The 57,671-nt window shown below is 50.7% G+C and carries 44 protein-coding genes and 6 pseudogenes (2 of these 50 only partly in view); 30 read left to right on the top strand and 20 right to left on the bottom strand.

Going from position 1 to position 57,671, the window contains the following annotated elements; all coding sequences use genetic code 11:
* Positions 1–657: the 5' portion of an autotransporter outer membrane beta-barrel domain-containing protein gene (locus SAQUA_RS11650; RefSeq protein WP_380679222.1), read on the bottom strand. The gene continues 6,252 nt to the left of window position 1, outside the view; the window shows 657 of its 6,909 coding nt (coding positions 1–657); its start codon is at positions 655–657; the stop codon falls past the left edge of the window.
* 387 nt (positions 658–1,044) lie between these two features.
* On the opposite strand from SAQUA_RS11650, the pseudogene SAQUA_RS11645 reads away from it, so the two are divergent.
* Positions 1,045–1,449 (top strand): annotated as a pseudogene (locus SAQUA_RS11645) (HoxN/HupN/NixA family nickel/cobalt transporter); the annotation flags it as partial.
* 283 nt (positions 1,450–1,732) lie between these two features.
* Positions 1,733–3,190, top strand: a pseudogene (locus tag SAQUA_RS11640) (molybdopterin-dependent oxidoreductase); the annotation flags it as partial.
* On the opposite strand, the gene SAQUA_RS11635 reads toward SAQUA_RS11640, so the two are convergent.
* On the bottom strand, positions 3,189–4,316 hold the full coding sequence (locus SAQUA_RS11635; RefSeq protein WP_404413090.1) for an ISAs1 family transposase: 1,128 nt from the start codon (positions 4,314–4,316) through the stop codon (positions 3,189–3,191). The pseudogene SAQUA_RS11640 and the gene SAQUA_RS11635 overlap by 2 nt on opposite strands.
* A 94-nt stretch (positions 4,317–4,410) precedes the next feature.
* Here SAQUA_RS11635 and SAQUA_RS11630 point away from each other — a divergent pair.
* From SAQUA_RS11630 to SAQUA_RS11615, 4 genes and pseudogenes are all read left to right on the top strand, one after another.
* Positions 4,411–5,361, top strand: a pseudogene (locus SAQUA_RS11630) (molybdopterin dinucleotide binding domain-containing protein); the annotation flags it as partial.
* On the top strand, positions 5,358–5,978 hold the full coding sequence (locus SAQUA_RS11625) for a DMSO/selenate family reductase complex B subunit (RefSeq protein WP_380673599.1): 621 nt from the start codon (positions 5,358–5,360) through the stop codon (positions 5,976–5,978). The pseudogene SAQUA_RS11630 and the gene SAQUA_RS11625, both read left to right, overlap by 4 nt.
* Before the next feature lie 2 nt (positions 5,979–5,980).
* The gene (locus SAQUA_RS11620; RefSeq protein ID WP_380673598.1) at positions 5,981–6,829 is read left to right on the top strand and encodes a dimethyl sulfoxide reductase anchor subunit family protein; all 849 of its coding nucleotides are present in this window, start codon (positions 5,981–5,983) and stop codon (positions 6,827–6,829) included.
* 119 nt (positions 6,830–6,948) lie between these two features.
* On the top strand, positions 6,949–7,698 hold the full coding sequence (locus SAQUA_RS11615) for a 4Fe-4S binding protein (RefSeq protein WP_404413192.1): 750 nt from the start codon (positions 6,949–6,951) through the stop codon (positions 7,696–7,698).
* Between the two features lie 36 nt (positions 7,699–7,734).
* On the opposite strand, the gene SAQUA_RS11610 is transcribed toward SAQUA_RS11615, so the two are convergent.
* Together SAQUA_RS11610 and SAQUA_RS11605 are read right to left on the bottom strand one after the other, a co-directional pair.
* Entirely contained in the window at positions 7,735–8,253 is a 519-nt protein-coding gene (locus SAQUA_RS11610; protein ID WP_380673596.1) for a chromate transporter, read from the bottom strand.
* A gap of 2 nt (positions 8,254–8,255) precedes the next feature.
* Entirely contained in the window at positions 8,256–8,822 is a 567-nt protein-coding gene (locus SAQUA_RS11605; protein ID WP_380673595.1) for a chromate transporter, read from the bottom strand.
* A 421-nt stretch (positions 8,823–9,243) separates the two neighbouring features.
* Between SAQUA_RS11605 and SAQUA_RS11600 the strand changes: the two are divergent.
* Both SAQUA_RS11600 and SAQUA_RS11595 read left to right on the top strand, forming a co-directional pair.
* A pseudogene (locus SAQUA_RS11600) lies at positions 9,244–9,381 on the top strand (type 1 glutamine amidotransferase domain-containing protein); the annotation flags it as partial.
* 166 nt (positions 9,382–9,547) lie between these two features.
* Positions 9,548–10,393: a type 1 glutamine amidotransferase domain-containing protein gene (locus SAQUA_RS11595; RefSeq protein ID WP_380673594.1), complete on the top strand. Its 846-nt coding sequence runs from the start codon at positions 9,548–9,550 to the stop codon at positions 10,391–10,393.
* Between the two features lie 366 nt (positions 10,394–10,759).
* Here the strand turns inward: SAQUA_RS11595 and SAQUA_RS11590 are convergent, their stop codons facing one another.
* Positions 10,760–11,575: an N-formylglutamate amidohydrolase gene (locus tag SAQUA_RS11590; protein ID WP_380673593.1), complete on the bottom strand. Its 816-nt coding sequence runs from the start codon at positions 11,573–11,575 to the stop codon at positions 10,760–10,762.
* Between the two features lie 42 nt (positions 11,576–11,617).
* Complete coding sequence (locus SAQUA_RS11585) at positions 11,618–13,345, bottom strand: lysophospholipid acyltransferase family protein (protein ID WP_380673592.1); 1,728 nt, start codon at positions 13,343–13,345, stop codon at positions 11,618–11,620.
* 292 nt (positions 13,346–13,637) lie between these two features.
* Between SAQUA_RS11585 and ogt the strand changes: the two genes are divergently transcribed.
* A complete protein-coding gene (ogt, locus tag SAQUA_RS11580; protein ID WP_380673591.1) occupies positions 13,638–14,153 on the top strand; it encodes a methylated-DNA--[protein]-cysteine S-methyltransferase in 516 nt (171 codons plus the stop codon).
* A 39-nt stretch (positions 14,154–14,192) separates the two neighbouring features.
* On the opposite strand, the gene SAQUA_RS11575 is transcribed toward ogt, so the two are convergent.
* A complete protein-coding gene (locus SAQUA_RS11575; protein WP_380673590.1) occupies positions 14,193–15,140 on the bottom strand; it encodes a sugar-binding transcriptional regulator in 948 nt (315 codons plus the stop codon).
* 190 nt (positions 15,141–15,330) lie between these two features.
* Here SAQUA_RS11575 and dalD point away from each other — a divergent pair, with 190 nt between their 5' ends.
* The 6 genes from dalD to SAQUA_RS11545 all read left to right on the top strand — a co-directional run bounded on the left by dalD (position 15,331) and on the right by SAQUA_RS11545 (position 22,440).
* Positions 15,331–16,716 (top strand): D-arabinitol 4-dehydrogenase, encoded by a 1,386-nt coding sequence (gene dalD / locus SAQUA_RS11570; protein ID WP_380673589.1) that lies wholly within the window; start codon positions 15,331–15,333, stop codon positions 16,714–16,716.
* A gap of 12 nt (positions 16,717–16,728) precedes the next feature.
* On the top strand, positions 16,729–18,192 hold the full coding sequence (xylB, locus tag SAQUA_RS11565) for a xylulokinase (RefSeq protein WP_380673588.1): 1,464 nt from the start codon (positions 16,729–16,731) through the stop codon (positions 18,190–18,192).
* 57 nt (positions 18,193–18,249) lie between these two features.
* Positions 18,250–19,545: an MFS transporter gene (locus SAQUA_RS11560; RefSeq protein WP_380673587.1), complete on the top strand. Its 1,296-nt coding sequence runs from the start codon at positions 18,250–18,252 to the stop codon at positions 19,543–19,545.
* Positions 19,546–19,989: 444 nt separating this feature from the next.
* Positions 19,990–20,754 (top strand): FNR family transcription factor, encoded by a 765-nt coding sequence (locus SAQUA_RS11555; protein WP_380673586.1) that lies wholly within the window; start codon positions 19,990–19,992, stop codon positions 20,752–20,754.
* 126 nt (positions 20,755–20,880) lie between these two features.
* A complete protein-coding gene (gene uspE, locus SAQUA_RS11550) occupies positions 20,881–21,843 on the top strand; it encodes a universal stress protein UspE (protein WP_380673585.1) in 963 nt (320 codons plus the stop codon).
* A 72-nt stretch (positions 21,844–21,915) separates the two neighbouring features.
* On the top strand, positions 21,916–22,440 hold the full coding sequence (locus SAQUA_RS11545; protein WP_380673584.1) for a cysteine hydrolase family protein: 525 nt from the start codon (positions 21,916–21,918) through the stop codon (positions 22,438–22,440).
* Positions 22,441–22,496: 56 nt separating this feature from the next.
* On the opposite strand, the gene fabV is transcribed toward SAQUA_RS11545, so the two are convergent.
* From fabV to pntA, 3 genes are all read right to left on the bottom strand, one after another.
* Positions 22,497–23,690 (bottom strand): enoyl-ACP reductase FabV, encoded by a 1,194-nt coding sequence (gene fabV, locus SAQUA_RS11540; RefSeq protein WP_380673583.1) that lies wholly within the window; start codon positions 23,688–23,690, stop codon positions 22,497–22,499.
* 204 nt (positions 23,691–23,894) lie between these two features.
* Positions 23,895–25,283, bottom strand: coding sequence for a Re/Si-specific NAD(P)(+) transhydrogenase subunit beta (pntB, locus tag SAQUA_RS11535; RefSeq protein ID WP_380673582.1), 1,389 nt, complete (start codon positions 25,281–25,283; stop codon positions 23,895–23,897).
* A gap of 12 nt (positions 25,284–25,295) precedes the next feature.
* A complete protein-coding gene (pntA, locus tag SAQUA_RS11530; protein WP_380673581.1) occupies positions 25,296–26,825 on the bottom strand; it encodes a Re/Si-specific NAD(P)(+) transhydrogenase subunit alpha in 1,530 nt (509 codons plus the stop codon).
* A gap of 541 nt (positions 26,826–27,366) precedes the next feature.
* Between pntA and ydgH the strand changes: the two genes are divergently transcribed.
* The 8 genes from ydgH (at position 27,367) to SAQUA_RS11490 (ending at position 36,253) form a co-directional block, all read left to right on the top strand.
* Positions 27,367–28,317, top strand: a complete 951-nt coding sequence (gene ydgH / locus SAQUA_RS11525) for a DUF1471 family protein YdgH (RefSeq protein WP_380673580.1) — start codon at positions 27,367–27,369, stop codon at positions 28,315–28,317.
* Positions 28,318–28,558: 241 nt separating this feature from the next.
* Positions 28,559–29,950 carry an amino acid permease gene (locus SAQUA_RS11520; RefSeq protein ID WP_380673579.1) on the top strand — a complete coding sequence of 464 codons (1,392 nt, stop codon included), beginning with the start codon at positions 28,559–28,561 and terminating at the stop codon, positions 29,948–29,950.
* Between the two features lie 198 nt (positions 29,951–30,148).
* A complete protein-coding gene (gene folM / locus SAQUA_RS11515; protein WP_380673578.1) occupies positions 30,149–30,871 on the top strand; it encodes a dihydromonapterin reductase in 723 nt (240 codons plus the stop codon).
* 70 nt (positions 30,872–30,941) lie between these two features.
* Complete coding sequence (gene rstA / locus SAQUA_RS11510; RefSeq protein WP_380673577.1) at positions 30,942–31,667, top strand: two-component system response regulator RstA; 726 nt, start codon at positions 30,942–30,944, stop codon at positions 31,665–31,667.
* Complete coding sequence (gene rstB, locus SAQUA_RS11505; protein ID WP_380673576.1) at positions 31,664–32,959, top strand: two-component system sensor histidine kinase RstB; 1,296 nt, start codon at positions 31,664–31,666, stop codon at positions 32,957–32,959. The genes rstA and rstB overlap by 4 nt, the downstream gene beginning before the upstream one ends.
* Before the next feature lie 82 nt (positions 32,960–33,041).
* On the top strand, positions 33,042–34,541 hold the full coding sequence (locus SAQUA_RS11500; protein WP_380673575.1) for a carboxypeptidase M32: 1,500 nt from the start codon (positions 33,042–33,044) through the stop codon (positions 34,539–34,541).
* A 371-nt stretch (positions 34,542–34,912) separates the two neighbouring features.
* Positions 34,913–35,131, top strand: a complete 219-nt coding sequence (gene asr, locus SAQUA_RS11495; protein WP_380673650.1) for an acid resistance repetitive basic protein Asr — start codon at positions 34,913–34,915, stop codon at positions 35,129–35,131.
* Between the two features lie 300 nt (positions 35,132–35,431).
* A complete protein-coding gene (locus SAQUA_RS11490) occupies positions 35,432–36,253 on the top strand; it encodes a trypsin-like serine peptidase (protein WP_380673574.1) in 822 nt (273 codons plus the stop codon).
* Positions 36,254–36,319: 66 nt separating this feature from the next.
* Here SAQUA_RS11490 and hrpA read toward each other — a convergent pair whose 3' ends face one another.
* Positions 36,320–40,207 (bottom strand): ATP-dependent RNA helicase HrpA, encoded by a 3,888-nt coding sequence (gene hrpA / locus SAQUA_RS11485; RefSeq protein WP_380673573.1) that lies wholly within the window; start codon positions 40,205–40,207, stop codon positions 36,320–36,322.
* A gap of 276 nt (positions 40,208–40,483) precedes the next feature.
* Here hrpA and SAQUA_RS11480 point away from each other — a divergent pair, with 276 nt between their 5' ends.
* Positions 40,484–41,089, top strand: a complete 606-nt coding sequence (locus SAQUA_RS11480; protein WP_380673572.1) for an FMN-dependent NADH-azoreductase — start codon at positions 40,484–40,486, stop codon at positions 41,087–41,089.
* A gap of 141 nt (positions 41,090–41,230) precedes the next feature.
* On the opposite strand, the gene SAQUA_RS11475 is transcribed toward SAQUA_RS11480, so the two are convergent.
* The 3 genes and pseudogenes from SAQUA_RS11475 to SAQUA_RS11465 form a co-directional block, all read right to left on the bottom strand.
* A complete protein-coding gene (locus tag SAQUA_RS11475; protein WP_380673571.1) occupies positions 41,231–41,554 on the bottom strand; it encodes a YdbL family protein in 324 nt (107 codons plus the stop codon).
* 8 nt (positions 41,555–41,562) lie between these two features.
* Complete coding sequence (locus tag SAQUA_RS11470; protein ID WP_380673570.1) at positions 41,563–41,760, bottom strand: YnbE family lipoprotein; 198 nt, start codon at positions 41,758–41,760, stop codon at positions 41,563–41,565.
* A pseudogene (locus SAQUA_RS11465) lies at positions 41,757–44,364 on the bottom strand (YdbH family protein). The gene SAQUA_RS11470 and the pseudogene SAQUA_RS11465 overlap by 4 nt, the downstream one beginning before the upstream one ends.
* A 264-nt stretch (positions 44,365–44,628) precedes the next feature.
* Here SAQUA_RS11465 and SAQUA_RS11460 point away from each other — a divergent pair.
* Positions 44,629–45,615, top strand: coding sequence for a 2-hydroxyacid dehydrogenase (locus SAQUA_RS11460; protein WP_380673569.1), 987 nt, complete (start codon positions 44,629–44,631; stop codon positions 45,613–45,615).
* A 56-nt stretch (positions 45,616–45,671) separates the two neighbouring features.
* Here the strand turns inward: SAQUA_RS11460 and SAQUA_RS11455 are convergent, their stop codons facing one another.
* Positions 45,672–45,935 (bottom strand): DUF333 domain-containing protein, encoded by a 264-nt coding sequence (locus tag SAQUA_RS11455; protein WP_380673568.1) that lies wholly within the window; start codon positions 45,933–45,935, stop codon positions 45,672–45,674.
* 203 nt (positions 45,936–46,138) lie between these two features.
* Between SAQUA_RS11455 and SAQUA_RS11450 the strand changes: the two genes are divergently transcribed.
* Positions 46,139–46,795 (top strand): MgtC/SapB family protein, encoded by a 657-nt coding sequence (locus tag SAQUA_RS11450; protein ID WP_380673567.1) that lies wholly within the window; start codon positions 46,139–46,141, stop codon positions 46,793–46,795.
* Between the two features lie 81 nt (positions 46,796–46,876).
* Here SAQUA_RS11450 and SAQUA_RS11445 read toward each other — a convergent pair whose 3' ends face one another.
* Entirely contained in the window at positions 46,877–47,209 is a 333-nt protein-coding gene (locus SAQUA_RS11445) for an SMR family transporter (RefSeq protein WP_380673566.1), read from the bottom strand.
* 248 nt (positions 47,210–47,457) lie between these two features.
* Here SAQUA_RS11445 and nifJ point away from each other — a divergent pair, with 248 nt between their 5' ends.
* Positions 47,458–50,991: a pyruvate:ferredoxin (flavodoxin) oxidoreductase gene (gene nifJ, locus SAQUA_RS11440; RefSeq protein ID WP_380673565.1), complete on the top strand. Its 3,534-nt coding sequence runs from the start codon at positions 47,458–47,460 to the stop codon at positions 50,989–50,991.
* Between the two features lie 157 nt (positions 50,992–51,148).
* Here nifJ and umuC read toward each other — a convergent pair whose 3' ends face one another.
* Positions 51,149–52,417 (bottom strand): translesion error-prone DNA polymerase V subunit UmuC, encoded by a 1,269-nt coding sequence (gene umuC, locus SAQUA_RS11435; RefSeq protein ID WP_380673564.1) that lies wholly within the window; start codon positions 52,415–52,417, stop codon positions 51,149–51,151.
* Complete coding sequence (umuD, locus tag SAQUA_RS11430; protein WP_380673563.1) at positions 52,417–52,839, bottom strand: translesion error-prone DNA polymerase V autoproteolytic subunit; 423 nt, start codon at positions 52,837–52,839, stop codon at positions 52,417–52,419. The genes umuC and umuD overlap by 1 nt, the downstream gene beginning before the upstream one ends.
* Before the next feature lie 125 nt (positions 52,840–52,964).
* Between umuD and SAQUA_RS11425 the strand changes: the two are divergent.
* From SAQUA_RS11425 to SAQUA_RS11415, 3 genes and pseudogenes are all read left to right on the top strand, one after another.
* A pseudogene (locus SAQUA_RS11425) lies at positions 52,965–53,055 on the top strand (site-specific integrase); the annotation flags it as partial.
* Between the two features lie 107 nt (positions 53,056–53,162).
* Positions 53,163–54,101, top strand: coding sequence for a tRNA 2-thiocytidine(32) synthetase TtcA (ttcA, locus tag SAQUA_RS11420; protein WP_380673562.1), 939 nt, complete (start codon positions 53,163–53,165; stop codon positions 54,099–54,101).
* 181 nt (positions 54,102–54,282) lie between these two features.
* On the top strand, positions 54,283–54,681 hold the full coding sequence (locus SAQUA_RS11415; RefSeq protein ID WP_380673561.1) for a VOC family protein: 399 nt from the start codon (positions 54,283–54,285) through the stop codon (positions 54,679–54,681).
* 373 nt (positions 54,682–55,054) lie between these two features.
* Here SAQUA_RS11415 and zntB read toward each other — a convergent pair whose 3' ends face one another.
* Positions 55,055–56,038, bottom strand: coding sequence for a zinc transporter ZntB (gene zntB / locus SAQUA_RS11410; protein WP_380673560.1), 984 nt, complete (start codon positions 56,036–56,038; stop codon positions 55,055–55,057).
* Positions 56,039–56,177: 139 nt separating this feature from the next.
* On the bottom strand, positions 56,178–57,671 hold the 3' portion of the coding sequence (locus SAQUA_RS11405) for an ABC transporter substrate-binding protein (RefSeq protein ID WP_380673559.1). Its footprint extends 141 nt past the window's final position; 1,494 of the gene's 1,635 nt are visible here — the last part of the coding sequence; its start codon lies beyond the right edge, outside the window; the stop codon is at positions 56,178–56,180.

Below are 57,671 nucleotides of genomic sequence, written 5' to 3'. Positions count from 1 at the left end.
GCCTGTGACTTCGTTCTGGAACCAGATGGCAGCACTGCTCTGTCCGTAGATCAGACCACGGTTGATGATAATGTTGCCACTGCCAATCGGGTTCACCGCCTCAGCTTGACTCGCATCGCCGTACGACAGGACGCTCGCACCGACCGCGACATTCAGCGTCGAATTGCTGCCGAATTCGATAGTGTTTGGGCCAGCATTCCAGAACCCGCTGTCGCCAGCGACCGAAGTGACCTGCACTACCGCATCGTTGTCAATAAAAATATTCGCATTGTTACCCAGACTAATAGCGTTGTTGCGTGGCACATTGATCTGGGCTGAAGGACCGACGTTGACCGTCACGTTATCCATGCCGGGACCGGTACCCACGGTGACCGTCTGATCTGTTCCTGCCGTGCACGTCGTGGTGCCACCGATGCTAGCCACTGGCGTACAGGCCGCAAAGGCACTACCGGCAGTCATCAACAGGTTGGTTGTCAACACGGCACTAGCAATTGCTAACATACGCAGCAAAGGTGGCTTGGAAGTATGGGGAGCTTCGACTTTGGGTTTGGCCGAGGCACCAACGGAAGAGGATTTTCCGACGCCGCGAGCAATTTCGGAGGCCACTACCCAAGATTGGCGCGCAACATTCCATATGATTTTGAAAAACCTATTCACAATTATTACTCCACAAAATTGGGACGGGGATCAACGGAAAAGTAAACGTCATTCAACTGATTGTTTGATGGGATAAGTAAAATGTAGTCAAACTTCCACCAATCACCACTGCGCATCAGGTATGTTGTGAATAGGGACACGGTTGCAAATATGAGAGCAGACAAAATATTAGCCCGGTGACAGTGGCCTTACATTTCAAAAACACTGTTCACCAAACGCATTTCGTCAAGAAGAGGGTCAAAGCAACATGATTCTCAAAACCTCTGCGGACATAGCGCGCCTAGGCATAGTGGTTTTCACCGAGCGGAACCTCAGCGGTAGATAAAGACCGTGGCTTTACCGGGTAGATATACCCAATTTTTTCATCCGTGATAACAGCGTGGTGCGTTACTGGGGATTTCTGCCGCAGGTGCTACGTCCGGTATGTCGGTATGGTCGATCATGCTATTCCCATTACTGTTTGCCAGCGGCATGGCATTGATCGACTCGCTGGATAATTTCGTGATGATTGGTGCCTACGGCTGGGCGTTTAATAAACCGGTGCGCAAGCTGTATTACAACATGACTATCACCGCTTCCAGCATAGTCATCGCTCTGGTGATTGGTGGCCTAGAAGGGTTGGGTTTGCTGGCGGATAAGCTGGAGTTGCAAGGTGGTTTGTGGCGTGGTGTTGAGGTCCTCAATAGCAACATGGGCAGCGTCGGTTATGCTGCTATTGCCCTGTTTGTTATACTCTGGGCGCTATCAGCACTCAATTACCGCCGCAAAAACTATGATGCTTTGACGTTGTAACTTCATAATTTTGGTTCCTGCATCCATGAAAGTTGTAGGAACCACGGCAGCCCCAGGAAAATGCTGGAAAGGACAAAAATACGGTAAAAATAAAGCAGTAATATTGCTGAATAATTCAGATTTATAAATGAAACCGCTTATTGTCTTAAATTGGTTAAATAATAAATACATATTTTACATACGCGTAGAGCTCATTAACTCTAAATAAGTATGCCATTTGACATTTCGCAAAGAAGACAAAAAATCCCCATCAGATAATGCTATTTCTTTTTGAGCCATAATCATGACTAAAAAATATAATAGCGATTCACCACCTGGGATTTCTCGCCGTAACTTCGTCAAGGCCGGTAGCGCATTGGCTACGGTCCCCTTCATCGGCGTCAAGTTTGTCAATGCTGCAGATACTGCCAAAGGTACAACCGCGCTCCCTGCGCCAGAACGCATAATTCCTACCTGCAGTACCTTTGACTGCGGTGGAAAATGCGATATACGTGCCCACATACAGGAAGGTACTGTTACACGCATCACCACACTACCTGATGCAGAATTGGATCCTGATATGCCCATCATGCGGGCCTGTGTCCGGGGGCGTGGTTACCGTAAATTCGTTTACCATCCCGAACGGCTGAAATACCCGATGAAACGCGTGGGCAAACGCGGTGAGGGCAAGTTTGTGCGTATCAGTTGGGATGAGGCTACCACGTTGATTGCCGATAACATTAAGCGGATCACGGAGAAATACGGTGCCGCTTCGCGCTATGTCCACAATAATACCGCAGTAACCGGTGGCCCCTTCTCCGGTGATCAAATGGCACGCCGTCTGCTCAACTTGACCGGTGGATATCTGGCATACTATCGCTCCGTCAGCATGGGCAATACCGGGGCCGCAACGCCTTACACCTATGGTGCCGCCGCGAGTGGTAATTCGCTCGATACCCTGAGTGAAACCCCTCTGGTTATTTTATGGGGGCATAACCCCACGGAAACCATTTTTGGTCATACCAATCACTATTTTCAACAGATGAAGCAAAACGGCACACGCTTTATCGTTGTTGATCCACGTTATTCAGACACCGCAGCGTCGCTGGCCGATCAGTGGATCCCTCTGCGGCCTTCAACAGACAACGCACTGATGGATGCGATGATGTACGTCATCATTAGTGAAAACCTGCATGATCGGGCCTTTATTGAGCGATATACGCTAGGCTTTGATGAAGGTTCGATGCCTGAAGATGTGCCAGCAAATGAGTCGCTGGTGGCTTACCTCATGGGCGCTAAAGACGGGATAAAGAAAACCCCTGAGTGGGCTGAAATCATCACCCATGTACCCGCGCAGACCATCCGCCAGTTGGCGCGTGATTATGCCACTACCAAACCTGCCGCCCTGATACAGGGATGGGGACCACAGCGGCATAACTGTGGCGAGCGTACCGCTAGAGGTTCCACCCTGTTGGCTACCATTACCGGCAACGTGGGGATCAAAGGCGGATGGGCTGGTGGCTATGGTGGTATAGGTAGCCGTAAGTTCACCACTGGTCCTGAAATGCCGGATAATCCGGTGAAAGAAAAAATCGCCATAATGAACTGGGTAGAGGCGGCGGATGATGCCAGTAAGGTAACCCCGGAAGTGGGACTTACCGGGGCTGATAAACTGAATAGTAATATTCGCCTGTTGTTTTCACTGGCGGGTAACTATTTGGCAAACCAAAACCCGGATATCAGGGCAAACGCATGTATGCTTACTTTTTATCCACCCCATTAATACCTGCCAGTATCACTTGTTCAAGATAATCGCTGTTCATAGCAGCCATCTTCTGTTTACGTCTGATGCTGGCCTTTTTACCGCTCTCTAAACGCAGCATGTTAAGTGCCATATGGCGTACTGTCGCCAAATTTACCGCCCCGTTGTCCCGATAAATCGAACAGTTATCCTCCTTCATCGTGACATCCAACACCCAATGCAGTTGATTTTCAATGCACCAATGGCTTCGCACCGCATTGGCAAATTGAGCCTTGTTTAGCTCCGCTGAACTGATGTAATAACGGTATTCCAGCGACTCTTTGCCCTGTGGGTCGTATCGGTAGCCTATCGCTACACCCAGCGTCGTTAGCCCTTTCCAGATGGGGAACTCACGAGCGACCTCAGTGGCAGGGATAACGTGGTATTCCCGCATTTCTGCACGGCCTCGGTTTTGCTCAACGCAGGCGATATCACTCATGCCGGGCACTACACTACTCAACGCCTTGCGCACCGCCTTGGACAAACGCTCCTGATTACCTTTAACGGCCAGCAGGTAATCGCCGCCTTTTTCGACAATGTGGGCAGCGATAGCGGTTTGACACCCCATGGCGTCAATGGAAATCAGGCAACCACGAATATCCAATAACGCCAATAAGGCGGGGATAGCGGTAATTTCGTTAGACTTGGCATCTGTTTTTACCTGGCCCAAGACCACGCCATTGGCACTGGCAAAGGCACTGACCATATGGAGGGTTGAGGCACGGTCTTCAGGGTTGTAAGACCTCCGCAACACCTTGCCATCAATAGCGATGACAGCCCCGTTACTGAGGGAGCTTACCGCACGCATCCAGTTGATAAAGCTGCATTGAAATTGCTCCGGGTTGAGGCGTGAAATCACTCTGGCAATCGTATCGTCAACGGGCAATCCTGCGGGGAAAAGCCCTCGCTTCTGAAACCATGGGAGATGAGCTTCGCCAAAATCCTCAATATCTTGCCAACCTTCGGCTCCGCCGACCACCGCACAGACTGTCAGAAACAGAATATCGAACAGGGAATAGGCGACCTTGGCCGTCTGCCGGGGATCTTGCAGGTCAGCGAAGTGTTCTGAAAAGGCGTTGATAGACATGGTGATGCTCCCGTAAAAGGGAGTATAAGATCACAGCTTGTACACTCAGTCAAACAGGATAGCCTTGCTCATAAAACGTTCGTGATCTTGCCCTGACCCGGATATCAATCAAGCCGTTAAAGTATTGGCTGATGAATCCAAAATTGAATTTATTGTTCAAAGCGATCTTTATCTGACACCCAGTGCAAAATATGCCGATGTTTTATTACCAGAAACCAGTTTTATGGAGCGCTGGAATATTGGGGAAACCTGGGGCACCGCCAGCTATTTAATCTTGTCAGAGAAACTGATCGAGCCTGAATTTGAGCGCCGCTCTGATTACGACTGGTTATGTGAAGTAGCAAAAAAACTGGGTATCGAAAAAGAATTCAGCTTAGGGCGTACAGAAAAAGAGTGGATTGTACAAATCTGGGAGAATACCCGGCAGGCAATGCCGGATGAACATCTGCCTACATTTGATGAGCTAATGGTTAAGCGCCGGCATCTGTTCAAGGGGAAACCGCATATTGCTTTCGCAGATAATATTCGCGACCCGCAAAACCATCCATTCCCTACTCCGTCCGGGAAGATCGAGATCTTTTCCTAGCGGCTCTACGATATGCATCATGCTGAAATTCCTGCGTTGTCCCATTATGTTCCAGCTCATGAAGGGCCAGAAGATTCGTTGTCGGCAAAATTCCCGCTGCAGTTGATTACCTGGAAAGGCAAGAATCGTGCTAATTCAACGCAGTATGCAAACCCCTGGTTACAAGAAGCACAAACCCAGAAATTATGGATCAATCCTGCAGATGCCCAAAGCCGGGACATAGCGCAAGGTGACCTAGTGCGCGTGCATAATGATCGGGGCATTACGCAGCTCCCAGCAGAAGTTACCCAACGTATTATGCCCGGTGTCGTCGCCATGCAGGCGGGAGCCTGGTGGCAACCTGATGCAGATGGCGTGGATCATGGCGGCTGCGCCAACGTTCTCAGCTCTGCGCGTATTACGGCGCTGGCAAAGGGTAACTCTCACCAAACCATGCTTGTGGAGGTGGCAAAAGCATGAATACGTTTATCGATTATGCTCCGGTCAGCGAGCGCCAGCTTGGTTTCTATATTGACTCATCCCGCTGTTCAGGCTGTAAGGCCTGTCAGGTCGCCTGCAAAGACAAGAATAACCTGGAGGTTGGGCGGAAATTCCGTCGTATTTACGAGGTCAAAGGTGGTGGTTTCGTTCCTACAGGTCAAGGTGGGTTCCAAAACAATGTTTATGCTTACACCCTATCGATATCCTGTAACCACTGTCAGGATCCAATCTGCACAGTGAATTGCCCAACCACGGCGATGCATAAACGCCCTGGTGATGGCATTGTGCGCGTCAATACGGATAAGTGTATTGGCTGTGGCTACTGTGCCTGGTCCTGTCCTTACGGTGCCCCTCAACTCGATCAGGCAACCGGTCAAATGTCAAAATGCGATTTCTGTATCGATCTCCAGGCAGCGGGTGAACAGCCTATCTGTGTGGCAACCTGCCCGTTAGGCGCAATCAAGTTTGGCCCGATTGATGAACTCCGTGCGCAATACGGCGATACCAGTGATGTGCGGGGGTTACCTGACTCCACCATTACGCATCCAAATCTGGTCATCACACCGCACCAGGGTGCAGAACAGGGGAGTAAATAATCATGCATGAATGGCCTCTCATCATTTTTACCCTACTGATTCAAGGCTCAGTCGGTATTACGGTGTTTACCACCTTTACCCTGATTTATGCCAATGGAAGCCTTGATGGCGCAGAGAAATGCCGTTTGGCGCGCCCCTCGATGCTGGTCGTCTTTATCGCCGGGGCACTAGGTTTGATAGCGTCCACCACCCATCTGGGGTACCCGCTGAATGCATTTCACGCTCTAACGCATTTTGAGAGCTCATGGCTGAGCCGGGAAATCATCTTTGCCAGCCTTTATCTTGCGGTCTTAGGGGTGGCGACACTGATCGCGATATTCTCAAAGCGTGTTTGGCCCATTTTACTGGTATTGGCTTCATTGCTAGGTATTGTCGATGTCTTCTGCATGAGTGCTATCTATTTTCACTCTTCCGTGGTGACTTGGATGCATTTCAATACCTACTTAATGTTCTATGGCTCAGCACTGAGTCTGGGGGCTGTCGCCTGTTTGTGGTCACTTGCCGCTCGGCCAGACCTATCTGCACTGTTGGTTAAGCGGGTGGCGGTGACTGCGGTGATATTGGTTGTTGTCACGACGCTGCTCCGCCTGCTTGCACAGCCGCTTTATATGGCTTTTCTCGCCCACGCTGGCAATGGTGAAGCGGTGACCTTCCCTCATCAACCGCTTATTGCGTTTGAGCAACTAAGCACTGTTCGTACCGCATCCTGGGTGATTCTGACTGCTGGCGCAGGTGCGTTGGCGCTCAGCCTACGCTCTCATCGTACCAACAAAAAGATGCTGGCATTGGGGAGCGCCTTGGTCGTTGTAGCCGAAGTATCTTTACGATTCAGTTTCTTCAGCATCAACTGATGAAACCGTTTTCAATTGAAATTCTTCCAGCCCAAATCGGGGCTGGGAGCTCCTGTTTACACAATATTGTCAAGCACAGCCGCTGCCAAGCTTGCGCACTGGTATGCCCTTCAGGTGCGGTGACATTGAACGATGGGAAAGTCAATTTCGATACAGAAAACTGCATCTCCTGTGGTGCCTGCCTGTTTGCTTGCCCAACCGGCGGAGTGGATAAAATAGTCCCTCCGTTACGACATTATCGGGACAACACGCTGGTGATGCCGTTAAGTAACATGGCCCCGAGCGTTGGAGAGCTTCTTATGTGGCACGCCGAATATCATATCCGGGCCGTTGAGTTTGAGTTGGCACTTAACCCTGGATGGGGCATGGCGATTGCGACTCTCAACATACGGCTTAAACAGCTCAAGCAGCCGCTGTGGAGGATCGTCCCGCCACCTGCTACTGCCGTTGATAAAACGCGTCGTCATTGGTTGCAGATAGACAACAACAGCAAGACTGGGAGAGCCACGCAGGGAGGACGGATGCGCAGAGCCCTTTTCCAAGCAGTCAGTGAGTATCAGATCCTGTTAGACGAAAATCAGTGTTTTTTGTGTGGGGCTTGCGCGCGAATTTGCCCAGAGTCCGCCATTGAGTTGAACCGCGAATCGATAACACTCAAGCACCGTAGTTGCACCGGTTGTGGTTGCTGTGAGGCTATTTGTTTATCCAACGCCATAAAGCTGGAGGAGAACTACGAATGTAGTACCACTGAACTGGCGGTAACAGAAGTTTCCTGTTCTAGCTGCCACCGCCTATTTCTCGCGTGGAACGAACAAAGTGGACAGTGCCCGATATGTTCTCGTCATCATTACGGTATGCGGGAAGCGTGATAGTTTCCTTCAGGCGCTACTTTCCACGGTTTGCCGTTAAGCCACTAACAACCCCAACACTGCGCCCCCGGCCAGGATCCATAGCGGATGGATACGCTTATTCATACTGACCAGTGTGGCTACTAAAACCAACAGCGCCAGTTGCCAGTTGGTAGCGGAGGCTTCTGCGATTAATACGCCGCTGGCGGTGACCAGACCGACCGTTACTGGGACCAGCCCTGTCTGCACAATGCGCCGCCATGGTCGGTCTTTAAAACGCTTCCAAGCTCCCAGAACCAGAATAGTTACCAACGAGGATGGCCCGAATTTGGCAACCGATGAAACCAATAACCCAGCCCACCCCGCCACATGCCAGCCAATCAGCGGGACGATCATCATATTCGGCCCCGGCGCGGCCTGCGCCATGGCAAATAGAGCACTGAACTCCTGCGCACTCATCCATTGGTGTACTTCCACTACCTGCCGTTGCATTTCCGGCAAAATGGTTATCCCACCGCCGAATGCCATCAGCGAAAGTTCGGTAAAAATGATCGCCAGCGAGAGTAAAATAGCCATTATCAAGGTCTCCTCCATGCCAACAAAATACTTACTGGGGCCAGCACCAGCATGGTCGGCAGCAACGGAAAGCGTAACCAGGCGATTGCTACCAGACAAATGCCGACAATCATCAGCGGCAACCATTTGCCCCACAGCGGCATGAGCATTTTTATTGCGGTAGAGAGCAGTAATCCGGCCGCAGCAGCAGCTAACCCGGCAAAAACGTGTTGCACATGGGCATCGTTCTGATAGCGGGCATAAACCACCCCTAACCCGATAACAATGGCGGTTGGCGCGCAGATCAATCCCAGCAAGGCGCAAAGGGCACCACGCACACCCTGGAATTCCATCCCTACCGCCACAGAGAGGTTGATGACGTTGCCACCCGGTAAGAACTGACACAATCCCAATAGCTCGGTGAATTTTTCACTGCTCAGCCAGCGCCGTTGTTCAACCAGCATGTTACGCGCCAGAGGCAACACGCCGCCAAAACCTATCAGGCCAAGCGTCAGAAAGCCGATAAACAGTTGGGCTTTGCTCGGTGGTGCACTGATGTCATGGCTTTTTACCGCGTTAGGATCAGACATTGCGTTTTCCCATATTTTAGGGTTTGTGTGCCAATAGAGCCAAAACCCACATCAAGAAGGTAATTAACTGTTTATAAGCAATTTAATTATCCTGACTTACTCTCTGTCCACTATTAATAAACCACTTCGTAGATGCTGAAAATCTATCTGAAGTTAAAGAATCATGGCGCTTCACGCAATTGCCGCCGTAGGCAATTCTCCACAACCCTTCGCTTTGATCAACGAGCTTCCAGCACGCATCAAAACTTCGTGATGCAGTTCACCTGAATTCGCCATCGAGACGCAGCTGCAAGGTTGTATGGTTATATTCATTTTTTGAATACCTGAAATGAAAAGTTTTGATTTTTAGAATTATAGTGATTCGCCTAAGCTGCCATCCAGTTCACTGATTCACGCGCCACGGCGCTCAACGGAGAAAATGATGAAAATCCTGATGGTACTAACCTCTCACGACAAGCTGGGTAACACGGGTCACAAAACCGGCTTTTGGCTGGAAGAGTTTGCGTCACCTTATTATGTTTTCCGCGATGCAGGTGCAGATATTAATTTGGCCTCGCCTGGTAGAAGAGATGCTCAAAGCTAACGGCGGTCACTACAGCCGTGCTGAAAATTCTGGCAGAGCCACGTCGCGGTAGATGATCTGTTGATTACTGGGCAAAACCCGGCGTCTGCTGAAACGTTGCTAAAACTGCTGTTATAAAACCTTTCTGATTCGGATATTTGTTATGCGATTAGCGAAATATGTGACTACCCTGCTGCTTTGCCTAGGCATAAGTGCCACCACCCAGGCAGCAGAAACCCATGGCCGGATATTGGTACTGCTTTCAGGTGAAAACCAATTACCGCTTAAAGAGGGAAAAACCTATCCTACCGGGTATTACCTCAATGAGTTCGGCGTGCCGGCTGATGGTCTGCAAAAGGCTGGATATGAACTGGTGCTGGTTACACCAAACGGCCAGGCACCGAGCGTTGACCAACGTTCGGTTAATCCTCTCTATTTTGGCGGCAATAACGCAGAAATGCTGCGAATTCAATCGGTGGTGGCAAGCCTACCCGGAATTGATAAGCCGCATAAACTGTCAGATGTACTGGCTGGTGACCTCTCTGAATATGACGGTCTGTTGATCCCAGGGGGCCATGCGCCGTTGATTGACCTCGCCAATGACCCACAGGTGGGTGAGCTACTGAAGTATTTTCACTCCGCAGGCAAGCCTACAGCCGCTATCTGCCACGGCCCGATTACCCTGCTGGCCGCGCAAGACGCCCCACAAGATTTTGAAACTGGGCTGATTCAGGGCAACACGCCACAGGCGAAGAACTGGATCTATAATGGATACCGCATGACTATTTTTGCCGATGAAGAAGAGCGGATTTTTGAAGACTCGCTGAACGGGGACAAGATCCGTTATTACCCGGCCAAAGCCATGGTAACTGCTGGCGGCGAGTTGTCACAGGCAAAGGCCTGGTCACCTAATGTCGTCGTTGACCGTGAGTTGATCACCGGCCAAAACCCTTTCTCTGACCATGCGCTAACCAAAGCTTTGTTAGAACAGTTGCAAAACAGGCGCTAAATTACCACGCATAAGTTCCAGCCATCTCAGCGAGTCTGGTGTTCAGCACAGGATCTACACGGCAGTCTGTGCGTAGCCAAAGTCAGTAATATCGGGCACCAGCCGCTTATTAGACACAACATTTCAGCGCTGCACCACCTTCAGATCCTGACATAACTTAATCTTGCCGATGACCGACCGCAAACGGGTATACAGATGTGTAAAAAATGATTCATTTAACAATGACCATTAGCACTACCCATCACTCTTTTACTGCGCAAACAGATAACTCAGCGTTTTCTGCTAAACATTATGCTTTAACCGATTTACCACCAGAGCAATTTAATTGGAAAATGCATTTTATTTCAGTCGAATACAATGATGCCCTTACCTTTCTTGCCCTCCGCCATCAACGCCAAATTCCCGCTCCCAGCGTTGCCATAATAGCGGTAATAAGCGGGCAAAACGCTCAGCCCACGCGGCTTGGCCTTCAGAGTCGCTAATCAAATCCTGACGAATTTCGATACCTACATAAGGCAATCCGTGGCGTTCGGCATGGATTGGCAGCGTGTAATCGGTCGCATCCGTCATGGCGTAAGGCTCGTTTATTCCTACCTGTAAGTCCCCTTCTTCACGCAGTAACTCCGCCAGTATTAACGCAAATTGAGGATGACGATTAAATAGCAGCCCCACTTGCCAAGGCCGCGCCTCGCCTTTAAAAACAGGGGTAAAACTGTGCAACGCAATCACAGCACTGGGTTTCCCATGCTCTCTTCGTGCTAATAGCGTCTGCTCAATAGCTTGGTGATAAGGCTGAAAAATTTCTTGTTCGCGTGCCCCGATTTCAGCCGCACTGAGATGATGATTCCCAGGGATCGTTGTTAATTCCGATACCAGCGGGATCGAGCTGAAACTCCCTGGCGTACGGTTACAGTCGATCACCAAACGTGAGTAATGCTGATGAATCAATGTTGCTTCTATCTGGCACGCTAGCCGACGGGAAAGTCCCAGAGCCCCAATATCCCAACCGATGTGACGATCGATTTCCCCCGCAGCCAGACCGAGGTCGCCCAGACGTTTTGGGATAGCCTGACCGGCATGATCGCACAGTATTAAGTAGGGAGATGTGGCCTGGGGTAGTTCAATCGTTACCGCACCAGGATCGTCAGCAGATAATAGTTCGGGGGGATAGGGGTGGTACATACATCACTCCAGCGAGGAAATCGCTAATTCTAGGCGATTTTCTCACCGTTCACCAACTGCAGTTTTACCCTCCTTATGAACCGCAATATAGCGCTGATAGCGCGCGGGCTTGAGGTGGTTCAAATCGACCAATACCAGGCCATCTATGCAGTTGTTAAATGCCGGGTCGGTACCAAAGTCGATAAACTGTACGCCGCCCGGTTCACAGAGTTCTGCGTATTGTTTGTATAGCGTTGGGATCGAGCAGCCGATGTTGTTCAGCAGGCTTTTCAAACGAACCAAGTCCTGTTGGTAGCTATTGCCAGCAAACTGCGCTAGCACCTGCGGTAGCGAAGCAGGATAAGGTTGACGTGATTGAGCCATGGCATTTTCTGGCGAAAAATAGAGACGGTAGAAGGCAATCAGCAGGTCGCGAGCGGTCGTCGGCATGCTGGCTGAAATGGAAACAGGGCCGAACAGGTAACGATATTGCGGATATTTTGCCAGATAGGCACCAATGCCCAACCATAGGTAATCCAACCCGCGTTTCCCCCAATAAGTGGGCTGGATAAAACTACGGCCCAGCTCAATGCCCTGCTTGAGGATTGGTGTCATCTCCTCGTCGTAATGGAACAGGCTGTTGCTGTAAATGCTATTCAGCCCTTTATTAGCCAATTGCTCTGCGGTAGGAATAAATCGGTAAGCACCAACAATCTCCAACTCTTCCTCATCCCATAAAACCAAGTGATAATAATCGTCGTCATAGCTGTCTAAGTCCCGCCGTCTTCCAGAACCCTCGCCAACCGCACGAAAGGCAATCTCACGCAGGCGACCCAGTTCACGCAGAATAGGCACCCTTTCTTCATTCTGCCTTCTATAAAGAAAAATGGTTTTGCCATCCGGCGTCGCCCCTAGCCGTTCGCAAGCTGCCAGCGCTTTCTTCAACTCCAAACGGTCTTCTGGCCGTGCAATGGCTGATTCGCTGGTAAACAGCCCCGGTTTCCCTTGGCCAAGCAGATAAACATGGCGGCGAAAACGCCCGGCAAGGTCGCGTGCATGGGTATGACCGTCGTACCAATGCGCAAAAGGAATCCGCCCGCCGATGCGCAGCTTAATCCGCCCACCGCGCTGTTTGAACATTTCGCGTACCAGCAATAAGGTGGATAAGGGGCGGTAAATCAACGAGGTAAAATAGAACAGGTTACTGTTACGGGCGCTGACGTGGATCGGCACTATAGTGGCTCGTGCCTTGGCAGCCAGCCGTAAAAAGCCGGTGTGCCAATGACCATCGCGGATGCCTTTAGGGCTTATGCGCGACACTTCCCCAGCCGGGAACAGGATCAATGCTCCCTGACTATCTAATTGGGCCTGCATGGTTTCTATTTGGTTGCGGCTGGTGCGATTGCTGAGGTTATCGACGGGAACAAACAAGCTGCGCAGGGGTTCGATATGGCTCAATAACTGGTTGGCAACCACTTTGACATCAGGCCGGACCGCTGCCACTGCCCGCAGTAGCACCAATCCATCCAGCGAACCGATAGGATGGTTGGCCACCAACACTACCGGTCCCTGACTGGGAATATTTTCCAGATCGCCATCCACCAGTTCACAGCTCAGATTGAAGTAATCAACTACTTGCTCAACCAAATCCAATCCTTTCAGATGTGGATAGTCGGCGGCAAACTGTTTGAATTCTTTTTCGAAGAGTAAGCTTCTAAGCAGGCTACGTTGCCAAGCTGGGGGCGAACGGTGCGGAAATGCATCTTGCAGCAAGGTATCCAAACTGAACATTTTTGTTATCTCCTTGGCAGTGTCCTTTGATTGCACGTGAACGTTGTTTACGGTCAATGCTTGGATATTGCTTGGCTACATCAATGCAAACTTAAGCCCGGAGCATGACTCTGACATGTCCATTTCGTGACGAAAAAATGAAATGTCAGCTATGGCAAATGATTAAGAGTTGTGTGTTCCTGGTGACCAATTCTGTCGTCGAGAGATAGAGCCGACTTCATGTCCGAAATCCGCCATCGTGACTGCCTGTTTCATGTAATAATCTTGGCATCGAACACAAGGAGTTAACCAGATGCAGACTTTTTTCATTGATCGTATGCCGACGCCGGTCGGTGAACTGGTATTGATCGGTGACGAACAGGGGCATATGCGGGCGCTTGACTGGACAGATCATGAGGCCCGTTTAATGAAGCTGTTGAACACGCACTATCGAAGAGTCCCGTTCACCTTGCAGAATAAAAGCAACCCGGGAGGCCTGACGGATATTATGCAGCGCTACTTCTCCGGTGAACTGGCGGCTATCGACAGTGTGCCGGTGATGACCGCTGGCACTGAGTTCCAGCGTACCGTCTGGCAGCAACTGCGCAAAATCCCCTGTGGAGAAATTATCACTTACGGTGAATTGGCTAAGCGCATCGGCCGACCAACCGCTTCTCGAGCAGTTGGCATGGCTAATGGATCTAACCCCATCAGCATCGTTGTACCTTGTCACCGGGTGATTGGCGCACAAGGTGCCCTGACCGGTTATGCTGGCGGTGTTCAACGCAAACAATGGCTGCTCAAGCACGAAGGTTTTTTGCGCGAGTAGCGGCTGCCGCCGCCTCTTTTGATGATGATTTGGCAGCGCCTAATCAACCAGCAACGCCTGCGCACTCTCTTCGTCAGTAATTAAACCGTTGATCCAGTGGCCTGATAAGGCGGCGCGAATAGCAAGACGCTTTTCCTGTCCGCCCGCCAGCGCAATGACCGGTTTTTCTGGGCGCTGGCGCAGGTTGACGCTGGTCAGACGCTGGTCAAGCTCACTGGCGACCCGGTTCCCATTACCATCGATAAAGTGCCCTAGCATTTCTGCCACTGCGTTATCCGCCGAAAGACGATCAACATCCTGTTCCGAGATAAAGCCGTCTTTATGCAGTGGGCAGTGATAGCCAATACTGCCAATACCGATAAAGGTAACGTCAGCCTGGCTGGCCTTCTCATTGACCGTGCGATAGATGCGGTGGTTACACCACAGGGCACGATCCTGTTCGCTATCGGCAAACAGCGGCGCAGGCAGAATAAAGTAACGCCCCTGGGTTTTTTCCGCCAACCACAGCGGCACGTCGTAACGAGTACAGGAACCATCCGAGGCGATTGCCCCAATCAAAGAGACGCAACTGTGCTGTGGCCGCTCAAGCTCCGGCAGCTCATCAATTGCCGCTTTGAGGCTGCGGCCAGAACCTACACCAATAATTAAAGGTTGTTCATTGCGCAAGAATTGCGCCATAACCTCCGCGCCAGCCACCGCCACCGCCCTGTTCACTCCGGCATGTTCCATGCCCTGGCTGGGGACAACCTGACACAGACTTAGACCATAACGTTCAGCAAGCTGGGCAGACAGCGCCATACATCGTCCCACAGGATGCGAGATATTCACACTGACTAAGCCGTTGTCGATCGCCAACGCAACCAGACGCTGCGCAACCTGACGCGAAACCCCAAGCGCATCAGCAATCTCATTTTGAGTCTGCCCCGCAACGTAGTACATCCAGGCAGCACGCGCCGCCTGATCCAGTTTTTTGTCGTGTTTAATCATATTGCCATTCTGCCTTTTGACGCTAATACCCCATTTTACCGGCATTCCCCCCATGCCGTGATATCGATTTGCGCTTTTGTGAGCTAAAGCCCATTTAATGGGCAAAAGTTTAATTAGTCTATTCGCCATTATTCGGGCAAATACCCAATAAAAGGGCAAATGCTCAAAACTATCTGTAACGGAGAACGCTATGAACAAGCCTACAAATGCTTCCTCAGCCGTTTGGCTGCATATAGGTGCCGGTTCTTTTCACCGTGCACACCAAGCCTGGTATCTGCACCGTCTGCTTGCCGCTGGCGATAACCGCTGGTCAATTGCGCTCGCTAACATCCGCGATGACGCAACGCCATTACTCTGCGCACTCGCCGAGCAAAATGGTCAATATGTGTTGGAAACGGTGACGCCAAAAGGTGAGAGACAGTACGAAACCATCACCTCTATCAGTAAGGTTATTCCCTGGGACCAGGAGTTGGCAGCACTGACCGCTCAGGGGGCACAGCCAGAAACTCGTGTAATCTCTTTCACCGTCACTGAAGGGGGTTATTACCTGGATAACCAGTTCAATCTGGATCGGGATAATGCTGACATTCAGGCTGATCTAAAGGGAGGATGCCGGACTATTTATGGCGCTATGGCGCAATTGCTGGCTTATAGAAAACAGCTCAATGGTGACCCTGTCACGTTATTGAACTGCGATAACCTGCGCCATAACGGAGAGCGCTTCCGCCACGGGCTGATGCAGTTCCTCCAGTTGCGCCAAGAAAAAGCGCTGGCTGCCTGGATCGAAAGCCACACCCGCTGCCCAAATACCATGGTTGATCGTATCACGCCAAGGCCTGCGCCAGACGTCGCGGAACGCGTCGCTGAGGCAACTGGCTTTCAGGATCGTGTTCCAGTGATGGGGGAAGCCTTTATCCAATGGGTGATAGAAGATGACTTTATCGCCGGTCGCCCTGCTCTGGAGAACGTTGGCGTCGAGATGGTGGAGTCTGTACTGCCCTATGAGGAAGCCAAGATCCGTATTCTCAATGCCAGCCATAGCTGCATAGCCTGGGCCGGTACGCTGATTGGCCAAAGCTACATCCATGAAAGTACTGACACCCCTGATATCTGCCAACTGGCTTACGACTATGTCACCCAGGATGTTATTCCTTCTCTCAGCCCTAGCCCCCTAGATCTGGCCAACTACCGTGACGTTGTTCTGGAACGCTTCAGTAATCCCTATATCCGTGACACCAACCAGCGTGTCGCCGCCGATGGCTTCTCCAAAATCCCGGGGTTTATTACTCCCACGTTGCAGGAGTGCTATCAGCGCGGCCAGGAACCGAAAGCCACGGCAATGTTGCCAGCGTTATTCTTTGTCTTTATGCAGCGCTGGCACCAGGGCCAACTGCCTTACGAATATCAGGACGGCATTCTCGATGCGGCTGCCGTACATCTGATGTTCAATGCTGCCGATCCGGTAACCGCTTTTGCTAGCGATGAAAAATTGTTCAGCACCCTGGCCCATAGTGAGCCCTTTAGCCAACTACTGCGTCAATCCATCAACAAAGTTAATCACTGGCTGGCAAAATAACGGGAGCGATGCATGTACTTAGGACTCGATTTAGGCACTTCAGAAATAAAAGCCGTGGCCATTGATGCCAGCGGTACGGTTATCGCCAGCGCGGGCGAATCGTTAGAGGTGCAACGCCCTCATCCCCACTGGGCTGAACAGGATCCTGCCGATTGGTGGCGAGCCACACAAACGGTAGTGGCGCGCTTGCGCGCCAAAATGCCCCAGCAGTGGCCGCAGATCTGCTCGCTGGGGCTTTCCGGCCAGATGCATGGTGCTGTACTGCTTAATCGCGATAACCAAGTGTTACGGCCCGCTATTTTATGGAATGACACGCGCAGCGCCGAGCAATGTCGGCAATTAACGCTCAGTGCACCGGAACTGCACGAGGTTGCCGGTAACCTGGCCATGCCAGGGTTTACTGCGCCAAAGCTGCTGTGGGTTGCTAGACATGAGCCCGAGATCTTCAAGCAAGTGGCGACAGTGCTGCTGCCAAAAGATTACCTGCGCTGGATGATGAGTGGTGACAAGGTTTCCGATATGTCGGACGCAGCAGGCACCCTATGGCTCGACGTGGCAAGACGGGACTGGTCTGACTCTCTGCTGGCCGCCTGCGGTTTGACTCGCGACCATATGCCCCGGCTGGTTGAAGGCAGTGAAGCCTCTGGCGTACTGAAAGGAGACATCGCTCGCGCCTGGGGATTAGGTGACAACGTCACTATCGCCGGTGGTGGTGGCGATAACGCCGCCAGCGCAGTCGGCATCGGTGCGGTTAATCCCGGTGATGCATTTATTTCTCTCGGAACCTCCGGTGTGCTGTTTGCCGTAAATGACCGTTTCAGCCCAAACCCACAATCTGCCGTGCATGCGTTTTGCCACGCACTGCCTGAACGTTGGCATCAGATGAGCGTGATGCTGACCGCAGCTAGTGCCCTACGTTGGTTCTGCCAACTGGTAGGCAGCAATGAAACCACGCTGCTGGCAGAAATAGCGCAAATGAATAAAGCAGAACAGCGGCTGGCACCGATATTTCTGCCTTATCTTTCAGGCGAGCGAACCCCACACAATGATCCGCTGGCTACAGGTGCCTTCCACGGCCTGACACATAGTCATCAACGTGCAGCCATGGGTTATGCAGTGTTGGAAGGCGTGGCATTCGGCATAGCAGACGGCTTGGATGTGTTGTCCCAGGCCGGGACCCATTTGACGCAATGCTCACTGATCGGCGGAGGTGCGCGAAGCGAGCACTGGGCGCAACTAATAGCCGATGTACTCAACCTCCCTATTGTCACCCACCAGGGCGGCGAGGCTGGCGGTGCACTAGGCGCGGCACGCTTAGGTTGGCTGGCGGCAGGCGGTGCGGTAGCGCAGGTTTGCCACAAACCCACCATCGAGAAGCATTTCCTACCTGATGGAGAACGCCAACCGATGCTTACCGCGCGTTTGGCCATGTACCGGCAATTATATCAACAGCAGTTGGCGCTTCGCCCGGCATAACCCTGGCGAAATAAATAATAACAAACCTGTTACCCTACACGTCTTCTGGAGTTTGCGATGCAACAATCACACAAGCACTGGTTCGGGCTGCCGATGAACCTGTTCTGGGGCTACATTGCCATTGCGGTTTTTATGAGTGGTGATGGCTTTGAGATGGCTTTCCTGTCGAAACACATTACTGATATGGGGTTCTCACCTGCGCAATCGGCACTGGTGTTCACTGTGTATGGCCTGGCGGCAGCACTCGCCGCCTGGAGTTCTGGAGTCGTCGCCGAAATTATCACCCCACAGAAAGCAATGCGCATCGGTTTCATCCTGTGGGTAGTGATGCACGTGCTGTTTATGTCCTTTGGCCTGGGCATGCGTAATTATCCACTCATGCTGCTTTTCTATGGGATCCGTGGTCTTGCCTATCCGCTTTTTATTTATTCATTCGTGATGTTAGTGGTACAGAATGTGCCTAAGCAGCAGCTTTCATCGGCTATGGGCTGGTTCTGGGCCATGTACTCTATCGGTATCGGCTGTGTCGGTAGCTATTTGCCCAGTTTTACCATCCCGTTGATTGGTGAAACCGGTACTCTGTGGTTTGCCATTGCCTGGGTGGTTGCCGGTGGTCTGATGGCACTGGTGCTGTTGCGTAACGTGGGGCAAAACAGCCCTAAGGCCGATCTGACGCCAAAAGAAAAGCTCAAAGAGCTTTCTCGCGCGGTAACCATCCTGTTCACCAACCGCAATATTTTTCTCTCCTGCCTGATCCGTATCATCAATACCCTATCCCTGTTTGGTTTTGCGGTGATCATGCCGATGCTGTTTGTCGGCCGACTAGGGTTCACTATGTCGGAATGGTTGCAAATCTGGGCGGTATTCTTCTTTGTCACCATTTTTACCAACATCATGTGGGGTATTCTGGGGGAAAAAATCGGCTGGCTGCGTCAGGTACGTTGGTTTGGCTGCATTGGCTGCGCTATATCGAGCCTGGCGTTCTACTATCTGCCGGTCTATTTCGGCCACAACTTCTGGGTAGCATTAATCCCCGCGGTCATGCTGGGGATCACCGTTGCAGCCTTTGTGCCGATGACTGCGGTGTTCCCGGTGTTGGAACCTAACCATAAAGGTGCCGCTATTTCGATCTACAACCTGTCCGCAGGCCTGAGCAACTTCGCAGCCCCGGCTATCGCTTCAATGGTGTTGCCATTCTTTGATATCGTCGGTGTGGTCTGGGTTTATAGCGGATTGTACCTGGTGGCTGCGGTCTTGACTCTGGTCGTTAAAGTCGATCAGCCGGGTCATAATAGCGTACCGCACTATGCAACGGCCAATACCGAGGCCTTAGCCAAGAATATTGCGCATTAATCCACGAACCAGTCTGGTGTAATCAGGCTGGCTCTTGTCGATCTGGGAACATCGAACCTGTCCAATTAGGTGCAGTGGACGATCTTCCCAAATCTCAAGGACAATCTCTGCACCTACCCCGCTATTTTCAGCTCTGAAATATTGATTTTTAAATGGAGGATAAAATCATTGATGGATATCATCTTTGCTAGTTTGGCATAAAAGGGACAAAGCATAATTTTGTGATGCAAGTAATGAATGTAGTTTACTTTGCAGTCCATCCGCCCGATGCAATCTCGGTTTTATAATCAAGAATCAATAGAATTTTCTAAAGTACAGAGTAATCGATAGATGTGGTGTTTGAAATTTACACATAATGCCCCTGTTCTTGGTATTGCTGTACTTATCACTTGACGCAAAAGATGTTAAAATTGACCCATATCAATTATTGCATGAGCGTAATCTATGATCCCGGAAAAACGCGTGATTCGTCGTATTCAGTCTGGTGGTTGTGCAATTCATTGCCAAGACTGCAGTATCAGCCAGTTGTGTATTCCTTTTACCCTCAACACGCATGAGCTTGACCAGCTCGACAACATTATCGAAAGGAAAAAGCCGATTCAGAAAGGCCAGACGCTGTTCAAAGCTGGCGACGAACTCAAGTCGTTATACGCGATCCGTTCTGGAACCATCAAAAGCTATACCATCACCGAACAGGGTGACGAACAGATCACCGGATTCCATCTGGCAGGCGATCTGGTGGGGTTTGACGCTATTGGCGGCCTGAAGCACCCAAGCTTTGCCCAGGCGCTGGAAACCTCAATGGTATGCGAAATCCCCTTTGAAACGCTGGACGATCTTTCTGGCAAAATGCCAAACCTGCGTCAACAAATCATGCGCTTGATGAGTGGTGAGATCAAAGGCGACCAGGATATGATCCTGTTGCTGTCGAAGAAAAATGCTGAAGAGCGGCTCGCAGCATTTGTGTATAACCTATCGCGTCGTTTTGCCGAACGTGGTTTCTCGCCGCGTGAATTCCGTTTAACCATGACTCGTGGTGATATCGGTAACTATCTTGGTCTGACGGTTGAAACCATCAGCAGATTGTTGGGGCGTTTCCAGAAAGGCGAAATTCTCAGCGTGAAGGGCAAATACATTACCATCGAAAACGTAGATGCTTTGTCACAACTGGCTGGGACATCACGGTCTAGCGTTTCCATAAGTTCTTGATCTTACTCCTGGCCAATAATTTTCTGAAATTATTGGCCAGCGACTTCTCTGTAGCTGTTCTCTTTTTCAATGTTGGGTTACTCTGTAATTGAGCAGGCTGTTGATCTACAGCTGTATGGAGGCCTTATGGCGAAGTATCAGAATCTTCTGGTGGCTATTGACCCTAATCAGGACGATCAACCGGCACTCCGCCGGGCGGTCTACCTGGTCAAACGGAACGGCGGATGTATCAAGGCCTTCCTTCCTATTTATGACTTCTCTTACGAAATGACCACCCTGCTTTCACCGGGTGAAAGGACTGCGATGCGACAAGGCGTAATTAGCCAACGCGCAGCGTGGATCAATGAACAATGCCGTTTCTATCTTGAAGATGGTGTTCCGATCGAAGTCAAAGTTGTGTGGCACAATAGGCCGTACGAGGCCATTATTCAGGAAGTCTTGAGCAGCAATCACGATCTATTGTTGAAGATGGCTCATCAACACGACAGACTGGAGTCGATGATTTTTACTCCCACTGATTGGCATCTGTTGCGGAAATGCCCTTGCCCGGTGTGGATGGTGAAAGACCAACCCTGGCCTGAAGGGGGGAAAGCATTGGTTGCGGTTAACCTTTCCAGTGAAGAGCCCTATCACGATCCGCTTAATATCCGGCTGGTGAAGGAAACGCTCGAACTGGCAAAAAACGTCAACCAGACCGAAGTTCATCTGGTCGGTGCTTACCCGGTAACACCTATTAATATTGCTATTGAGTTACCTGATTTTGACCCAAGCGTTTATAACGATGCGATCCGTGGGCAGCACCTGATCGCTATGAAGGCGTTGAGGCAAAAATTCAACATAAGTGAAGAGTTCACGCATGTCGAAAAGGGTCTACCGGAAGAGGTGATCCCGGATTTGGCAGAACATCTGAAGGCCGGTGTTGTGGTATTGGGAACGCTTGGCAGAACCGGGCTTTCTGCTGCGTTCATCGGTAATACTGCTGAACACGTTATCGATCATCTTAAATGTGACCTATTGGCACTCAAGCCTGAGGGATTTAACAGCCCAGTGGTTTTAGACGAAGATGACGAACACGATGATGAAGATTAACAAGCGTTACGGCTGATATAATCTTAGAGCGGCGTAAGCGCCGCCCTTTCCCACATCATCAAGGATCCTATCATGAGCAAACCGGCGCTGATCATTATCGATTTGCAAAACGACTATTTCCCTTCGGGGGCCTTCCCTTTAGCCAATACAGAAGCCACACTTTCTTCAATCGTGAAGGCTATTGGCAAAGCCAAAGCCAAAAGCATTCCCGTGATTCATGTACAGCATATTGCTGACCCTGCACACGGCATCGCCCCTTTCTTCAACAAGGATAGCGAGGGTGTCAAAATTCACGCTGAAATTCTGGCTGCAGCGCCCAATGCCCCTGTCGTCATCAAGCATTTTGCGGATAGTTTTGAAGGGACAAATCTGCATGAAACGTTGCAAAATCTTGGCGTGGACGAACTCATTCTATGCGGCATGATGACACAGAATTGCGTAACGCATACTGCCCTGTCACGGCGTGCTGATGACTACAAGAAAGTCACCGTATTGACGGATGCATCGACCACGGTCAGTGAAATGCTACATGGTATTGCTTTACACGCACTTTCAACTCGCGTGGCGCTGGCTCTTTCTGAAGATGCTTTAAAATAACGTTTTGCTAAAACCTCACAGGGCCCTTAGGCCCTGTGATTTTGATAACGGTAAACTCAGAGTTCAACGACATCAAAGCGTACGTCTGGGTTAACGTCCGCATCGTAATCAACTTCTTCCAGGCCGAAACCAAACAGACGCAGGAATTCTTGCTTGTAGCCTGCGTAATCGGTCAGTTCGCTCAGATTCTCGGAAGTGATTGACGGCCACAAATCGCGGCATGCCTGTTGCACATCATCACGCAATTCCCAATCATCCATGCGGATACGGGCATCATCATCCAACGGCATATTGTCGCTATACAGGCGAGTACGCATCAAGCGTTCAGCCTGCTCTATGCAGCCCTCGTGAATGCCCTTCTCCTTCATAATCTTGAATGCCATTGAGATATACAGTGGCATAACAGGAATGGCTGAAGAAGCCTGGGTAACGACGGATTTCAGCACGGCAACGTGAGCGGTTCCACCTTTAGCAGCCAGATCGTCACGGATAGCCGTTGCCGCACGATCCAGATCTTCTTTGGCGCGGCCTAGCGTACCATGCCAGTAGATTGGCCAGGTAAGGTCGGTACCAATGTAGGAGTACGCGACAGACTTGGCCCCTTCGGCCAGTACGCCGGCACCTTCCAGGGCTGACATCCAAAGTTCCCAATCCTGGCCACCCATAACGGTGATCGTGTTCTGGATTTCTTCTTCAGTGGCAGGTTCAACCGTCGCAGTGATGATTTGGTCTTTATTAGTATCGATTGCCGTGGTGGTGTAAACCTCACCAATAGGCTTCAATGCCGAACGCACCACTTCACCCGTGTCGGGCATTTTACGAACCGGCGAGGCGAGTGAGTAAACAACCAGATCGATTTGGCCCAAATCAGCCTTAATCAGTTCGATGACCTTGGCGCGGCACTCGTTGGAGAAAGCGTCGCCATTGACGCTTTTCGCGTAAAGGCCCTCTTCTTTTGCTGCCTTGTCAAAGGCTGCGGAGTTATACCAACCCGCAGTGGCCGTTTTGCTCTCGGTGCCCGCTTTCTCAAAGAACACGCCGATAGTAGCAGCATCGCTACCAAACGCAGTGGCAATACGGGATGCCAGACCATAACCGGTAGATGCACCGATCACCAACACACGTTTAGGGCCATTGGCAATCTTACCCTGCGCTTTGGTATAGGCAATCTGACGACGAACATTGGCTTCACAACCCACCGGATGAGTGGTGGTGCAGATAAAACCGCGAACCTTAGGTTTGATAATCATAGTGGTCTAGGATCCGTTAAATGGATGAAATCGGTACATAAGATACCTCATTGTTCACCTGTATGGTGATCTGATGTGTTGAATTGCACAAATAACAAACAAATCTTATTAAATTAAACCCAAATATTGCCGCCACGGCTATTTTTACAGCGAAAAAAAACACGGACCACCGGCCCGTGCTTTCATCATTACAGCTATTGCAGGTTACAGAGCGCGCAAGATAGCTTCCACGCTGTCTTTAGCATCGCCAAACAGCATTTGGGTGTTCTCTTTAAAGAACAGCGGATTCTGTACGCCAGCATAACCGGTATTCATCGAACGTTTGAAGGCGATAACGTTTTGGGCTTTCCACACTTCCAGCACTGGCATACCAGCGATTGGACTACGCGGATCTTCCAGCGCAGCTGGGTTCACGGTGTCGTTAGCACCAATCACCAGCACGGTGTCGGTATCCGGGAAGTCTTCGTTGATCTCATCCATCTCCAACACGACATCGTAAGGTACCTTGGCTTCTGCCAACAGCACGTTCATGTGGCCTGGCAAACGCCCTGCAACCGGGTGAATACCGAAACGCACCTTGATACCGCGCGCACGCAGTTTCTCGGTGATTTCTGCCACCGGATATTGCGCCTGAGCAACCGCCATGCCATAACCAGGAGTGATGATAACGGAAGTTGAGTTTTTCAGCTGTTCAGCCACTTCTTCCGCTGTGGTTTCACGGTATTCCCCCATCTCGTCCGCATTACCGGTAGAGGAACCATCGGTACCAAAACCACCGGCAATAACGCTGATAAAGGAGCGGTTCATCGCCTTACACATGATATACGACAGGATAGCACCGGAAGAACCGACCAACGCACCGGTTACGATCAACAGATCGTTGTTCAACATAAAGCCTGCCGCCGCCGCTGCCCAACCGGAATAAGAGTTAAGCATTGACACCACAACCGGCATATCTGCCCCACCGATAGACGCAACCAGATGCCAGCCGAAAATCAGCGCAATCACGGTCATGATCAACAGTGCAAATACTTCCAGGCCAACACTACTGGTACGGACAAACATCACCAGCAATAGGAAGGAAACAACCAGCGCGGCCAGATTCAGTTTGTGACGGTGTGGCAATGTCAGCGGCTTGGAAGAGATAATGCCGCGCAGTTTGCCGAAAGCCACAATAGAACCGGTGAAGGTTACCGCACCAATGAAGATCCCCAGGAACACTTCGGTAAGATGGATATTCACCATCACCGGCTCCAGAATTTCTCCATGATCCAGATAGCTGTTAAAGCCAACCAACACCGCAGCCAGCCCGACGAAGCTGTGCAGCACCGCTACCAGTTCTGGCATTTCGGTCATTTCGACTTTCTTCGCCAGATAAATACCAATGGAGCCACCGATGATCATGGCTATAATGATCCACCCCACGTTGCCGGAATGCGGCCCGAGGATAGTGGCGATCAGCGCAATCGCCATCCCGGCAACGCCAAACAGGTTACCTTGCTTAGACGTTTCATGGCGCGAGAGGCCGGCCAGGCTGAAAATGAACAAAATAGCGGCAACAATGTATGCAGCTGTAACTAATCCACCAGACATTTTTGCTACCCCTTAGTTTTTGCGGAACATCTTCAGCATGCGCTGAGTGACGGTGAATCCACCAAAAATGTTGATGCTGGCAATCAGCACGGCGATAAAGGAGAGGAAAGTCACCCACCCGCCATGGCCGATCTGCAACAACGCACCGACCACAATAATCCCTGAGATCGCATTAGTGACCGACATCAACGGGGTATGCAGTGCATGGCTGACATTCCAAACCACGTAGTAACCCACCACGCAGGCCAGCGCAAACACAGTAAAGTGTGACAGGAACTCTTTCGGTGCCGAGTTGGCAAACCAACCGAACAACACGATCGCCAACGCAATCAGGCCATACTTAACCAACGGTGAAGTCGGTTTCTTTTCTACTTTTTCAATTGGTGCAGCAGATTGTGCCTGCTTAGGCTGGGCAGAAACCTGAATTGGTGGCGCAGGCCAGGTGATCTCGCCATCGCGTACCACGGTTACACCACGGATCACGGTGTCTTCGAAATCGATATTGATTTCACCGTCTTTCTCTTTCGACAACAGCTTCAACAGGTTAACCAGGTTGGTACCATAAAGCTGTGATGATTGTGTCGGCAGGCGGCTAGGCAGATCGGTATAACCGATTATCTTCACGCCGTTTTCAGTCATCGTGACCTGATCGGCAACCGTCAGCTCACAGTTACCACCGGTCTGAGCAGCCAGATCAACAATTACGCTGCCCGGTTTCATCGAAGCTACCATCTCTTTGGTGATCAGCTTCGGTGCAGGTTTGCCTGGGATCAAGGCGGTGGTAACGATGATATCTACTTCTTGTGCCTGAGCAGCAAATAAAGCCATTTCTGCTTTAATAAATGCTTCAGACATGACCTTGGCATAGCCATCACCACTGCCCGCTTCTTCCTCAAAATCCAACTCAAGGAATTCGGCGCCCATACTCTGCACTTGTTCTTTAACTTCCGGACGGGTATCAAAAGCACGAACGATAGCCCCCATACTGCCCGCCGCACCGATTGCAGCAAGACCGGCAACACCCGCACCGATAATCATCACCTTCGCCGGTGGTACTTTACCTGCTGCAGTAATCTGGCCGGTAAAGAAGCGGCCAAACTCATGAGCAGCTTCAACAATAGCGCGGTAACCTGCGATATTGGCCATTGAACTCAATGCATCCAGGGATTGAGCACGCGAAATGCGCGGTACGGAATCCATGGCCATTGCAGTCACGTTGCGGGCGGCCAGTTTCGCCATCAATTCGGGATTTTGCGCAGGCCAGATAAAGCTGACTAACGTGCTGCCCTCACGCATTAACGCGATTTCGTCCTCTTGTGGCGCGTTAACCTTAAGGATCAGATCCGATTGCCACACATCGGCAGTATCGGTAATTGTCGCCCCTGCGGCTTCATAAGCAGCATCCTCAAAGCTTGCCAGTTTACCCGCAGCGCTCTCTATCGCGACGGTAAAGCCCAGTTTCAGCAGTTGTTCTACCGTTTTCGGCGTTGCTGCAACACGGGCTTCATTGGCCAACCGTTCTCTTGGTACACCAATACGCATAATGTTCCCTTCTCACCTGTCTTTGATGATGTTTATTATCTTTTATACCCATAGTAAGAACACCAGTCGGCAAGATTTATACTGACTTTCCTGCAGACAAATTAAGGTGCTCTCCATAACCTACTGAAAATGTGACCGATGATCCATAATTGCTTACGCTTACCCTGCAGTTTTTACATAAAAACCCACCTAAGGATATGACAAATCGCAAATTTATGTGGAAAAGTTCCCTCACAGCGCTTTTTCAAGACACTATTTTGTAGGTTGTACGAACAGTAACCGCCTACACAAAGCGGGAGTAAGACATGAAAAGTTAGAAAATTGTGAATAACTAGCATTAATGAGATTAAACGCTTTATTATTGAAACTTATATTGTGTGCCTGGTTAATTCGGCAAAATGTTCCGGTGCTAATTTGTCTCATCCCAGAACATAAAATGCTGAGACACTGGACAAGATTACATGTAATAATCTGCCGCTGAATTACACTCACACTGTTCAGCACGTTACAAACGTTACTGCGCTTGGCGAAAGGATTTTTTATGAAGCTGAAGACCACGATCATCGCATCAGCCTTGTTATCACTCACTGCGCTTTCTGTGCATGCCGCGCAGGAGCTAACACCTGAGAAAGCAGCGGCCATCAAGCCGTTTGATCGCATTACCATTACCGACCGCTTTAATGCTATATATGAAGCAGTTGATGCCGTGTCACGTCGGGCAGATAAACTGGGTGCCGACGCCTTCTATATTCAGGATATGAACAGCGGCAACAGTGGCGGCAACTGGAGCGTCGTTGCAGACCTTTATCATAAAGATGCACCTGAAGTGAGCAAAGAAACCCAATATCGCGTTATGAACGGCGTAAAAGAGTTGCCGAAAGACGAAGCCTTCCTGCTCGAGCCTTACGATACTGTCACTGTCAGCGGTTTCTTCCGCAGCCAGCCAGACATTAACGACTCCATCAGCAAAGCCGCACAGAAGAAAGGCGCTGCGTCGTTCTTTATCGTACGTCAGGTTGATGCCAACCAGGGCGGTAACCAGTTTATTACCGCATTTATCTACAAAGCCGATGCGCCTAAACGTGTGGTGCAGAGCCCGGATGCTGTTCCTGCCGATTCTGAAGCAGGTAGAGCCTTATTAGCTGCAGGTGGTGCTGAAGCCGCAAAAGTCGAGATCCCTGGCGTTGCTTCTTCTGGTTCACCAAGCCGTGCCATTGGCCGCTTCTTTGAAACGCAATCTTCTACCGGCCAGCGTTACACTGTAACTCTGCCAGACGGCACTAAAATCCAGGAAGTGAATAACGTGACAGCGGCGCAAATGGTACCGTTTGATTCGGTGAGTTTTACCGGTCACTTCAACAGCATGACTGACGTTTCCCAAGAAGTGGCCAAACGCGCAGCAGCTAAGGGTGCCAAGTACTATCATGTTACGCGTCAGTGGCAGAATCAGAGTGGTGGTAACCTGACCGTTAGTGCCGACCTGTTCAAGTAATATTCGTATCATGGTTTACCATCGGGCAGCTATTGAGCTGCCCTTTTTATGCTATCAACCCCCGTCTTTGCTGAATAAATTTTTAACTAATCCGCATAACCAAGCATTGCATCTGCCGGTATCACTCCGTAGAATTTGTGCCAATTTTTGGCTTTATTGCCTGATAGTACAGTGATTATCATTACGATCTCACCACGCTTACCGGTATATTTAGCTGTTTATTCTGTTGCAGGAATCACCATTGGAAAGAAAACTTGGTCTTACCGCGTTAACCGCTCTGGTCCTTAGTTCAATGCTGGGGGCTGGCGTATTCAGCCTGCCGCAAAATATGGCTGAGGTAGCCAGCCCGGCGGCATTATTGATTGGTTGGGCCATCACCGGTATCGGCATTCTCTTTCTAGCTTTTGCCATGCTTTTATTGACGCGTTTACGTCCTGATCTTGATGGCGGTATCTTCACCTATGCTAGGGAGGGGTTTGGCGAGCTGGTGGGTTTCTGTTCAGCCTGGGGCTACTGGCTTTGCGCAGTAATTGCCAACGTCTCTTATCTGGTGATTGTTTTTGCCGCTCTGAGCCTGTTTACCGACCGTAGCGGTAGCGTGATCTTCGGTGACGGTAACACCTGGCAAGCATTGATCGGCGAATCCTTGTTGCTGTGGTTCGTACATGCGCTGGTATTGCGGGGAGTGCAAACCGCAGCAAGTATCAATCTGGTAGCTACCCTGGCCAAATTGCTCCCATTGGGTTTGTTTGCCGTGTTGGCCGCCTTCGCCTTCAAACTGCAGGTGTTTACCCTGGATTTCCACGGTATTGCGCTTGGCACCCCTGTTTGGCAACAGGTTAAAGATACTATGCTGATCACCCTCTGGGTGTTTATTGGCGTTGAAGGCGCGGTGGTGGTTTCAGCACGAGCCCGGCACAAACAGGATGTTGGCCGTGCAACTATGCTGGCGGTGATTTCGGCTTTAGCCGTTTACCAGGTTGTCACCTTGCTCTCTCTGGGCGTGGTTCCACGCAGTGAGCTGGCAGAAATGCGCAATCCGTCAATGGCCGTGCTGATGGTGGATCTGATTGGCCCCTGGGGCAATGTGATCATTGCGGCCGGTCTGATTATTTCAGTTTGCGGAGCCTACTTGAGCTGGACCATTATGGCCGCAGAAGTGCCCTTGCTAGCGGCTCAGCATGGGGCATTCCCGAAGATATTATGCAAACAGAACAAAAACCATGCCCCTTCCGCCTCATTATGGCTAACCAACAGTGCCGTGCAGATTGCCCTGGTGATTATCTGGCTGACCGGTAGCAACTATAACTCGCTGTTGACCATTGCCTCAGAGATGATCCTGGTGCCCTATTTTCTGGTAGGTGCATTTCTGTTTCAAATTGCCCGCAAGCGTCAGGACCCGCGATTAATCTTCGCCGCTACCGGTGCATGCTTGTACGGGCTCTGGTTACTCTATGCAGCAGGTTTAACACATTTGCTGATGTCGGTATTGTTGTATGCCCCTGGATTAGTGGTATTCATGTATGCACGCCGGGGAAATGAAGAAGTCAGTTTCCTGCAAAATATGGAGAAGGTGGCAATTTGCCTGCTGTTGGCGGCAACTATTCCTGCGGGCTGGTTTATGTTGAGCTAGGCTGCCCGACAACACAGAGAACGGGCCTTTGGGTCTGCGACGGCACCACGGACAGTTAAGGGACACTGCCTAGATAACCCAGTGTGAATGGTTAATATCAGGATTGAACTGGGGCATCGTGGGAGGCGTTAATCGCTTTCTAGAGTATAATGGCATAATTACGCTAATGTTTACTGGCTGCTCCAGGAGCTTCACTCGATGGTTTATCATGACTCGGCACCCGTTTTGATTACCGGCGGCGCACGCCGGATTGGACTGGCACTGGCCATATCGTTTTTGCAACGTAGCATCCCGGTAATCATTGCCTATCGCAGCGATTACCCCGCATTGGCAGAACTGAAAAGATTGGGCGCTACCTGTCTGCAAGGGGATTTTTCTACGCACGAGGGTATCTACCGTTTTGCCGAGCAGGTTAAGCAGGTTGCCCCAAAATTACGTGCCGTGATCCATAACGCCAGTGCGTGGCTGGCAGAGTCAGATACCGTTCCTCCTGAGCAAGTGATGGCAGCTATGCTGCAAATCCATGTTTATACCCCTTACCTGTTCAACCAGTTACTGGAACCTTGCTTGCTTGGTCAAGGGCATGCTGGTGCCGATATTATTCATATTACGGATTACGTGGTAGAAAAAGGCAGTGATAAACACATTGCCTACGCCGCCAGTAAAGCTGCGCTGGATAATATGACCCGCTCTTTTGCGCGTAAACTGGCTCCCGAGGTCAAGGTCAATGCGATTGCACCTGCACTGATCATGTTCAACCCGGGCGACGATGAAGAGTATCGCCAGCGTGCGCTAGAGAAATCACTGATGAAGATCGCACCCGGTGAGGGTGAAATTGTCAATCTGGTGGAGTACCTCATGAACAGCCGCTATGTCACCGGGCGAACCCACGCCGTTGATGGCGGGCGACCATTGCGTTGAATATTGTGCATGGTACTACGCCGATTAGCGCGTTATGCTGAGTACCGTTTTTCGAATAAAACTAGCTAAAATGACTAAAATTGTTTTTGTAGAAGACGACCCAGAAGTTGGCAAACTGATTGCGGCTTATCTGGGCAAACACGATATTGACGTTATCATCGAACCGCGGGGTGATACGGCTCAGGCCTGCATTGAACGCGAACAGCCTGACTTGGTATTGCTCGATATCATGTTGCCTGGTAAAGATGGCATGACGCTGTGTCGCGATTTACGCCCTGTGTATCCAGGGCCTATCGTGTTACTCACTTCTCTGGACAGTGATATGAATCATATTCTGTCATTGGAAATGGGTGCGCATGACTACATTCTGAAAACTACCCCTCCCGCCGTTCTGTTGGCTCGTCTGCGTTTACACCTGCGCCAACACAGCAGCCAGCCGAAAGAAGAACAGGCACAGTCAATTACTCAGCGCAATGCGATGCACTTTGGTTTGCTGTGTATCGATCCAGTCAACCGCCAGGTCACGCTAGGGGAAGAGATTATTACCCTTTCTACCTCCGATTTCGATCTGCTATGGGAGTTGGCAACCCACGCCGGGCAAATCATGGATCGGGAGGCATTACTGAAAAGCCTGCGTGGGGTCAGCTATGACGGCATGGATCGCAGTATCGATGTCGCCATATCCCGCCTACGCCGTAAGCTGTATGACAACGCTTTGGAACCTTTCCGTATCAAGACCGTGCGTAACAAAGGTTATCTTTTTGCACCTAATGCCTGGGCCCCGGTGCAACAATGAGAAAACTGTTCGTTCAATTTTTTCTGCTGCTATTTGTCTGCTTTCTGGTAATGGCTATGTTGGTTGGCCTGGTCTACAAAGTCACCGCCGAGCGAGCCGGGCGGCAGTCAATGGACGATCTGATGAAGAGTTCACTGTATCTGATGCGCAGTGAACTGCGGGAGACTCCGTTAAAGGATTGGAACAAAACCATCGCTACACTGGATTTAAACCTCTCCTTCCAACTGCATATTGAGCCTCTTGGAAAACAAAACCTGAGTGAAGATCTTGAAAGACGGCTGCGTTTGGGGGAAATCATAGCGCTGGACGATCGTTATACCTTTATGCAGCGTATTCCACGTAGCCACTATGTATTAGTGGTAGGCCCAATACCTTACCTATTTTACCTGCACCAAATGCGGATCCTGGATCTGGTGTTACTGATATTTATCGGTCTCTCTTTGGCTTTACCCGTTTTCCTGTGGATGCGGCCACACTGGCAGGATTTATTGAAACTGGAAAATGCTGCCCAACGGCTGGGTGCTGGCCATCTTGAAGAGCGGACCTCGTTTGAACCGACATCGAGCCTCAGCAGGCTTGGCGTCGCTTTCAACCAGATGGCGGACAATATCAACACGCTGATTATCAGTAAAAAGCAGTTAATAGACGGCATCGCACATGAACTTCGTACACCCTTGGTTCGTCTGCGCTATCGGTTGGCCATGACTGATAATCTTTCCGAGAGCGAACAGTTGGCCATTAACCGTGATATCGGCCAACTGGAGTCCCTGATAGATGAGTTGTTAACCTACGCGCGCTTGGATCGTCCGCAGGTTGCGCTGAACATAGAGCCTATCGACTTACCAACCTGGTTGCATGACAAGGTGGCCGATCTGCGACTGATCCATCCGGAACGGGATATCGAACTGAATATTCCCCATGAGGGTGACTTTGGTGGGGTTGACCTGCGCTTAATGGAGCGCGTGTTGGACAATCTGGTCAACAATGCGCTGCGTTATTGTGAACGACGTCTGCGTATTGGCTTATGGTTTGATGGCAACGGCGCATGTCTGCAAGTGGAGGATGACGGCCCAGGCATTCCACCCGATGAGCGTGAGCGGGTTTTTGAGCCCTTCGTTCGTCTCGACCCAAGCCGGGATCGTGCCACTGGCGGCTGCGGGTTGGGGTTAGCCATAGTGCACTCTATTGCAGTAGCCTATCAGGGTAATGTTTATGTGGAAGCCAGCTCACTGGGCGGTGCCAGTTTCCGTTTCTGTTGGCCGGTTAAGTTTGCCCAGGATGTAAAAAGCTAACCGATATTAGCGATCCTATCCGAAATAATCCCTAGGTTTTGCGTTGTAGCCAGTGGAACCAAGGGAGCCATTATGGAGTTGTATGATGACGTCAACACAGTATTCGTCTGCCTATCAAGAGCTACACCGGCTCTTCACCCGTCTTTCACGTTTTGATCACCTCTCAGCCATTAGCGGTTGGGATATGCAAACCATGATGCCACCAGGAGGAAATAAAGCACGCTCTGAAGCTCTGGCAGAATTAAGTGTCCTGAGGCACCAGATTTTAACTGATAGGAACACTGGCGAACTGCTTGACCGTGCACAGCAGGAAACGCTAGAGGAGATAGACCGGGCCAACCTGCGGGAAATGCGCCGCCAGTATGACAACGCAGTGCTAGTACCCGACTCACTGGTCGAGGCTAAATCACTCGCAGGGGCACGTTGTGAACACGCGTGGCGCACTCAGCGCCCGGCTAACGATTGGCGTGGTTTTAGCGTTAATCTGCGTGAAGTAGTTAAACTGAGCCGTGAAGAAGCGCAGATACGCGCTAACGCTTTGGGTTGTAGCCGTTACGATGCTTTGCTGAACCTGTATGAACCCGGCATGCGCAGCAGCGATCTGGATCGAATTTTTGGCGATCTGAAAACCTGGTTACCCGATCTGTTGCAAAAAGTGGTCGCCAAGCAGCAACAAGAGCCCTGCCTTATTCCACAAGGCCCCTTTGATGTCGATAGCCAGCGCAAACTCGGTCTCAGCGTCATGGCGATGCTTGGCTTTAACTTTGACGGTGGCCGAGTTGACGTCAGTGCTCATCCATTCTGTGGCGGTGTTCCTGAAGATGTGCGCATCACAACACGCTATAACGAGAAAGAGTTTCTCACCGCCCTGCTCGGTATTATCCATGAAACCGGCCACGCACGTTACGAACAGAACCTGCCACGAGAATGGCTAGATCAACCCGTTGCGTTGGCGCGTTCAACGGCTATCCACGAATCGCAAAGCCTGTTTTTCGAAATGCAGTTGGCACGCAGCGCCGATTTTCTGAAGATCATACGTCCACTGATCGTCAACCAGTTTGGTGAACAGCCTGCATTGGCGGAAGGCAACTTCATCCGCCTGAATCAGCGCGTAAAACCGGGCCTCATTCGTGTCGATGCTGATGAGGTTAGCTACCCTGCCCACGTGATACTTCGTTATGAAATCGAACGCGCGTTAATCGAAGGTGAGATTGAAGTAGAAGACATTCCAGCCTTATGGAATGAGAAAATGCTCAGCTACCTTGGGTTGGATACCACTGATAATTACCGGAATGGTTGCATGCAGGATATTCACTGGACGGATGGTGCGTTTGGCTATTTCCCGACCTATACAGTAGGAGCCATGTACGCCGCACAACTCTTCCATAGCGCAAGTAATGCATTGCCAAACTTGAATCAGGCTATTGCGGCAGGTGACCTGAGTGGATTATTCCAATGGCTGCAGCAGAATATCTGGCGTCATGGTAGCCGTTATTCAACAGAGACCTTGATTACCAATGCTACCGGTGAAACCCTGAATCCGCGCTATTTCCGGCAGCACTTGGAAAATCGTTATCTCTAAACGCTATTCCCCTCTAGGGCACGGGTGACTCCGCGCCCTATTTTTCCTGTTACGCCCTGTATATAACACCGTTGCTAAGGTTATTTGTATTTTAATGGCATATGTATGTTGTAACTAAAATGACATTAAACACCTCGTCATCAATATCTGATCAAGGCTGTTTTCGCCCCACCTTCGATAATTGATATTTCCAGCTTATTAGCCCTGTTTGCCAACCCTTTCTGCTAGCCGTTATTAGCAGGTGTACTGCTTGTACATTAGGTTACAAGCCGAAACCAATCACTCACGGAAAGCATTGCAAACTTTGCATAAGATCCTTACAAAGGCCCCACAGGGGGTTGAAATACCAACAGAAATCTGAGGAATCAATGATGAAAAAAGTATTAGCTCTGATTGTTGCCGCTGCAATGGGTCTTTCTTCTGTTGCATTCGCTGCCGAAACTGCTGCCCCTGTAGCTTCTGATGCAACCACCCAGGCTGCTCCAGCTAAAACCACGCATATGAAGAAACATCATGCGAAGAAAACCACTGAGCAAAAAGCCCAGGCAGCTAAAAAGCATCACAAAAAAGCAGCAGCACCAGCTGCTTGATAGCAAACCAGCGTGAGGCCCCCTCACCTGTTCTGGTAAGTTTTGTCCAACACCCGGTCTGCCGGGTGTTTTTTGGTCGGGGGTTGTCTATGCTAAACCGTTATCTGTTTGAAATCATTCTTGGCACCCTGATCTTTTGTGGGCTTATCGCTATCTTCTTTTATATTTAGCCTTCTGATGGTGTTGCGTCAGAAAATTAACGAAAAATCAATGTTCGAACATCCACACGGCTGCTAAATCAGTTTATAGTTAGTATTCAGTGTGTTTATGGAAGATTCGTATTTTTCAGGCAATATACCTATGCGCATTCCCGTTTTGCTGTTTTTTTGCTCATTCACTTTAGGCTTTTCTTTGGCTGCACACGCTGATACCCCGTCTGATATGTCCTCAGCAGAACAAACCCGCCTGTTTTTCGGTAAGGATGATCGCATCAAAGTTTCCGAAACCGACATTTGGCCCTGGCAAGCAATTGGGCAGGTAGAAACCGCCAGTGGCAACCTGTGTACGGCTACACTGATTTCCCCCCATCTGGCACTCACTGCGGGCCACTGCGTGCTGGCTCCGCCCGGCAATATTGATAAGGCCGTGGCGTTGCGCTTTATTTCCGGTAACAAAAGCTGGAAATATCAGACAGAAAATATCGAAACGCTGGTCGATAAATCATTAGGCAAGAAGCTTAAACCCGATGGCGACAGTTGGATCGTTCCCCCCGCCGCAGCTGCGTACGACTTTGCATTAATCCGCTTGAAGGATAATAAAGTTGCGGACATTAAGCCGCTGCCATTGTGGCAAGGCGACAGTAAAACGTTGACGCAGGTGCTGAAGCAGGCAAAACGCTTGATTACACAGGCAGGCTACCCGGAAGACCATCTGAACGATCTTTACGGTCATCCTGATTGCAAAGTGACCGGTTGGGCGCAAAAGGGAGTGCTTTCGCACCAGTGTGATACCCTGCCAGGCGACAGCGGCTCCCCGCTATTGCTGAAAACCGCCGAGGGTTGGCGGCTGATTGCCGTGCAAAGTTCTGCACCGGCGGCAAAAGACCGTTATCGAGCAGACAACCGGGCACTTTCGGTGACGGCTATCCGCGATGCTCTGGACGCTTTAGCTGCGGGTGATTAGCGTTTACTCCGGTTAAAACTGATAGGCGCCTATCCTGCGTAGCATCGCTACGCAGGATACAAGAGCTTACACCGAGAGTTGTTCGAGGGTTTGCAGGATCCGCTTATCGGAAATCGGATAGGGCGTGCCCAGTTGTTGAGCGAACAGGCTGACGCGTAATTCCTCTATCATCCAGCGTACCGCTTTAACCTCTTCATCCTGCTGTCGTTTCGGCGGCAACTTGTTCAACCACTGCTGCCAGGCCTGCTGTACCTGTTCAACCCGTAACATCTGCGCACGATCGCGGTGCGGATCGACAGCCAACTTTTCCAACCTGCGCTCAATGGCCTGTAAATAACGTAAGGTATCCGCTAAGCGGCTCCATCCGTTATTAGTCACAAAACCGCGATAAATCAGGCCACCAAGCTGAGCTTTGATATCTGAAAACGCTAGCGCTAATGACATATCCAAACGCCCTTTCAGGCGTTTGTTGATGTTGAATACCATCGTCAGGATCTGTTCGACCTGCTTGGCCACATCAACGACCGTTTCGTTCAGTTCTGCGCGAACCTTCTCCTGCAATCGTGCGAAGTTTTCTTCCTGCCAGACCAGACCGCCATGCTCTGCAATCAGCTTATCAATACCGCAAGAGATACAGTCATCGATCAGATCCATAACTTTGCCATAGGGGTTGAAATACAGCCCAAGCTTGGCTTTGTTCGGTAACTTCTCATGCAAATATTTAATCGGCGAAGGGATATTCAGCAAAAGTAAACGGCGGGTACCCTGCCACATCGCCTGTTGCTGTTCCTGCTCACTGTCAAACAGGCGGATAGCCACGCTGTCTTTTTCATCCACCAGCGCAGGATAAGCCTTGACCGAATAGCTGCCGCGCTTCTGCTCGTAAAATGTGGGTAGTTGGCCGAAGCTCCAGATATGGAGATTACTTTGCTCCAGACCGTCATCAACAACCGCCGACAGCGTTTCCTGCACTTTCCCCTTCAACTGCAATTTCAGCGCGGCAAGATCTTTACCTTCACTTAAGGTCTTGTGTTTATCGCCTACTACACGGAACGTCATTTTAAGGTGATCGGGCACCTGATCCCACTGCCAATCATCACGTGACACCGTCACGCCAGTCATGCGGCGCAACTCGCGTTCCAACGAATCCAACAGCGGCATTTCCAACGGTTTTGCCCGGCCAATAAACGCTTCGGCGTAGTTCGGCGCGGGGACAAAATTCCGGCGCACCGGCTTTGGCAACGATTTGATCAACGCAATCACTAAATCCCGGCGGATGCCTGGAATTTGCCACTCAAAACCGGCCTCTTCAACTTGATTGAGGATAGGCAGCGGAATGTGTACCGTGACACCATCGGCATCGGTTCCTGGCTCAAACTGATAGGTCAACCGCAGTTTGAGATCCCCCTGATGCCAGAAGTTCGGGTAATCCAACGCGCTGACTTTGTTGGCACCATCCTTAATCAACATCGATTTTTCGAAGTTGAGTAGCTCAGGTGTTTGCTTACTGGCCGTTTTCCACCAGTTGTCGAAATGGCGCCCAGAGACCACATCCATCGGGATACGCTGGTCGTAAAAACTGAACAGTGTCTCGTCATCCACCAAGATGTCGCGACGCCGCGATTTATGTTCCAGTTCTTCTACTTCAGCGCGCAATTTCAAGTTGGCAGCAAAAAATGAATGGCGCGTCTGCCAGTCCCCCTCCACCAGCGCATGGCGGATAAACAATTCGCGGCAAAGCAAGGGATCGAGGGTGCTGTAATTCACCGAGCGTGCCATGACAATCGGCAAACCAAACAGTGTGACCTTTTCACTGGCCATCACCGCCCCTTGGGACTTAGACCAGTGAGGCTCGCTGTAATGGTGCTTGACCAGATGCTGAGCCATCGGCTCGATCCACTCAGGTTCGATTCGAGCGGCAATACGCCCCCAAAGACGGCTGGTTTCTACCAGTTCGGCAACCATCGTCCATTTAGGCGGTTTTTTGAATAGCCCGGAACCAGGAAAAAGAGAGAAACGTGCGTTGCGAGCACCGGTAAATTCTTGCTTATCGGCATCTTTCTGCCCAACATGTGAAAGCAAACCGCTCAGCAACGCCGTGTGTATACTGCGATAATCGGAAGGAACGCTGTTGATCGGCAGCCCCAGCTCTTTAACCACCTGACGCAGTTGAGTATAAATATCCTGCCATTCGCGCACACGCAGATAGTTCAGGAAATCGTTGCGGCACAGGCGGCGGAACTGGCTGGCCGAGTTTTCTTTCTGTTGCTCTTTCAGATAGTCCCACAGATTAACAAACGCCATAAAATCTGAATCTTTGTCAGCGAAGCGGCGGTGTTTCTCATCTGATGCCTGCTGTTTATCCATTGGCCGCTCACGCGGATCCTGGATCGACAACGCCGAGGTGATGATCATCATTTCACGTACGCTGCCACTTTTCTGGGCTTCCAATACCATCCGCGCAAGGCGAGGGTCTATCGGCAACTGTGCCAACTGGCGGCCTTGCGGTGTCAGTTGATAATGACCGTTTTCCGCGGTCTTGATAGCACCCAGCTCTTCCAGTAGCCGAACACCGTCCTGAATATTGCGACTATCAGGCGCTTCCACAAAGGGAAATGCCGCAATGTCACCCAGCCCCAGAGAGGTCATCTGCAGGATGACCGAGGCCAGATTGGTTCGCAGAATTTCCGGATCGGTGAATTCAGGGCGAGACAGGAAATCCTGTTCTGAGAATAACCGGATACAGATACCTTCAGAAACACGCCCACAGCGGCCCTTACGCTGATTGGCGGAAGCCTGCGAAATCGGCTCAATCGGCAAACGCTGTACCTTGGTGCGGAAGCTATAGCGGCTGATCCGCGCCGTCCCAGGGTCGATAACGTACTTGATCCCCGGCACGGTAAGGGAGGTTTCCGCCACGTTGGTCGCCAGAACAATACGACGACCATGATGCGACTGAAACACCCGATTTTGTTCACTGTTGGATAAACGGGCATACAGTGGCAATACTTCGGTATGCGGCAAATTGAGCCTGGTCAACGCTTCGGCTGTATCGCGGATTTCGCGTTCACCACTCATAAAAATCAGGATATCGCCAGGCCCTTCACGGCCCAGTTCATCAACCGCATCAAAAATCGCCTGTAGCTGGTCACGCTCGCTATCATCAGCATCATCCACTACCGGCCGGTAACGGACTTCTACCGGATAGGTACGGCCAGAAACTTCAACAATTGGTGCGTTGTTGAAATGGCGGGAAAAACGCTGTGGATCGATGGTGGCAGAAGTAATGATTACTTTCAGGTCCGGGCGCTTAGGCAGCAGTTGCCGCAGATAACCCAGAATAAAATCAATGTTCAGGCTGCGTTCGTGCGCTTCGTCAATGATCAGCGTGTCATACTGCATCAACAGACGGTCCTGCTGGATCTCTGCCAGTAGGATACCGTCGGTCATCAATTTAACCAGGGTATTCTCGCCCACCTGATCGTTAAAACGAACTTTATAACCCACGCTACCACCCAGTGGAGTTTCCAGTTCATCCGCAATCCGGTTGGCAACAGTACGAGCAGCCAGGCGGCGTGGCTGAGTATGACCGATCACCCCTTTGACACCGCGGCCCAGCTCCAAACAGATTTTCGGTAACTGGGTGGTTTTCCCCGACCCCGTTTCACCGGCAACAATCACCACCTGATGGTCGCGGATTGCGGCGAGAATATCCTGTTTTTTCTGGCTGACAGGCAGGCTTTCCGGATAGGTGATTTTCGGGCATGAAGCCACCCGCGACTGCACCTTCTGTAATGCCAGACGGATGTCACCTTCTATCTCTGCAGCAATCGCCTGCTGAGCATCGGGTTTTTTGACTTTTTGAGCACCCTGCAACCGGCGTTGCAGACGCTGCTGATCACGGAGCATCAAGCCATCCAGTTGGGATGACAAAACCGCGAGCGGGGATTTCACGTTCGGTATTCCTTGTTTCTTCGCTGCTTTACTCAGGGTAAGCGCGCATAGCAACGGTTTTAATTGGGGTTTGTCATATTTTGACGAAGCGCAGCAGGATACCACAATGGGTTTTTTCCCCATAATCCATTAGCTTAATCAGCCATTTTTGTTCAAGAAAATCGAACGAAGATCTCGAAATATTCCGCTATCCCTCTTTGATGATTATAAATAGAGTGTAACGCATGCAAGGGACGAACGGTCCTACAGGTACTGACATAACCAAAGGAATTAACAATGAGCAAAGTACTGGTACTTAAATCAAGCATCCTGGCAAATTACTCTCAATCAAACCAATTGATCGATTTCCTTGTTGAGCAGTGGTCCAAGGCTCACAGCAACGATACAATTACCGTCCGCGATCTGGCTGCAAAGCCTATTCCGGTGCTGGATGGCGAACTGGTTGGTGCGTTACGCCCTTCAGATGATCCATTAACACCACGCCAGAAAGAAGCATTGGCTCTCTCTGACGAGTTGATTGCCGAGTTGCAGGCCAATGACACTATCGTTATGGCTGCTCCAATGTACAACTTCAACATTCCAACCCAGTTGAAGAACTATTTTGACCTGATTGCCCGTGCTGGCGTCACTTTCCGCTATACCGAGAACGGCCCGGAAGGCCTGGTGAAGGGTAAACGTGCGATCATTCTCACCAGCCGTGGCGGGGTTCATAAAGGGACTGCTACCGATCTGGTAGAACCTTATCTGCGTCTGTTCCTCGGGTTTATCGGTATTACCGACATTGAGTTCGTGTTTGCTGAAGGTATTGCTTATGGTCCAGAAGCCGCGAGCAAAGCACAGGAAGACGCCAAAGCTGCAGTGGTTGAAGTCGTCGCGGCTTAATCAACTTCGGCTTGTTTCTCCCATGAGCAGGTATTATGCCCGGAACCGAATGCAGGAACCGAGCAAGATCCCTGCAAAACTGATATAACCCTCAAAACAATTAATGTCTGCATTCCTATTGCGCGCCCTAGGCGCGCTTTTTTATTTCTTCAACCACTGGCCGTTAATGCCACGCACATATTCACCGGCGGGAGCGCGCGTCACCAGTTTCTGCCCTGCCAAACGGGCAACTTCGTCGGTGGCAATATGATTACCTTCTGCCACTTCCTGATATTTTTCGGCTCGTTCGGTATTGATTTTTTTAACCAATGCCTGAGTTTCTGCATCCTTTTTCAACGGGGCAATATAGCCACTCAGCGTTTCACCGACGCGCCCCTGCAGTTTGGCCTCATCTAACGTCAATGCTTGGGCCGCACCGCCAACTAACCAACAGACAGCAAGTAACCAGCGATAATGTTTTTTCATTTTGGCCCCTAGAAAAGATCGCTACGATTTTTCAGCAGATTTTCAACGTCCTTATCCACCTTGATACGGATTTCGTGTTCAATTTTGACATTCATATTGATCGTGATGGGATCCTTGGGTGCCGCCACCTCGATGCGCGGCACACAACCACTGAGCAAGGATGTACCTAGTATGGCTGCCAGCAATGGCCTCGATGTGATCTTCATTGTTGTTCCCCGGGTTTAGAAAGGACCTGCTCCAGCCACTCCTGTAAATTATTACCGAAACGCAGGCTTTGCCAAAGCTGAAACACGTTTTCCTGATGACTATAATTAAGGATAACCTCACGCTTGGCATTTTTCTGCGGATTTACACCCTCAACACGCGCTTTTAACGTTAGTTCCCCCAAATTGTTAAGATTGACACTCGCCTTGGTGCGATTAATTTCCATATAGCGCAACCAATCAATGGCTGCGCCACTCGCCAGGTTATTACTGCCAATGGCATCGGCCATGTCTTTATCCAGCCGCAAAGTCAGTAAGCTGGCATTGGCGATCCAACCGTCGCGAACCAGCCATTTAGGATGATTCAAATAGAGCGGAAGTTCTCCATCGACGAGACCCGACATAGCAAATTGCTTCGGGTTTAACGCGGTAAATAACACACTGAGGTCGATTTTTTCCAGCTTGAGTACTGCTGCGTTGTTCTGCGGCAGGCGCAATGCCGACAGGCTGATATGGCCATTTAACGTATCCATACCAACATGACTCAGCGTGAGCGGGTGCGCCTCGCTAAATGGATAGGCACCCTGCAGATCCGCGCTAATATTTTGTATCTCAAACAGATTACTGAGTGACTTGATACGCAGCATCACCGGCTTTCTAGCGCCAAACTCCCAGCGGTGGTTTTTTAACCGATAGGGCAGCACAAAGTCTACACCACTCATTTCACCGTCTTTTAACCACATACCGCCATTGCGCACTGCCCAATGGCCACCAGCTTCGAATCCCTGCCCACGAGCAGCAGAAAACGCCGATTGAGCATAAAATTCTCCGTCACGCAATTTGATCCCCAGCTCTGGCGAGAGCAGCGGCTGGAACACTACCAATGATTGCTTCGGCCACCAACCCTGCCCCCGTAACCTTTGCCCATCCCAACGGCCTTGCAGAGCGATAGGACCTATTTTTTCGGCTTGTAACGTGCTCTGCCACTGGAAGCTTTCTGGCCCTTGCCCATTCAGTTGCAAATCCAGTACTGAAGGCGGCAGGTGACCACCATCACCAAAACTGATTTTGTCGGCCAACAATTGTGCGCGACCGGTAAGTCGCGCTACCTTAGCATCACGCTGCCAGACGATTGGCTGGCTGAGCGTCAGGCGCGGGGCCGCCACTTTGACCAGCCCATATTTCAGTTGATCAAAACCGGTCGAAAGGCGATCAAGCGTAATCGTTGAGCCCTGCCATTGACCGCTACCCGCGACATCCCAACCCGCTTGTAGCGGAGGCAGTTTACCACTGCCCCAATAGTGCCACTGCCAACCCCCCTGATCTGGCCAGAATGTTTGTGCCTGGCCGTCCAGATGTAACTTGAACTGCCCCCAATAACTATCTCTGGCACGAATAATGGCTTGTAAGCGGCCACTGATACCCTGCGAGGTAACGGTTACTCCGGCCAAAGGTAAACGCGCTTCCTCCAGCTTCATCTCCTTTGCCAAAGGCCCCCAGGCACGCAATAATGATCCCGGCTGTAATGCCAAGGTGGGGTTAAGCAGAGAACCACGAAGTACACCAGGGATTGAGGCCGTGAGCGATAAATTCGCCAGATTAGCCTGGCCGGTAAGCTGAAATGAGCTCGCTGTTTATCAGGCTCACAGTTCCCGGCCCCAGGGTTAGTACGGCATTGCCTTTGCCGTTGTTACCAGCAGTAATCACATTCAGGCGTGCGCTGAGCTGACTTTCACCAAATCCTTCATCCCAGTCATGCAATGCAAGGCTTAGCCCACCACTAAGTGGTTGAGCACCGTATGGCCAATGCCATTCACCTTTATCAATACGGATCTGCTGGGGTGCGACTTCCCACGGTAGTGTTGCCAAAGGTTGGTCTTTGCCCTTCTCCTTTAAGATCAACACACCACGCCGGTGTTGCCAGTGAAAATCCAGCGATAAGGGATTTTCCAGATAGGCGGTTTCCACTTCCCCCTGCAACATGCCCTGGGTTGGCAGATGAGCTAAATCCAACGGTATGGTTGTTTCACCCGTCAGCTTTATTGGCGCGCCACTGTTAGGTGGCGTAATGCTGAGACGAGTAAGCGTTAGTTGCTGATGTGTATTCAACTTTGCCTCAGCACTAAGATTTTGCCCCCAATATTGCAGTCGTTGACCCGCGTCAGAAGACACAACCCTCATTTTACCCGCATAGAGCGGCCATGGAGTGACGCTGAAATGACCGATGGTCAGATCAAATGGTGGGAGTTGATTTTGCAGCCGATCCAACGCAAATGGGGTTTTGCCCCTTTCGGTGGGTAATTTTGAAAAACAACCGGTATCCAGGTTGGCCTGTTCGCTATTTAGCCGCCAGGCACTACGCTGATAAGACAGGCTTACTCCACTCACGCTGGCGATAACACACGCCTGGGCGCTGAAGCTTATAGCGTCGATATGCAACGCGCCATGCTGCCAGCGCAATGGGCCTTGTAAAACCAGTTGGCTACCCGCGGGAAGCCACGGGGTTATTACTCGTGGCAACCACTTTGGCAAAGTTTGCCACAGCGTGATGAACAGAAGGGCAATGCCCGCCATAAACCATAAAGCTACTTTTGATCTCTTTCTCATTACGCGTTGGCTTTAATCATGATGAACACCGATGAGACAAGGTAAATGCTGCCAAATCATAGCGTAATGATGGCACGGATCCTCCGACAGGTGAAGGTGATGCATTCTCATTGTCAGGTTACTCATTTAGTTTCTTGTACTGAATGTCAGGAAAATACGGATGCACTTTATCCCCGCATCTCAAGGCTCGATGCACCCGCTAAGTCATTTTCGTATTTGGCAAAACATGTTAACTTGATCACATAATTATGGGGAGAAACCACGATGAAAATGGCGATTTACAGTACCAAACAGTATGACCGTAAGTATCTTGAACTGGTAAATCAGCAGTTCGGTTATGAACTGGAGTTCTTCGATTTTCTTCTCAGCAAGAAAACGGCCAAAACCGCCGTCGGCTGTAAGGCGGTTTGCATCTTTGTGAACGACGATGGTAGCCGTGAAGTCCTGGAAGAGCTTGCCGCGATTGGGGTGGAGATCCTCGCCCTGCGTTGTGCCGGATTCAATAACGTCGACCTGGATGCCGCCAAAGAGTTAGGTATCAAGGTGGTTCGTGTCCCGGCCTATTCGCCGGAAGCCGTCGCCGAACACGCTATCGGTATGATGATGTGCCTTAACCGCCGTATTCATCGAGCCTATCAGCGAACCCGTGATGCCAACTTCTCACTGGAGGGGTTGATCGGATTCAATATGCATAACCGCACCGCGGGGGTGATCGGTACCGGCAAGATTGGCGTAGCTACGATGCTCATTCTTAAAGGGTTTGGCATGAAACTGTTGGCTTACGATCCTTACCCAAATGCGCAAGCGCTGGAACTGGGAGCGGAATATGTCGATCTGGCAACCCTGTATGCCCAATCTGATGTGATTACCCTGCACTGCCCACTTACGCCCGAAAACCATCATCTGCTAAATGCGAGTGCTTTTGCGATGATGAAAGACGGAGTGATGGTGATAAATACCAGCCGTGGTGGTTTGATCGACTCTTCAGCCGCAATTGACGCGCTGAAACAACAGAAAATCGGCGCGCTAGGAATGGACGTCTATGAAAATGAGCGCGATCTGTTCTTTGAAGACAAATCCAATGATGTCATTCAGGATGATGTTTTCCGCCGGTTATCAGCCTGCCACAACGTGTTATTTACCGGCCACCAAGCATTCCTGACAGAAGAAGCGCTAACCAGCATTTCGGAAACCACGTTGAGGAATATCGATCAGCTTTCTCGCGGAGAAGCTTGCCAAAATCAGCTATAACGCCAGATTTTTCAGTATTTCTATTACCGGGCTGCCTGTCGGCCCGGTAACAGGATTCATCTCGCGTTGGCACAGGTCCCACCGCTCAGCGTAGATTCTTCACACTGTTTACCATTCGGCATCTGGCACATTCTGATCGCATCACCATTCAGCGTGTGCGCAATCGCCGTAACTCCCCCTACGTTTGCGCAATCTGCGCTGGTCGGTATTACACCAATATTGGCGCTGGTTGCAATCTGCGGCGGCTCTTCATTGTTATTACTGCTGCAAGCAGCCAACATCAGTACTGCGCCAGCAAACAGCCATTTTAGCGTAATCATTATTTGTACCCCTGATCCAAGACGACACTGTATAAAATCACCATTACTGGCAACCCTGCGCATGACTGGTAAAAACCAGTTTAATCTAGCCTGTTACATTAATAATGCAAATACGTTTAAGCATTATTTTGACGTTTTTTTGACCTGCGAAGAAATTTGGCTGCCAAATACTCAGGTTACCGTGCTAATACAGGATTTTTCCCATGATTACAGATTTGCTCCTTCGCATCGCCCTGGCTGGCGCACTTGGCGGCCTGATCGGCCTGGAACGACAATTACGCGCTAAAGAAGCGGGTTTGCGCACCCATATTTTAGTCGGCATTGGCAGCGCGATGTTTATGATCGTTTCAAAATATGGTTTCGACGATTTACTCCAGTTGTCACACGTCGAGTTAGACCCGAGCCGGGTTGCGGCACAGGTAGTCAGTGGCATGGGATTTCTCGGTGCGGGTACCATCATTATCCAGAAGCAGATTGTCAAAGGGCTCACCACGGCAGCCGGGCTTTGGGTTACAGCCGCTATTGGATTAGTTATCGGTAGTGGTTTATACGAAATTGGCCTTTATGGCACGCTAATGACATTAGTGGTGCTAGAGGTCTTTCGTCAGTTAAGTAATCGACTACTCGGACATCACCACTTCGTATTACTGCGGCTGACATCGAAGAGCGTACCGGCAGTACTGCTGGAGTTACAGAAAATGCGTATCCGTCCTGCCAGTCTGTCGGTTACCCAGCAAGAAGGGAAAACCGAAGACTGTGAATTGTCGCTGGAAGTAACGCTATCCTCACGGAGGAAAATCACCGACATTTATCAAAAAATCATGATAGTGCCTGGCGTACATTCATTGGATATTCACTGAAAGAGTGAAAAAGTCAAATAACCCGATGCCCCTTTTGCTTGCATCGGGTAATGAGGTGGTATTTCCAGCGATAATATCCAACTAGTGTACAGAGGATTTTGACAGCAAATTAATCACCAATACGCCAGCAATGATTAATCCCATACCCAATATGGCTGGAAGATCCAATTTCTGCTGATAAATAAACACCGCAGCGATGGAAACCAAAACGATCCCCATGCCGGACCAAATGGCATAGACAATACCCAACGGCATTATCTTCACCACCATCGAAAGCCCCCAAAATGAGATAGCATACCCCACCACCACCAGCAGTGAAGGCCATAAGCGTGTAAACCCTTCTGATGCTTTCAACATGGAAGTCGCGATCACTTCAGCGATGATCGCCATCGTTAAATACATAAACCCATTCATCAGTCTGTTTTCCACTTTTATGATGTTTTATCAGTATGAAACATCAAGATTAAATTATCGTTAAACTTCAGCAATAATTGCTCTTTGCACAGTAAATAATAATAAGTATCCGGCGAAATATCACGTTACATCAGATTATTGTGTGCCACACAAATGCGATAAAGCCGAAATATAGGCCTCTGTTAAACTCCAGCGATTACTGCAAGAGGCGCATTTTGCAGCTTTGTGAGCACAGAAAGGTACTTAAGATGATTACTACAGATGGTAATAACGCTGTCGCTTCAGTAGCCTACCGCACGAATGAAGTGATTGCCATTTATCCTATTACCCCCAGTTCCACCATGGCAGAACAGGCCGATGCCTGGTCCGGTGACGGCAGGAAAAACATTTGGGGAGACGTACCTCGCGTAGTGGAGATGCAGTCCGAAGGTGGTGCTATTGCCACCGTGCACGGCGCGTTGCAAACCGGTGCACTATCCACTAGTTTCACTTCTTCCCAGGGGTTGTTATTGATGATCCCAACGCTGTACAAGCTGGCCGGTGAACTGACGCCTTTTGTACTGCACGTAGCAGCACGCACAGTCGCAACCCACGCACTGTCAATTTTTGGCGATCATTCCGACGTGATGGCGGTGCGCCAAACGGGCTGTGCCATGCTTTGTGCCAGCAGTGTGCAGGAGGCGCAAGATTTCGCCCTGATCGCACAAACGGCGACGCTAAACAGCCGCCTGCCTTTTATCCATTTCTTCGATGGTTTCCGTACTTCGCACGAAATCAATAAGATCGCTCCGCTGAGTGACGATACGCTCCTGCAAATGCTGCCTCAGGCCGCTATTGATGCGCATCGCAGCCGTGCGCTGTCGCCGGATCATCCCGTAGTACGAGGAACCTCTGCCAACCCGGATACCTACTTCCAGGCGCGTGAAGCCACCAATCCGTGGTACGACAACACCTACCGGCATGTCAGCGAAGCGATGGGAAAATTTGCCCACCTCACTGGGCGTTCTTATCAACCGTTCGAATATTACGGCCACCCTCAGGCTGAACGGGTAGTGATCCTGATGGGTTCCGCAATCGGCACCTGTGAGGAGGTCATCGACCACCTGCTGACGCATGGTGAGAACGTGGGCATCGTCAAAGTCCGGCTTTTCCGCCCTTTCTCGGCCAAACATCTGATCGCCACACTGCCGGAGAGCGTAAAAAAAATTGCCGTACTGGATCGCACCAAAGAGCCAGGTGCTTTGGCAGAACCCCTGTATCTGGATGTGATGACCGCGCTGGCGGAAGCCTTCAGCCGAGGTGAGCGCCCTACGCTACCACTGGTGATTGGTGGGCGTTATGGGCTTTCCTCCAAAGAATTTGGCCCGGATTGCGCATTGGCGGTTTTCCATGAGTTGACACTGGATAAACCGCGTCCACGTTTCACCGTGGGTATTTTTGACGACGTTACCGGCCTTTCCTTACCGGTTGGTGAACAAAGCCTGCCTCAGCGCGCCTCGCTGGAAGCGCTGTTCTATGGTTTAGGCAGTGATGGGTCAGTTTCTGCGACCAAGAACAATATCAAGATCGTCGGCAACAGTACGCCAATGTATGCCCAAGGCTATTTTGTCTACGACTCGAAAAAAGCCGGTGGCCTGACGGTTTCCCACCTGCGGGTTAGCGATACCCCTATCAACTCGGCGTATCTGGTCAACCGCGCAGACTTTGTGGGCTGTCACCAGTGGCAGTTTATCGACAAATACCAGATGGTGGAGCGGCTGAAACCCGGTGGGATATTCTTGTTGAATACCCCCTACAGCACTGAAGAGGTATGGTCACGTCTGCCACAGGAAGTACAGGCGATGCTTCATCAGCGCCAGGCAAAATTCTTTATCATCAATGCGGCCAAACTGGCGCGTGAATGCCAGTTGGGTGCTCGCATTAACACCGTTATGCAGATGGCGTTCTTCCATCTGACGCAGGTTTTACCCGGCGATGTCGCCCTGCAACAGCTTCAGGACGCCATAGCCCGCAGCTACAGCAATAAAGGCCAAGAAGTTGTTGAACGTAACTGGCAAGCCCTGGGTGCTACGCTGAATGCATTGGCGGAAATCCCGCTGCAGCCAATCGACAACCATAGCCCAATGCGGCCTCCAGTCGTGTCTGACGCTGCGCCGGACTTTGTAAAAACCGTGACCGCCGCAATGTTGGCCGGGTTAGGTGATGCATTGCCGGTCTCTGCCTTCCCACCGGATGGCACTTGGCCTGTAGGCACTACCCAATGGGAAAAACGCAATATTGCTGAAGCGATCCCTATCTGGCAGCCGGACTTATGTACCCAGTGCAACCACTGTGTTGCCGCCTGTCCGCACTCTGCCATACGTGCCAAAGTGGTTCCACCTGCGGCCATGGAACAGGCCCCCAATACGTTACACTCTCTGGATGTAAAAGCGCGCGATATGCGTGGACAGAAATATGTCCTGCAAGTGGCCCCAGAGGACTGCACCGGCTGTAACCTGTGTGTAGAGGTTTGCCCAGCGAAAGATCGCCAGAATCCGGAAATCAAGGCGATCAATATGGCATCTCGCCTCCAGCATCTGGAAGAGGAAAAGGCACATTACGATTTCTTCCTGCAACTGCCGGAAATCGATCCTGCGCAGATGGAGCGTATCGATATCCGCACCTCGCAGCTCATATCACCGCTGTTTGAGTACTCTGGTGCCTGCTCGGGTTGCGGAGAAACGCCATACATAAAGCTGCTCACCCAACTTTATGGCGACCGCCTGCTGATTGCCAACGCTACTGGTTGCTCTTCGATCTACGGCGGGAATCTGCCAACCACGCCTTATACCACTAATGCTGATGGCCGTGGACCAGCATGGGCAAACTCGCTGTTTGAGGATAATGCCGAATTTGGTCTGGGCTTCCGCCTGACGGTGGACCAACACCGAACCCGTGTATTGCGCCTGCTTGCTACGCTGGCACCGCAATTGCCGGACCACCTGGTTACCTCACTCCAGGCAGAAGAGATGGCCATAGTAGCGCGCCGCGAACAGATCGCCGAACTTCGACATCTTCTGGCCACTATCGAGGGTAACGATGCCCGTCAACTTGCTACGGATGCCGATTATCTGGTGGATAAATCCATCTGGCTGATTGGGGGAGATGGCTGGGCTTATGATATCGGCTTTGGTGGACTGGATCATGTTCTCAGCCTGACAGAGAACGTCAATGTGCTGGTGCTGGATACTCAATGTTATTCCAATACCGGTGGGCAACAGTCAAAAGCCACCCCACTGGGCGCGGTGACCAAGTTTGGCGAACATGGCAAGCGCAAGGCGCGTAAAGATCTGGGCGTCAGCATGATGATGTATGGTCATGTGTATGTTGCACAGATTTCGCTGGGTGCACAGCTTAACCAAACGGTCAAAGCGATTCAGGAGGCAGAATCCTACCCTGGGCCGTCACTGATCATCGCCTATAGCCCTTGTGAAGAACACGGTTACGATCTGGCCCTCAGTCATGATCAGATGAAACAGTTGACCGCAACAGGTTTCTGGCCGTTGTACCGCTTCGATCCACGCCGTAAAGCAGAAGGTAAAGCGGCATTGGCGTTAGACTCACGGCCACCAAATAACGAACTGGCGGCAACCCTGAATAAAGAGCAGCGTTTCCGCCGCCTTAATACGCAACAGCCTGAAGTCGCCGCGGCTCTGTATAAAGCGGCAGAACAGGAGCTACAGGAAAAATACGACTTCCTCAGTTTGCTGGCGGGTAAAGCAGAAAAGAACGCTTCAGAGTAGTCACACAGGGCGCGGTTCGCGCCCTCAGACTGCTGACAAAGCCCATTATTAGGGGGAGCGTGCCGAAGGGGTCGTAACGGCGTAAGCCGTCGGAGTGCCCCTCGGGGCGCGGTTCGCGCCCTTTTTCTGATGGAGCACCTCCGTTCATACTTGATTATCAGTACACCCTGGCGTGCGGCAGATCGCTGAGCCTGGTGGTATATGCCGGAGAGAGCAACTCCCGCTTCATTGCCCATGCCTGATCGGCCCCTTGCCCTGCAAACCAGATTTTCGCCCCCCCTGATTTATTGATCGTGTCTAATACTTTCATCAACTGCTCACTGTTGGGCTGAGGCCGGTATTCGTCGAATAACTCAAACTGCGCCACTCCCTGACTGAAAAAGTCTTGCAACATCACTCCGCCTTTCTGGTAGCGATGGCCGGGTCGCCAGATTGCATCCAGGCAGCGCATTGCGGCGGTGATAATATCGCGCGTATCCTGCGTAGGTATGCTCAGCAGTATGTTGGCGGAGTTACCGTAATATGCCTCATTGGCCGAGAACGGGCTGGTTTTGATCCACGCACTCACGTGCCGACAATATTGACGTTCCTCCCGCAACTTTTCGGCCGCTCGCGTTGCGTACATGCAAATCGCCTGATGCATTTGCTCGTACTCAGTGATCCGTTCACCAAAAGAGCGAGAACAGATGATCTGCTGTTTGGTTGCCGCAAATTCTTCAAGAACCAGGCACGGTTCACCACGTAGCTCCCTCACCGTTCGCTCTATAACCACGCTGAAATGCTTACGCATCATGGCTGTGCTTGCATCCGCTAACTGCAGTGCCGTTTCGATCCCTAGCATGTTCAGCTTTTTTGATATCTGGCGGCCGATGCCCCACACCTCTGCCACTGGCACTAGGTTCATCAGCTTGCGCTGCCGCAGCGGATCGGACAAGTCGACAACGCCACCGGTATTGTCCCACTTCTTGGCGGCAAAATTTGCCAGCTTTGCCAAGGTTTTGGTTTGAGCAATACCGACACCTATCTTTAGACCTGTATCACGCAATACGCGGGTGCGGATCTGGCGCCCAAATGCCTCGAGCTCAATGTGATTATCCACACCGGTCAAATCAAGAAAGCTTTCATCAATAGAATACATTTCCACGTGGGGGACCATTTCATCCAGAATGGTCATCACTCGAGCAGACATATCGGCATAAAGCTCGTAATTACTGCTGAATGCGACCCCACCCGCACGCTCGAATTGTTGCTTAATCTTGAAATAGGGTCCCCCCATGGGAAGCCTCAATTGTTTCGCCTCTTTATTGCGAGCTACAACACAGCCATCATTATTGGAAAGCACCACGACAGGCCGGCCACGCAAGTCTGGCCGCCATAGGGTTTCACAGCTTGCATAAAAGTTATTTACATCCGCTAGCGCGTACATTATTTGAGTCTCGTGATTGACGATACAACGACACCGACAACCTCCATATCATCCCGCCCTTCCTGCAGCGGGATCGGCTTATACTTGGGGTTCATCGGTTCCAGTTGCGGGTAAGGGCGTAAACACAAGCGCTTGACAGTGAATTCACCCGCAATACTCGCTATCACGATGTCGCCATGAACTGGATTGATGCTGCGGTCGACAACCAGCATCGAGCCTTCGGTAATACCAGCTTCAAGCATTGAGTCCCCAGTGGCGTAAAGGAAATAGGTCGCGTTAGGATGACTGATGCAATACTCGTTAAGGTCAATTCTGGCATGAATATAGTCCTGCGCAGGGCTTGGAAAGCCTGCGGGTACTCTGTCAGCAAACAAGGGGATAAATAGCTTTTCTGGTGTTGGGGTTGGAACAAAGTGCTTCATGGCACATCTCCTTATACTGTTTTTTTATACAGTATAGCTATGATAAATAGCGCGGGAAAGGTGGATTTTCCTGTGACGGGTATCAGCATGATCGATAAAGAAAGAAAGTCATTCACCCATCTGTAAGATGGGGCGCCACCGTAAAACGCGCTGGTATTCGGCGTCGTAATCCGTACCATACGCGACATGCTTTTTTCTGCAGATTGTTGTTGAACAGTGCGTCCTTTTTTTATCACCCGCCAGGCGGGTATGATAATGCACAACAGATGTGTGAAACGTTTTGCCCCTAATTTTGCCCCTTTTGAGATTTGAGAAGTAATGAAATGATTGATAATCAAACCGTTAAACCAAAAGAGCAGTACAACTTGAACAAATTGCAAAAGCGGCTGCGCCGTAATGTGGGTGAAGCGATCGCAGACTTCAACATGATCGAAGAAGGCGATCGCATCATGGTTTGCCTGTCTGGCGGTAAAGACAGTTACACCATGCTCGAGATCTTGCGTAACCTGCAGCAGAGCGCTCCGGTAAATTTTTCACTGATTGCCGTAAATCTCGATCAGAAGCAGCCCGGTTTCCCGGAGCACATTTTGCCTGCCTATCTGGAAAGCCTGGGGGTGGAATACAAGATCGTCGAAGAAAATACCTACGGCATTGTTAAAGATAAAATACCTGAAGGCAAAACCACCTGTTCCCTGTGCTCACGCCTGCGCCGAGGTATTCTCTATCGCACCGCAACTGAGCTGGGAGCGACCAAGATTGCCCTTGGTCACCACCGCGACGATATTCTGCAGACGCTGTTCCTCAACATGTTTTACGGCGGCAAGTTGAAAGGAATGCCACCAAAATTGATGAGTGACGATGGTAAACATGTGGTGATCCGCCCATTGGCCTATTGCCGCGAGAAAGATATAGAGCGTTTCTCTATCGCTAAAGCCTTCCCGATCATCCCGTGCAATCTTTGCGGTTCACAGCCCAACCTACAGCGACAAGTGATTGGTGACATGCTGCGCGATTGGGATAAACGTTATCCGGGTCGCATCGAGACCATGTTCACCGCAATGCAGAATGTGGTGCCTTCTCATTTGTGCGATACCACACTGTTTGACTTTAAAGGTATTCACCACGGCAGCGAAGTGGTTGATGGGGGTGACCTGGCCTTTGACCGTGAAGATATTCCGCTGCAACCGATAGGCTGGCAACCGGAAGAGACTGATGACAACTCGCCAGCATTTGAGCGCCTGAACGTGTTGGAAATCAAGTAACTCCCCCTATCCGCCTGCGTCAGCGGGCGGTTATGCTCACCATGCAATTCGCATTATTTAACGAGCTTTATCAGCACCCCTTCTGTAGTTTTCGATCCTGCTCACATTTAACGCATAAAGAGCCTGACAGTGAGGATTATTCGCTATACTGTATATAAAAACAGTATATAGGAGAGAGTAAATGAATATTACCCCTTGTATTTCTCATGTCTCACTGGGAACCAACCATTTTGATGCCGCTGCGCAATTTTACGACCATGTTCTCGCTGCGTTAGGTTGCCGGCGTGTCCTGGAACATCCCGGTGCGATTGGTTATGGCCGCGATTACCCAGAGTTCTGGCTGCAAGTGCCGATAGACGGTAAACCCGCCGGAACTGCAAATGGGGTACACATCGGCTTTTTTGCTACCAGCAAGAAACAGGTTGACGAGTTTTATCAACAAGCCTTGGCTTCTGGTGCTCAGGATGAGGGCGCACCGGGCTCTCGCCCGCATTACGGCGCGGCTTATTATGGCTGCTTTGTTCGCGATCTGGATGGTCACAAGATTGAGGCCAGCTTCTGGGACGAAAGCGCGGCTTAAAAGCGTTTATCAAGGCGAGCGTTGGTATGATGAACCAACAGCGTTCGCTATGCTTGGCTGAGGAAAAACTTGTTGAAGTGAGACTCAAGGTAAAAAGAAGACAAAAAAATGCCGGTAATTAAACCGGCATCGTATGAATCAAATGTGCTATGCAGTAATTCTAAAAATAAGAAAATAAGACAATTATGGAGCGCAACGCCCATCGCTTGACGTTGCATTCACCTGCGGGAAAGATAATGCCGTACTTCACGTGAACAAATCTTGATACTGCTCAATTTTAATGTCGTTTTTCGCGTTTTTTGAAAGACTGTGTTCCCTTAACTGCACGCGAGCGCCGCTGGCGTTCATTTGCGCGTACTCAAGGGACACAGGTCTACAACCAACGGCTACGCTTAAGCCACCAGGCAACACCGCACACCAGCGCTAACAGCATGGAACAAAAGAACGCAAAAGCCACAGGGCTGTCGCTCCCAGGAATACCCCCCAAGTTGACACCAAATAACCCGGTCAGAAAGGTGGTTGGCAAGAATACCATCGCCATCAGCGACATGGTGTAAGTACGGCGGTTCATTGCGTCAGCCATAACCGTGGTAATTTCATCAGAAAGAATAGCCGTGCGGGCAACACCGCCATCCAGATCGTCCAGCCCACGCCCTAATCGATCGGCAATGCCCTGCATACGACGACGATCGTCATCATCCATCCACGGTAACCGTTCGTTCGCCAAACGCGAGAAAACATCACGCTGTGGGGCCATGTAGCGGCGTAGAACAATCAACTGCTTGCGAATAAGGGCCAATTGCCCCCGCTCTGGGATCTGTTGTTCCAATAATGCATCTTCAAGATCGATAATTTTATCGTGCAGGTCTTCAATAAATTCGCTGGCATGATCGGTGAGCGCATCGGCAATCTCTACCAGCCAATTGCCGCTAGTGGTGGGCCCACTGCCATTCTGTAACCCATTGACAACTTCATCAATGGAGTAAACTTTACGATGGCGGGTGGAGATAATCAGCTTGTCGGTCATATAGACCCGGAACGTAACCAACTGGTCTGGTCTTGAGTCCACGTTGAAATTGATGCCACGCAGCGTGATCATCGTCCCTTCGCCCAAGCGGTTGACACGCGGGCGAGAACTTTCTCCTGAGAGTGCCTCCCTGAACGCATCAGGCAGCAACGGTGTGGTTGCCAACCATTCGGCACTGGCCGGTTTTTCATAATCAAGGTGCAACCAGCAGGGTTGTGCGCAAGTAGCCTGATCATCATCATTTATTGGCGTGGTTCCACCCTTGCCGTCGAGTTGATACGCATAGACTGCGTCAGGCACCTGTAACTCGCGCCCCTCAATGACATTCATTCAATACCCTCTTCATTCAATGAATTAACCAGAGCCCAGTCCTGTCACCATAAGGCTCAAAGGGCTTGGGACGACTCATGGCTTTAATGTAAAAAACCCCGTATCGACGGGGTTATCAGCAATATCACTGTCGCGAAAATCAATGTTTCAGGATATACATTTCCTGGCTGTAGGCGACATCTTCAGGGTTGGTGATCGGATACCCTTTAACCCACGGCTTAATCAAGCGGCCATTGGTGTATTGATAAATGGGTGCTATCGGAGCCTCCGCCGCAATCATCTGCTCCGCCTTGTTGTAATCAGCGGTCAATGCCTTTGGATCCGTCACGCGGCTGGCATCAGCCAACAGACGATCGTATTCCGGGCTCTTGAATTTGGCGATATTACCACTGTGCGACGAGGTAAGCAGAGAAAGGAAGGTTGAGGCCTCATTATAATCCCCCACCCAGGATGCACGTACCACATCGAAATTACCGGTATTGCGGCTATCAATATAGGTTTTCCACTCCTGATTTTGCAGCTTAACGTCAACACCCAACGTTTTCTTCCACATCGAAGCGACGGCAATGGCAATCTTTTGATGACTCTCCGAAGTATTATACAACAGGGTTAATTTAAGTGGGTTATTAGGACCATAACCCGCTGCCTGCATCATCGCTTTCGCTTGTGCATTCAGCTCTTCCTGCGTGTGTTGCTGCAATAGACTGATTTGCGGTTTAAACCCAGCCGTAACGTCCGGCGTAAAGTGATAGGCAGGTTTCTCACCGGTACCCAAGACTTTTTCAGCAATAATATTGCGATCAATAGCATACGACAGCGCCTTACGCACACGGACGTCATTAGTTGGCGCACGTTGGGTGTTGAAAGCGTAATAATAAGTCCCGAGTTGATCGGGGGTGTATACCTGCCCCGGAATATCTTTCAGTAACTTCTGATACATCGTTTTAGGGAAGGATTCGGTGATATCAATGTCACCGGCCAGGTAACGTTTGGTGGCGTTAGATTCCTGATTAATCGGCACGAAGGTGACCTTGGTCAGGACGGTATGCGCATGATCCCAATAGTTATCATTCGGTACCAGCACCAGTTTTTCGTTCACTACCCGATCCTGCAATTTAAACGCGCCATTGCCGACCAGATTACCTACCTTGGTCCAATCGTTGCCAAATTTCTCGACCGTATCTTTGGGCACCGGGAACAAACTGAAATTGGCTGTCAGGCTGACAAAATAAGGCACGGGCTTGTTTAGCTGTACTTTTAACGTATGGTCGTCCACTGCCACTACACCAAGCCTGTCTACCGGTAATTTACCGGCAATAATTTCTTCGGCATTCTGAATACCGGCTAATTGAGCAAACCAGGCAAAGGGTGACAAACTCTTCGGATCTACCAGACGTTGCCAGCTATAGACGAAATCCTTTGCTGTGACAGGGTCACCGTTTGACCAACGCGCGTCTTTGCGCAGAGTAAATAAGTAGGTTTGGTTATCACTGGTTTGCCAACGCGTCGCAACACCAGGGATCACTTTGCCATAGGCATCCTGATTAACCAGACCTTCAAACAGATCGCGTGCCACCTGCGCTTCTGGCAGCCCAACGGCCTTTATCGGATCGAGGGAAGCCGGTTCATCTTT

It is taken from the genome of Serratia aquatilis (assembly GCF_044865145.1).
GTDB classification, from domain to species: Bacteria; Pseudomonadota; Gammaproteobacteria; order Enterobacterales; family Enterobacteriaceae; genus Chania; species Chania aquatilis.
This window is presented reverse-complemented; position numbering and strand designations above follow the sequence as displayed.

Coding starts and splice junctions, on each gene's coding strand:
- SAQUA_RS11635 (WP_404413090.1), bottom strand. CDS start 4,316: ATGTCTATCAACGCCTTTTCAGAACACTTCGCTGACCTGCAAGATCCC.
- SAQUA_RS11625 (WP_380673599.1), top strand. CDS start 5,358: ATGAATACGTTTATCGATTATGCTCCGGTCAGCGAGCGCCAGCTTGGT.
- SAQUA_RS11620 (WP_380673598.1), top strand. CDS start 5,981: ATGCATGAATGGCCTCTCATCATTTTTACCCTACTGATTCAAGGCTCA.
- SAQUA_RS11610 (WP_380673596.1), bottom strand. CDS start 8,253: ATGGCTATTTTACTCTCGCTGGCGATCATTTTTACCGAACTTTCGCTG.
- SAQUA_RS11605 (WP_380673595.1), bottom strand. CDS start 8,822: ATGTCTGATCCTAACGCGGTAAAAAGCCATGACATCAGTGCACCACCG.
- SAQUA_RS11595 (WP_380673594.1), top strand. CDS start 9,548: ATGCGATTAGCGAAATATGTGACTACCCTGCTGCTTTGCCTAGGCATA.
- SAQUA_RS11590 (WP_380673593.1), bottom strand. CDS start 11,575: ATGTACCACCCCTATCCCCCCGAACTATTATCTGCTGACGATCCTGGT.
- SAQUA_RS11585 (WP_380673592.1), bottom strand. CDS start 13,345: ATGTTCAGTTTGGATACCTTGCTGCAAGATGCATTTCCGCACCGTTCG.
- ogt (WP_380673591.1), top strand. CDS start 13,638: ATGCAGACTTTTTTCATTGATCGTATGCCGACGCCGGTCGGTGAACTG.
- SAQUA_RS11575 (WP_380673590.1), bottom strand. CDS start 15,140: ATGATTAAACACGACAAAAAACTGGATCAGGCGGCGCGTGCTGCCTGG.
- dalD (WP_380673589.1), top strand. CDS start 15,331: ATGAACAAGCCTACAAATGCTTCCTCAGCCGTTTGGCTGCATATAGGT.
- xylB (WP_380673588.1), top strand. CDS start 16,729: ATGTACTTAGGACTCGATTTAGGCACTTCAGAAATAAAAGCCGTGGCC.
- SAQUA_RS11560 (WP_380673587.1), top strand. CDS start 18,250: ATGCAACAATCACACAAGCACTGGTTCGGGCTGCCGATGAACCTGTTC.
- SAQUA_RS11555 (WP_380673586.1), top strand. CDS start 19,990: ATGATCCCGGAAAAACGCGTGATTCGTCGTATTCAGTCTGGTGGTTGT.
- uspE (WP_380673585.1), top strand. CDS start 20,881: ATGGCGAAGTATCAGAATCTTCTGGTGGCTATTGACCCTAATCAGGAC.
- SAQUA_RS11545 (WP_380673584.1), top strand. CDS start 21,916: ATGAGCAAACCGGCGCTGATCATTATCGATTTGCAAAACGACTATTTC.
- fabV (WP_380673583.1), bottom strand. CDS start 23,690: ATGATTATCAAACCTAAGGTTCGCGGTTTTATCTGCACCACCACTCAT.
- pntB (WP_380673582.1), bottom strand. CDS start 25,283: ATGTCTGGTGGATTAGTTACAGCTGCATACATTGTTGCCGCTATTTTG.
- pntA (WP_380673581.1), bottom strand. CDS start 26,825: ATGCGTATTGGTGTACCAAGAGAACGGTTGGCCAATGAAGCCCGTGTT.
- ydgH (WP_380673580.1), top strand. CDS start 27,367: ATGAAGCTGAAGACCACGATCATCGCATCAGCCTTGTTATCACTCACT.
- folM (WP_380673578.1), top strand. CDS start 30,149: ATGGTTTATCATGACTCGGCACCCGTTTTGATTACCGGCGGCGCACGC.
- rstA (WP_380673577.1), top strand. CDS start 30,942: ATGACTAAAATTGTTTTTGTAGAAGACGACCCAGAAGTTGGCAAACTG.
- rstB (WP_380673576.1), top strand. CDS start 31,664: ATGAGAAAACTGTTCGTTCAATTTTTTCTGCTGCTATTTGTCTGCTTT.
- SAQUA_RS11500 (WP_380673575.1), top strand. CDS start 33,042: ATGATGACGTCAACACAGTATTCGTCTGCCTATCAAGAGCTACACCGG.
- asr (WP_380673650.1), top strand. CDS start 34,913: ATGAAAAAAGTATTAGCTCTGATTGTTGCCGCTGCAATGGGTCTTTCT.
- SAQUA_RS11490 (WP_380673574.1), top strand. CDS start 35,432: ATGCGCATTCCCGTTTTGCTGTTTTTTTGCTCATTCACTTTAGGCTTT.
- SAQUA_RS11480 (WP_380673572.1), top strand. CDS start 40,484: ATGAGCAAAGTACTGGTACTTAAATCAAGCATCCTGGCAAATTACTCT.
- SAQUA_RS11475 (WP_380673571.1), bottom strand. CDS start 41,554: ATGAAAAAACATTATCGCTGGTTACTTGCTGTCTGTTGGTTAGTTGGC.
- SAQUA_RS11470 (WP_380673570.1), bottom strand. CDS start 41,760: ATGAAGATCACATCGAGGCCATTGCTGGCAGCCATACTAGGTACATCC.
- SAQUA_RS11460 (WP_380673569.1), top strand. CDS start 44,629: ATGAAAATGGCGATTTACAGTACCAAACAGTATGACCGTAAGTATCTT.
- SAQUA_RS11455 (WP_380673568.1), bottom strand. CDS start 45,935: ATGATTACGCTAAAATGGCTGTTTGCTGGCGCAGTACTGATGTTGGCT.
- SAQUA_RS11450 (WP_380673567.1), top strand. CDS start 46,139: ATGATTACAGATTTGCTCCTTCGCATCGCCCTGGCTGGCGCACTTGGC.
- SAQUA_RS11445 (WP_380673566.1), bottom strand. CDS start 47,209: ATGAATGGGTTTATGTATTTAACGATGGCGATCATCGCTGAAGTGATC.
- nifJ (WP_380673565.1), top strand. CDS start 47,458: ATGATTACTACAGATGGTAATAACGCTGTCGCTTCAGTAGCCTACCGC.
- umuC (WP_380673564.1), bottom strand. CDS start 52,417: ATGTACGCGCTAGCGGATGTAAATAACTTTTATGCAAGCTGTGAAACC.
- umuD (WP_380673563.1), bottom strand. CDS start 52,839: ATGAAGCACTTTGTTCCAACCCCAACACCAGAAAAGCTATTTATCCCC.
- ttcA (WP_380673562.1), top strand. CDS start 53,163: ATGATTGATAATCAAACCGTTAAACCAAAAGAGCAGTACAACTTGAAC.
- SAQUA_RS11415 (WP_380673561.1), top strand. CDS start 54,283: ATGAATATTACCCCTTGTATTTCTCATGTCTCACTGGGAACCAACCAT.
- zntB (WP_380673560.1), bottom strand. CDS start 56,038: ATGAATGTCATTGAGGGGCGCGAGTTACAGGTGCCTGACGCAGTCTAT.